55 protein-coding genes (1 of these 55 running past the window's edge) are annotated in these 55,220 nt (G+C 73.5%); 37 read left to right on the top strand and 18 right to left on the bottom strand.

Translation table 11 applies throughout. The features are described from left to right. From ACFW01_RS30750 to ACFW01_RS30705, 10 genes are all read left to right on the top strand, one after another. Window positions 1-3,012, top strand: partial view of a HAMP domain-containing protein gene (locus ACFW01_RS30750; protein WP_384509084.1) — the 3' portion only. 987 nt of this gene lie to the left of the window's left edge; the window shows 3,012 of its 3,999 coding nt (coding positions 988-3,999); its start codon lies beyond the left edge, outside the window; the stop codon is at window positions 3,010-3,012. A gap of 217 nt (window positions 3,013-3,229) precedes the next feature. After that, the gene (locus ACFW01_RS30745) at window positions 3,230-5,653 is read left to right on the top strand and encodes a SpoIIE family protein phosphatase (RefSeq protein WP_384509101.1); all 2,424 of its coding nucleotides are present in this window, start codon (window positions 3,230-3,232) and stop codon (window positions 5,651-5,653) included. A 114-nt stretch (window positions 5,654-5,767) separates the two neighbouring features. Further along, window positions 5,768-6,160, top strand: coding sequence for an STAS domain-containing protein (locus tag ACFW01_RS30740; protein ID WP_234959323.1), 393 nt, complete (start codon window positions 5,768-5,770; stop codon window positions 6,158-6,160). Window positions 6,161-6,311: 151 nt separating this feature from the next. Next, on the top strand, window positions 6,312-7,202 hold the full coding sequence (locus ACFW01_RS30735; protein WP_234959322.1) for an STAS domain-containing protein: 891 nt from the start codon (window positions 6,312-6,314) through the stop codon (window positions 7,200-7,202). Continuing rightward, window positions 7,199-7,630 (top strand): STAS domain-containing protein, encoded by a 432-nt coding sequence (locus ACFW01_RS30730; RefSeq protein ID WP_234959321.1) that lies wholly within the window; start codon window positions 7,199-7,201, stop codon window positions 7,628-7,630. Before ACFW01_RS30735 ends, ACFW01_RS30730 begins: the two co-directional genes overlap by 4 nt. Beyond that, window positions 7,630-8,070, top strand: coding sequence for an anti-sigma regulatory factor (locus ACFW01_RS30725; RefSeq protein WP_234959320.1), 441 nt, complete (start codon window positions 7,630-7,632; stop codon window positions 8,068-8,070). The genes ACFW01_RS30730 and ACFW01_RS30725 overlap by 1 nt, the downstream gene beginning before the upstream one ends. Continuing rightward, on the top strand, window positions 8,070-9,137 hold the full coding sequence (locus ACFW01_RS30720) for an ATP-binding SpoIIE family protein phosphatase (protein ID WP_384509079.1): 1,068 nt from the start codon (window positions 8,070-8,072) through the stop codon (window positions 9,135-9,137). The genes ACFW01_RS30725 and ACFW01_RS30720 overlap by 1 nt, the downstream gene beginning before the upstream one ends. Further along, entirely contained in the window at window positions 9,134-10,864 is a 1,731-nt protein-coding gene (locus tag ACFW01_RS30715; protein WP_384509076.1) for a PP2C family protein-serine/threonine phosphatase, read from the top strand. Before ACFW01_RS30720 ends, ACFW01_RS30715 begins: the two co-directional genes overlap by 4 nt. Before the next feature lie 179 nt (window positions 10,865-11,043). Beyond that, complete coding sequence (locus tag ACFW01_RS30710) at window positions 11,044-12,420, top strand: NAD(P)/FAD-dependent oxidoreductase (protein ID WP_384509073.1); 1,377 nt, start codon at window positions 11,044-11,046, stop codon at window positions 12,418-12,420. A gap of 100 nt (window positions 12,421-12,520) precedes the next feature. Further along, window positions 12,521-14,767 (top strand): FUSC family protein, encoded by a 2,247-nt coding sequence (locus tag ACFW01_RS30705; RefSeq protein WP_384509070.1) that lies wholly within the window; start codon window positions 12,521-12,523, stop codon window positions 14,765-14,767. A gap of 18 nt (window positions 14,768-14,785) precedes the next feature. Here the strand turns inward: ACFW01_RS30705 and ACFW01_RS30700 are convergent, their stop codons facing one another. The 4 genes from ACFW01_RS30700 to ACFW01_RS30685 all read right to left on the bottom strand — a co-directional run bounded on the left by ACFW01_RS30700 (window position 14,786) and on the right by ACFW01_RS30685 (window position 17,685). Beyond that, window positions 14,786-15,220, bottom strand: a complete 435-nt coding sequence (locus tag ACFW01_RS30700) for a hypothetical protein (protein ID WP_122618714.1) — start codon at window positions 15,218-15,220, stop codon at window positions 14,786-14,788. Window positions 15,221-15,248: 28 nt separating this feature from the next. After that, window positions 15,249-16,082 (bottom strand): DUF1206 domain-containing protein, encoded by an 834-nt coding sequence (locus ACFW01_RS30695; RefSeq protein ID WP_234959315.1) that lies wholly within the window; start codon window positions 16,080-16,082, stop codon window positions 15,249-15,251. A gap of 129 nt (window positions 16,083-16,211) precedes the next feature. After that, a complete protein-coding gene (locus ACFW01_RS30690) occupies window positions 16,212-17,051 on the bottom strand; it encodes a SigB/SigF/SigG family RNA polymerase sigma factor (RefSeq protein ID WP_384509066.1) in 840 nt (279 codons plus the stop codon). Between the two features lie 196 nt (window positions 17,052-17,247). Continuing rightward, window positions 17,248-17,685 (bottom strand): ATP-binding protein, encoded by a 438-nt coding sequence (locus ACFW01_RS30685; protein ID WP_234959313.1) that lies wholly within the window; start codon window positions 17,683-17,685, stop codon window positions 17,248-17,250. Window positions 17,686-17,841: 156 nt separating this feature from the next. On the opposite strand from ACFW01_RS30685, the gene ACFW01_RS30680 reads away from it, so the two are divergent. Beyond that, window positions 17,842-18,057, top strand: coding sequence for a hypothetical protein (locus ACFW01_RS30680; RefSeq protein ID WP_161328881.1), 216 nt, complete (start codon window positions 17,842-17,844; stop codon window positions 18,055-18,057). A gap of 332 nt (window positions 18,058-18,389) precedes the next feature. Beyond that, window positions 18,390-18,845, top strand: coding sequence for a cyclic nucleotide-binding domain-containing protein (locus tag ACFW01_RS30675; protein WP_384509062.1), 456 nt, complete (start codon window positions 18,390-18,392; stop codon window positions 18,843-18,845). A 5-nt stretch (window positions 18,846-18,850) separates the two neighbouring features. On the opposite strand, the gene ACFW01_RS30670 is transcribed toward ACFW01_RS30675, so the two are convergent. Together ACFW01_RS30670 and ACFW01_RS30665 are read right to left on the bottom strand one after the other, a co-directional pair. Next, entirely contained in the window at window positions 18,851-20,161 is a 1,311-nt protein-coding gene (locus tag ACFW01_RS30670) for an MFS transporter (RefSeq protein WP_384509059.1), read from the bottom strand. A gap of 70 nt (window positions 20,162-20,231) precedes the next feature. Beyond that, a complete protein-coding gene (locus tag ACFW01_RS30665; RefSeq protein ID WP_384509056.1) occupies window positions 20,232-20,846 on the bottom strand; it encodes a LysE/ArgO family amino acid transporter in 615 nt (204 codons plus the stop codon). 129 nt (window positions 20,847-20,975) lie between these two features. On the opposite strand from ACFW01_RS30665, the gene ACFW01_RS30660 reads away from it, so the two are divergent. The 3 genes from ACFW01_RS30660 (at window position 20,976) to ACFW01_RS30650 (ending at window position 22,600) form a co-directional block, all read left to right on the top strand. After that, window positions 20,976-21,881: a LysR family transcriptional regulator ArgP gene (locus tag ACFW01_RS30660; RefSeq protein ID WP_234959344.1), complete on the top strand. Its 906-nt coding sequence runs from the start codon at window positions 20,976-20,978 to the stop codon at window positions 21,879-21,881. 114 nt (window positions 21,882-21,995) lie between these two features. Beyond that, window positions 21,996-22,250: a WhiB family transcriptional regulator gene (locus tag ACFW01_RS30655; RefSeq protein WP_234959309.1), complete on the top strand. Its 255-nt coding sequence runs from the start codon at window positions 21,996-21,998 to the stop codon at window positions 22,248-22,250. Then, window positions 22,247-22,600, top strand: a complete 354-nt coding sequence (locus ACFW01_RS30650) for a DUF488 family protein (RefSeq protein WP_234959308.1) — start codon at window positions 22,247-22,249, stop codon at window positions 22,598-22,600. Before ACFW01_RS30655 ends, ACFW01_RS30650 begins: the two co-directional genes overlap by 4 nt. 36 nt (window positions 22,601-22,636) lie before the next feature. On the opposite strand, the gene ACFW01_RS30645 is transcribed toward ACFW01_RS30650, so the two are convergent. Beyond that, window positions 22,637-24,310, bottom strand: coding sequence for an FAD-binding dehydrogenase (locus ACFW01_RS30645; RefSeq protein WP_384509052.1), 1,674 nt, complete (start codon window positions 24,308-24,310; stop codon window positions 22,637-22,639). 44 nt (window positions 24,311-24,354) lie between these two features. Next, entirely contained in the window at window positions 24,355-24,978 is a 624-nt protein-coding gene (locus ACFW01_RS30640) for a TetR/AcrR family transcriptional regulator (RefSeq protein ID WP_384509049.1), read from the bottom strand. A gap of 110 nt (window positions 24,979-25,088) precedes the next feature. Here ACFW01_RS30640 and ACFW01_RS30635 point away from each other — a divergent pair, with 110 nt between their 5' ends. The 3 genes from ACFW01_RS30635 (at window position 25,089) to ACFW01_RS30625 (ending at window position 27,782) form a co-directional block, all read left to right on the top strand. Next, window positions 25,089-25,718, top strand: a complete 630-nt coding sequence (locus ACFW01_RS30635; protein WP_234959306.1) for an alpha-ketoglutarate-dependent dioxygenase AlkB — start codon at window positions 25,089-25,091, stop codon at window positions 25,716-25,718. Window positions 25,719-25,793: 75 nt separating this feature from the next. Then, window positions 25,794-26,540: an MBL fold metallo-hydrolase gene (locus ACFW01_RS30630; protein WP_234959305.1), complete on the top strand. Its 747-nt coding sequence runs from the start codon at window positions 25,794-25,796 to the stop codon at window positions 26,538-26,540. Window positions 26,541-26,549: 9 nt separating this feature from the next. Then, window positions 26,550-27,782 (top strand): DUF4032 domain-containing protein, encoded by a 1,233-nt coding sequence (locus tag ACFW01_RS30625; protein WP_234959304.1) that lies wholly within the window; start codon window positions 26,550-26,552, stop codon window positions 27,780-27,782. A gap of 28 nt (window positions 27,783-27,810) precedes the next feature. Here the strand turns inward: ACFW01_RS30625 and ACFW01_RS30620 are convergent, their stop codons facing one another. Then, the gene (locus tag ACFW01_RS30620) at window positions 27,811-28,677 is read right to left on the bottom strand and encodes a universal stress protein (RefSeq protein ID WP_384509044.1); all 867 of its coding nucleotides are present in this window, start codon (window positions 28,675-28,677) and stop codon (window positions 27,811-27,813) included. 61 nt (window positions 28,678-28,738) lie between these two features. Between ACFW01_RS30620 and ACFW01_RS30615 the strand changes: the two genes are divergently transcribed. The 11 genes from ACFW01_RS30615 to ACFW01_RS30565 all read left to right on the top strand — a co-directional run bounded on the left by ACFW01_RS30615 (window position 28,739) and on the right by ACFW01_RS30565 (window position 42,342). Next, window positions 28,739-29,107: a VOC family protein gene (locus tag ACFW01_RS30615; RefSeq protein WP_234959302.1), complete on the top strand. Its 369-nt coding sequence runs from the start codon at window positions 28,739-28,741 to the stop codon at window positions 29,105-29,107. Between the two features lie 94 nt (window positions 29,108-29,201). Beyond that, a complete protein-coding gene (locus ACFW01_RS30610; protein WP_384509041.1) occupies window positions 29,202-30,878 on the top strand; it encodes an FAD-dependent oxidoreductase in 1,677 nt (558 codons plus the stop codon). A gap of 11 nt (window positions 30,879-30,889) precedes the next feature. Next, entirely contained in the window at window positions 30,890-32,347 is a 1,458-nt protein-coding gene (locus tag ACFW01_RS30605; protein WP_384509098.1) for an ATP-binding protein, read from the top strand. Continuing rightward, a complete protein-coding gene (locus tag ACFW01_RS30600; protein ID WP_384509038.1) occupies window positions 32,344-32,697 on the top strand; it encodes a UBP-type zinc finger domain-containing protein in 354 nt (117 codons plus the stop codon). The genes ACFW01_RS30605 and ACFW01_RS30600 overlap by 4 nt, the downstream gene beginning before the upstream one ends. Window positions 32,698-32,787: 90 nt before the next feature. Further along, complete coding sequence (locus ACFW01_RS30595) at window positions 32,788-35,760, top strand: ATP-binding protein (protein ID WP_384509035.1); 2,973 nt, start codon at window positions 32,788-32,790, stop codon at window positions 35,758-35,760. A 128-nt stretch (window positions 35,761-35,888) separates the two neighbouring features. After that, entirely contained in the window at window positions 35,889-37,193 is a 1,305-nt protein-coding gene (locus tag ACFW01_RS30590; RefSeq protein ID WP_234959297.1) for a CAP domain-containing protein, read from the top strand. Between the two features lie 77 nt (window positions 37,194-37,270). Beyond that, a complete protein-coding gene (locus ACFW01_RS30585) occupies window positions 37,271-37,948 on the top strand; it encodes an AIM24 family protein (RefSeq protein ID WP_234959296.1) in 678 nt (225 codons plus the stop codon). Between the two features lie 8 nt (window positions 37,949-37,956). Further along, window positions 37,957-38,916 carry a threonine/serine dehydratase gene (locus tag ACFW01_RS30580; protein ID WP_384509095.1) on the top strand — a complete coding sequence of 320 codons (960 nt, stop codon included), beginning with the start codon at window positions 37,957-37,959 and terminating at the stop codon, window positions 38,914-38,916. Between the two features lie 321 nt (window positions 38,917-39,237). Further along, the gene (locus ACFW01_RS30575; protein WP_384509031.1) at window positions 39,238-40,830 is read left to right on the top strand and encodes a serine/threonine protein kinase; all 1,593 of its coding nucleotides are present in this window, start codon (window positions 39,238-39,240) and stop codon (window positions 40,828-40,830) included. 57 nt (window positions 40,831-40,887) lie between these two features. Further along, window positions 40,888-41,865: an LLM class F420-dependent oxidoreductase gene (locus tag ACFW01_RS30570; protein WP_234959294.1), complete on the top strand. Its 978-nt coding sequence runs from the start codon at window positions 40,888-40,890 to the stop codon at window positions 41,863-41,865. Window positions 41,866-41,916: 51 nt separating this feature from the next. Continuing rightward, window positions 41,917-42,342 (top strand): SsgA family sporulation/cell division regulator, encoded by a 426-nt coding sequence (locus tag ACFW01_RS30565; RefSeq protein WP_384509028.1) that lies wholly within the window; start codon window positions 41,917-41,919, stop codon window positions 42,340-42,342. A gap of 7 nt (window positions 42,343-42,349) precedes the next feature. Here the strand turns inward: ACFW01_RS30565 and ACFW01_RS30560 are convergent, their stop codons facing one another. Next, window positions 42,350-42,853 (bottom strand): DUF6328 family protein, encoded by a 504-nt coding sequence (locus ACFW01_RS30560; RefSeq protein WP_384509025.1) that lies wholly within the window; start codon window positions 42,851-42,853, stop codon window positions 42,350-42,352. Between the two features lie 162 nt (window positions 42,854-43,015). On the opposite strand from ACFW01_RS30560, the gene ACFW01_RS30555 reads away from it, so the two are divergent. Next, complete coding sequence (locus ACFW01_RS30555) at window positions 43,016-43,357, top strand: hypothetical protein (protein ID WP_384509022.1); 342 nt, start codon at window positions 43,016-43,018, stop codon at window positions 43,355-43,357. 16 nt (window positions 43,358-43,373) lie between these two features. On the opposite strand, the gene ACFW01_RS30550 is transcribed toward ACFW01_RS30555, so the two are convergent. From ACFW01_RS30550 to ACFW01_RS30530, 5 genes are all read right to left on the bottom strand, one after another. Further along, entirely contained in the window at window positions 43,374-44,357 is a 984-nt protein-coding gene (locus tag ACFW01_RS30550; RefSeq protein ID WP_384509019.1) for an aldo/keto reductase, read from the bottom strand. Between the two features lie 4 nt (window positions 44,358-44,361). After that, window positions 44,362-45,594 (bottom strand): FAD-dependent monooxygenase, encoded by a 1,233-nt coding sequence (locus ACFW01_RS30545; RefSeq protein WP_384509016.1) that lies wholly within the window; start codon window positions 45,592-45,594, stop codon window positions 44,362-44,364. Between the two features lie 93 nt (window positions 45,595-45,687). Further along, window positions 45,688-46,389 carry a ribonuclease H gene (locus ACFW01_RS30540; RefSeq protein ID WP_234959289.1) on the bottom strand — a complete coding sequence of 234 codons (702 nt, stop codon included), beginning with the start codon at window positions 46,387-46,389 and terminating at the stop codon, window positions 45,688-45,690. A 31-nt stretch (window positions 46,390-46,420) separates the two neighbouring features. Next, entirely contained in the window at window positions 46,421-47,221 is an 801-nt protein-coding gene (locus ACFW01_RS30535) for a VOC family protein (RefSeq protein WP_234959288.1), read from the bottom strand. A gap of 104 nt (window positions 47,222-47,325) precedes the next feature. Further along, entirely contained in the window at window positions 47,326-47,808 is a 483-nt protein-coding gene (locus tag ACFW01_RS30530; RefSeq protein ID WP_234959287.1) for a VOC family protein, read from the bottom strand. A 210-nt stretch (window positions 47,809-48,018) separates the two neighbouring features. On the opposite strand from ACFW01_RS30530, the gene ACFW01_RS30525 reads away from it, so the two are divergent. Continuing rightward, window positions 48,019-48,672: an ATP-dependent Clp protease proteolytic subunit gene (locus tag ACFW01_RS30525; RefSeq protein WP_234959286.1), complete on the top strand. Its 654-nt coding sequence runs from the start codon at window positions 48,019-48,021 to the stop codon at window positions 48,670-48,672. A gap of 1 nt (window position 48,673) precedes the next feature. Continuing rightward, the gene (locus ACFW01_RS30520) at window positions 48,674-49,276 is read left to right on the top strand and encodes an ATP-dependent Clp protease proteolytic subunit (protein ID WP_234959285.1); all 603 of its coding nucleotides are present in this window, start codon (window positions 48,674-48,676) and stop codon (window positions 49,274-49,276) included. A 44-nt stretch (window positions 49,277-49,320) separates the two neighbouring features. Here ACFW01_RS30520 and ACFW01_RS30515 read toward each other — a convergent pair whose 3' ends face one another. Further along, the gene (locus ACFW01_RS30515) at window positions 49,321-49,749 is read right to left on the bottom strand and encodes a helix-turn-helix transcriptional regulator (protein WP_234959284.1); all 429 of its coding nucleotides are present in this window, start codon (window positions 49,747-49,749) and stop codon (window positions 49,321-49,323) included. Window positions 49,750-49,993: 244 nt separating this feature from the next. Between ACFW01_RS30515 and ACFW01_RS30510 the strand changes: the two genes are divergently transcribed. Continuing rightward, window positions 49,994-50,881, top strand: coding sequence for an RNA polymerase sigma factor SigF (locus tag ACFW01_RS30510; RefSeq protein WP_234959341.1), 888 nt, complete (start codon window positions 49,994-49,996; stop codon window positions 50,879-50,881). Between the two features lie 59 nt (window positions 50,882-50,940). On the opposite strand, the gene ACFW01_RS30505 is transcribed toward ACFW01_RS30510, so the two are convergent. Continuing rightward, complete coding sequence (locus tag ACFW01_RS30505) at window positions 50,941-51,396, bottom strand: ATP-binding protein (RefSeq protein WP_234959283.1); 456 nt, start codon at window positions 51,394-51,396, stop codon at window positions 50,941-50,943. A 144-nt stretch (window positions 51,397-51,540) separates the two neighbouring features. Here ACFW01_RS30505 and ACFW01_RS30500 point away from each other — a divergent pair, with 144 nt between their 5' ends. The 3 genes from ACFW01_RS30500 (at window position 51,541) to ACFW01_RS30490 (ending at window position 53,917) form a co-directional block, all read left to right on the top strand. Next, window positions 51,541-52,125, top strand: a complete 585-nt coding sequence (locus tag ACFW01_RS30500) for a PRC-barrel domain-containing protein (RefSeq protein ID WP_234959282.1) — start codon at window positions 51,541-51,543, stop codon at window positions 52,123-52,125. Further along, entirely contained in the window at window positions 52,122-52,541 is a 420-nt protein-coding gene (locus tag ACFW01_RS30495) for a PRC-barrel domain-containing protein (protein ID WP_234959340.1), read from the top strand. The genes ACFW01_RS30500 and ACFW01_RS30495 overlap by 4 nt, the downstream gene beginning before the upstream one ends. Window positions 52,542-52,615: 74 nt before the next feature. Next, on the top strand, window positions 52,616-53,917 hold the full coding sequence (locus tag ACFW01_RS30490; RefSeq protein WP_384509008.1) for a streptophobe family protein: 1,302 nt from the start codon (window positions 52,616-52,618) through the stop codon (window positions 53,915-53,917). A gap of 21 nt (window positions 53,918-53,938) precedes the next feature. On the opposite strand, the gene ACFW01_RS30485 is transcribed toward ACFW01_RS30490, so the two are convergent. Further along, entirely contained in the window at window positions 53,939-54,349 is a 411-nt protein-coding gene (locus tag ACFW01_RS30485; RefSeq protein WP_234959280.1) for a hypothetical protein, read from the bottom strand. Between the two features lie 376 nt (window positions 54,350-54,725). Between ACFW01_RS30485 and ACFW01_RS30480 the strand changes: the two genes are divergently transcribed. Beyond that, window positions 54,726-55,112: a nuclear transport factor 2 family protein gene (locus ACFW01_RS30480; protein ID WP_307009562.1), complete on the top strand. Its 387-nt coding sequence runs from the start codon at window positions 54,726-54,728 to the stop codon at window positions 55,110-55,112. Window positions 55,113-55,220: the final 108 nt, after the last annotated feature.

Raw genomic sequence — 55,220 nt, 5'->3', positions numbered from 1 at the left:
ACGATGGTCGACACCCTGTCCGCCTTCGCCGACGAGGTCACCCGCGTCGCCCGCGAGGTCGGCACCGACGGACGCCTCGGCGGCCAGGCCAACGTGCCGAACGTCGCCGGCACCTGGAAGGACCTCACCGACAACGTCAACTCGATGGCCAACAACCTCACCGGCCAGGTGCGCAACATCGCGCTGGTGACGACCGCGGTGGCCCGGGGCGACCTGTCGAAGAAGATCGACGTCGACGCGCGCGGCGAGATCCTCGAACTGAAGACGACGATCAACACGATGGTCGACCAGCTCTCCGCCTTCGCCGACGAGGTCACCCGCGTCGCCCGCGAGGTCGGCACCGAGGGCCGGCTGGGCGGCCAGGCCGAGGTGGAGGGTGTCTCCGGCACCTGGAAGCGCCTCACGGAGAACGTCAACGAGCTGGCGGGCAACCTCACCCGCCAGGTCCGCTCGATCGCCCAGGTCACCTCCGCCGTCGCCGAGGGCGATCTGACCCGCTCCATCAACGTGGAGGCGTCCGGCGAGGTCGCCGAGCTCAAGGACAACATCAACTCCATGGTGGAGTCCCTGCGCGAGACCACCCGGGCCAACCAGGAGCAGGACTGGCTCAAGACCAACCTGGCCCGCATCTCCGGCCTGATGCAGGGCCACCGGGACCTGCCCGTGGTCGCCGAGCTGATCATGGACGAGCTGGTGCCGCTGGTGTCGGCGCAGTACGGCGCGTTCTACCTGGCCGAGGACGGCGACCAGGGCCCCGAACTGCGACTGGTCGGTTCCTACGGCTACCCGGAGAACACGGCCAGGCCCACCCGCTTCGCCTTCGGCCGCACCCTGGTCGGCCAGGCGGCGCGCAGCCGGCGCACCATCCTGGTGGACGACCTGCCGGCCGGCTACCTGACCGTCTCCTCGGGGCTCGGCGAGGTCGTGCCGACGGCTCTGGTGCTGCTGCCCATCGTGGTCGAGGGGCAGGTCCTCGGCGTCATCGAACTCGCCTCGGTCGCCCCGTTCACGCAGATCAACCAGGACTTCCTGCAAATGCTGATGGAGACCATCGGCGTGAACGTCAACACGATCGTGGCCAACGCCCGTACGGATGAACTCCTGGCCGAGTCGCAGCGCCTGACCGGCGAACTCCAGGCCCGCTCGGCGGAGCTGCAGGCGCAGCAGGAGGAACTCCAGCACTCCAACGCCGAGCTGGAGGACAAGGCGTCCCTGCTGGCGACGCAGAACCGGGACATCGAGGCGAAGAACCTCCAGATCGAACAGGCCCGGCAGGAGCTGGAGGCACGGGCCCAGCAGCTGTCGCTGGCCTCGAAGTACAAGTCGGAGTTCCTGGCCAACATGAGCCACGAACTGCGCACCCCGCTCAACAGCCTGCTGATCCTCGCCCAGTTGCTCGCCCAGAACCCCTCGCGCAACCTCACACCGAAGCAGGTCGAGTACGCGGGCATCATCCACTCCGCGGGCTCGGACCTGCTCCAGCTGATCAACGACATCCTGGACCTGTCGAAGGTCGAGGCGGGGAAGATGGACGTCGCCCCGGAGCGGGTGACGCTGCGGCAGCTCATCGAGTACGTCGAGGCCACCTTCCGGCCCATGACGACGCAGAAGGGCCTGGAGTTCACGGTGGCGACGGCCGCCGGTGCGCCCGCGGACCTGCTGACCGACGACTCCCGGCTGCGTCAGGTGCTGCGCAACCTGCTGTCCAACGCGGTGAAGTTCACCGAGCGGGGCGGCGTGGAGCTGGCCGTGGAACCGGCACCGGACGACGAGGTGCCCGCGGGCGTGGTCCGGGGCGGTGCCGTGGTGGCCTTCCGGGTGAAGGACACGGGCATCGGCATCCCCGAGCAGAACCTGGAGTCGATCTTCGGAGCGTTCCAGCAGGCGGACGGCACGACGAGCCGCAAGTACGGCGGCACCGGGCTCGGCCTGTCCATCACACGGGAGATCGCCCAGCTGCTCGGCGGCGCGGTCACCGTGGACAGCACGCCCGACCGGGGCAGCACCTTCACGCTGTTCCTGCCCGTCACCCGGCCCGACTTCGAGGAGCTGCGTCTCCGGGGCCCGGACCGGGTGCCGGACGAGTCGTCCGCCGACGTGCTCGACCGGCCGGCACCGGTGCCCGAGCTGACGAGCGGCGGTCACCGGCCGCGTCCGCGGCGGCTGCTGGTCGTGGAGGAACGTCCGCGCGGTCTGCTCACCCTCGTCGCGGAGAGCGTGATCGCCGATCTGACGCACGGGCGGGACGAGGCGGGCGACCGGCCCCCGCTCGACGTGATCACCGCCGTGGGGGCGCAGGAGGCGGCAGGCGCGCTGGCGGCCGAGCCGTGCCACTGCGTCGTCCTGGAGCTGGGCATGCCGGACGAGGAGGCGTCCCGGTTCCTGCACGCGCTGCGCGGCGACTCCGCGCTGGCGAGCGTGCCCGTGCTGGTGCACAGCGGTCACCGCGCGGACGCGGCCCTGGAGGAGAACCTGCGCTCCGGTGCGGCGGGCGGGGTGCTGGAGTTCCTGTCCAGCCTCGACGAGCTGCGCGAGCGCATCGCCCTGCACCTGGCCGCCGAGGAGCCCGGGGACGTACTGACCCTGGTCCGGCCGGAGGAGCCCCGGCGCGCGAGTGCGCGCCTCGTGGAGGACTCCCCCACCGGGCGCACCGTCCTCGTCGTCGACGACGACGCGCGCAACCTCTTCGCGCTCAGCGGGATCCTGGAGCTGCACGGTTTCCGTGTCCTGCACGCGGAGAACGGCCGCCGGGGGATCGAGAAGCTGACGCAGCACCCGGAGGTCGCGCTGGTCCTGATGGACGTGATGATGCCGGAGATGGACGGCTACACGGCGACGGCGGAGATCCGCCGGATGCCCGAGTACGCCGAGCTGCCGATCATCGCGGTCACCGCCAAGGCGATGCCCGGCGACCGGGAGAAGAGCCTCGCCTCGGGCGCCAGCGACTACGTCACCAAGCCCGTCGACACCCAGGACCTCATCGCCTGCGTCCGACGGTGGCTGCCCGCATGACCACACCGGCCCCCGTCCCGTACCAGGGTGGGCCGGACGGAGCGCGGCGCGGGCCGTCGCGCTCCGTGGCCCTCGCCAGCCGAGGAGCGTCCCCGTCGTGAGCAAGTCCGAGCAGTCCCGCGAACCGGCCGCCGCCACACCGCGGGAGGCGTCCGCCGCACCGCCCGGGGCACCCGGGCCGCCGCAGTCCTGCGCGCTCGACGGGCCGGCCGTCGGCATGCGCGCCCTGACGCCGCTGTCGCCCGTGGGCCGGCTGGCGGCCACCGTCGACCGGCTCAGCAGCGAGGTACGGGCCGCCCAGGCGGAGGCCGAGGGCCGGGCCCTGATCGAGCTGGCCAAGGGCATCCTGGTGGCGCGGCTCGGCTGCGGCCCGGCCCAGGCGGCGCGGCAGCTCGCCGAACTGGCCGAGCAGTCCGGGGCGACGTCGCTGGAGTTCGCGGTCGACGTCATCAACCAGGCGGCACGGGACCGGGTGTCGGAGGTGACGGACGCCTTCCTCGCGGCGACCGCCGCCGTGCGCTCCGAGTCCGACCGGGACCTCGGGACGGACACGGCCGGCGCGGACGGCGGGGACTCCCGGCGGGACGGGCCGCCCGGGGAGGCGGGGGCCGACTCCGCCGCCGTACGCCTGCGGGCCGCCGAGAGCGGCGCGCTGGCCGCGGGCGACACCCAGGCCGTGGCCGACTCCCTGCTGGAGCAGGCGCTGCGCCCGCTGGGCGCGGTCGCGGTGGCCATCTGGGCGGCCGGGTACGACGGGTCGCTCACCCTGGCCGGCAGCGCGGGGTTCTCCCCGGCCGAGGCCACCCGCTGGCGCTACGTGCCGCCGGACGTGGCGACGGTCGCCCGGTCCGGACTGACCGAGCGGGCGGGGCAGTGGATCACGTCGCTGGCGGAGACGGGGCTGCCCAGCGTGGGCCGGCACCAGTATCCGGACGGCGGCAGGGTCGCCGTGCCCGCCGGTACCGGAGGACGCCTGCACGGCGTGCTGGAGATCGCCTGGCCGGCGCCGCTGATGCCGCAGCCGCCGCAGGTGGTGCGCCAGGTGGAGGCCCTGGCGGAGCTGTGCGCGCACACCCTGGAGTCGTACACGCCGCCGAACGGCGCCGGGCAGCGGCCGCGGGTCATGCCGGACGCGGTCGAGCTGATGGACCTGGCCGACGGACTGTACGACCCCGCCCTGGTGCTGGTGCCGCACCTGGACGCCGACGGCCACCTGGCGGACTTCCGCATCCAGCACGTGAACGAGAGCTTCATGGACCCCGCCGGACGGCCGCGTGCCGTCGTGAGCGGTGCCCTGCTGCTGGAGGCGTACCCGTTGGCCGCCGGGGACAGCGAGCTGTTCCGGCACGTCGAGCGGGTGTACGCGACGGGTGAGCCGTTCCGGGCCCGGCGGATGAACCTGACCGCGCTGGTGGACCAGGTGGCGCTGTCGGCGGTCGCGGACATAAGCGTCAGCCGGCACGGCAACGCCGTCCTGCTCATCTGGCGGATCGAGGACGAGACGGCCCGGCTGGCCAGCCTCCTCCAGCACGCCCAGCGCCTGGGCCGCATCGGCGGTTTCGAGGAGAACCTGCTGACCGGCGAGATCACCTGGAACGGGCAGCTCTTCGACCTCTACGGACGGGCGAGGACGAGCACCCCGGTACGGCTGGAGGAGCTGGCCGCCCACGCCCATCCGGACGACGCCGTCGCCATCGGGCGCTTCCTGCGCACGCTGCTGCACCACCGGCGGCCGGCGTCGGCGGCGTTCCGGCTGCAGCGGCCGGACGGCGTGACCCGGCACGTGCGGGTGGTGGCCGAGCCGGTCCTGGACACCGACGACCGCCTGCTCGTCGTACGGGGTGCCTATCAGGACATCTCCGCCCAGCACTGGACCGAGGTGGCGCTCGCCGCGACGCGCGACCAGCTGGCCCACACCGAGCAGCAGGCCATCGAGCGCAACCGGCTGACCCTGCAGCTGCAGCACGCCATCATGCCGCCGGCGCAGACCCCGCTGAAGATGCCCGAACTCCAGGTGGCCGTCCGCTACCGGCCCGCGGAGACGGAGCAGTTGGTCGGCGGCGACTGGTACGACGCCGTGCTGCTGCCGAACGGTCTTGTGCTGCTGTGCGTCGGCGACGTGGCCGGACACGGCATAGAGGCGGCGACCAGCATGGTGGTGCTGCGCAACGCGCTGCGCGGTCTCGCGGTGACCGGGGCCGGTCCGGGCCAGCTGCTGTCCTGGCTCAACATCGTCGCGCACCACCTGACGGGCGGTGTCACCGCGACCGCGGTGTGCGGGCTGTACGACCCGGCCCGGCGCACCCTGCGCTGGGCCAGGGCGGGCCATCTGCCGCCGGTGCTGGTGCGCGGCGTACGGGCGGAGCGGCTGCCGCTGGTCAGGGGGATGCTGCTGGGCGCGGTCGCGGAGGCGGCGTACGAGGAGGCCGAGGTGCAGCTGGCCGGCGAGGACACGCTGCTCATGTACACCGACGGCCTGATCGAGCGCCGGGACCGCTCCGTGGAGGAGGCGCTGGACCAGTTGCTGACCACCGTCAGCCCGACGCCGACCACCCTGGACCAGCATCTGGACCGGCTGCTCACCTACAGCCGCTCGGACACCGACGACGACACGTGTCTGGTGGGCATCCGGGTCGGCTGAGGGCGGTCCGCGAACCCGTCCCGGCGGCCGTGCATGGGACCGGGATTCGGGGGTAATCGCCGGGCGCGGCGGATCACGACGGTCCGCCGCGACGCCGCGTTGTTGGAGGTACACGTGCCCATCGCCCAGAACCCGTTGTCCGTCGAGGTGACGCTGCCGCGGGAGGAGATCGCGCTGCTGAAGGTGGCGGGCTACCTGGACGTCGACACCGCGACCGAACTGCAGCATCACCTGGCCAACCAGCTCCACCACGGCCGACGGCACTTCCTGCTGGACCTGTCGGAGGTCCCGTTCATGGACTCCTCCGGCATGAACATCATCCTGCGGGTCTACCAGGAGGCGCGGGAGCTGCCGGGCAGTGTGCACATCATCTCACCCGCCCCGGCGGTGCGGCGCGTCCTGGACCTGACCGGGGTGAGTATCACCGTGCCGGTCTCGGAGAGCACCGAGGAGGCGCTCTCGCGCGTCGACGCGCAGCCGGAGGGTCCCGACGTGCCGGAGGTCTGAGCCCTTGCCGCCGCCGCGCGGGGACCGGTCGTGCGGGAGCAGGTGTCGTGCGAGGTCGGAGGGTGGTTACAGTTGTCGCCCGGCAGAGTCACATCACCGCCGCACCGCTTCGCGCGCTGCGGGCGGCAGGAGCGGATGAGGAGTGGAACAGGTGCCGGAAGAGGGAACCGCGGGATCGCCCACGCTTGAGATCAGGGACTTTCTGCGGCGCCGCCGGGAGCAGATCGCCCAGCGCTGGGCGGACGAGCCCCTGTTCCGGGCCGTGTTCACCGTCTCGCGCGACGAGGCGGTCGAGGCGGGCAAGGCCGTGGTGGACGCGCTGGCTCAAGTGGCGGACGCGGAACGGGTGGAGGATCCGGACGCCGCGGGATTCACGACGGTGCGCGAGCAGTTGGCGCGGATGGGAGCGGCCCGCTCCCGGGCGGGCCTGAGCAGCGCGCAGGTGTCGGGCGAACTGGCCACGCTGCGTGCGCCGGTGGAGAACCTGCTCCTGGCCGATCTGCCCGACGACTCCGTCGAGCACACCCGCTCCTGTCTCGCCACGCTGGGTGTACTGATGGGCACCCTGCGCGTCGTGGTGATGCAGACGGCGCTCAGCGAGGGCCAGGCACTCATCGACCGGCAGCGGCTGCAGTTGCTGGAGGTCGCCACTCCGGTGATCAAGCTGTGGGACGGCGTCGTGGCCGTGCCGCTGATCGGCACGCTGGACAGCGCCCGCAGCCAGGTGGTGATGGAGACTCTGCTGGACTCCATCGTGGAGCAGCAGGCGCGCTTCGCGATCCTGGACATCACCGGGGTCCCGACGGTGGACTCGCTGGTGGCCCAGCACCTGATGAAGACGGTCGCGGCGGCCCGGCTGATGGGCGCCGAGTGCTTGGTTTCCGGCATCCGGCCGGCGATCGCGCAGACCATGGTCCACCTCGGTCTCGACCTGGGCAACGTGCCCACCCGTGCGAGCCTGGCCGACGCGCTGGCGTATGTGCTGCACCAGCTCGGGGTCGGCATCGTGGCGCCCGGCGCGAACGGAGCGGTCACGCGGTGAGCGAGGGATTCCCGGGCCCCGGCGGGGCTCCCCTGGCGGGTCGTCTTCCGGTCCTGCGGCTCGGTGACGTCCTGCTGGTCACCCTGCAGGGCGACCTGCACGACAGCACGGCGCAGCAGCTCCAGGAGGATCTCGCCGAGACCATAGTGGGCAGTGGTGCCACGGGTGTGATCATCGACATCTCCGGCGTGGAGATCGTCGACTCCTTCCTCGGCCGGGTGCTGGCCGAGATCGCCGGGCAGAGCGGCCTGCTCGCCGCGCGCACCGTGGTGGTCGGCATGCGGCCCGCGGTCGCCATCACGCTGGTGGAGCTGGGGCTCACGCTGCCGGGCATGCAGACGGCGCTCAATACCGAGGCGGCCATGGAGTTCCTCACGGGGCAGGCCCCGACGTCCCGCTCCGGCGGCCTGCGCCGGGAGACTTTGTGATGCACACTGCCGCGGGCTCCCAGGCCCGCCTGCCGATCCGTTCGGACATGGATCTGGTGTGGGTGCGACAGCATGTGCGGCAGGCCGCCGCACAGACCGGCTTCGGGCTGGTGGACCAGACCAAGCTGGTCACGGCGGCCAGCGAGCTGGCACGCAACACGCTCGTGTACGGCGGTGGCGGAACGATGGAGACGGAGCAGCTGACCGACGGGGGCGTCCGGGGGCTGCGGCTCACCTTCGCCGACGAGGGACCGGGCATCGCGGATCTGGAGCAGGCGCTCAGCGACGGCTTCACCTCCGGTGAGGGGCTGGGCCTGGGGCTGGGAGGGGCCCGGCGGCTGGTGCACGAGTTCGCGATCGAGAGCGCCCCGGGCACGGGCACGACCGTGCGGGTGGCGTCCTGGGTGGGCAGACCGCCGCGGCCGCGCGAGGAGTCCTGATGCCACGCGTGTGGGACGTGCCGGTGCACGACTCGACCCGGGTGCGTGACGTCAGGGTGGCCGCGGAACAGGCGGCGGCACTGGCCGGACTGGACGAGCGGCGCACCGCCACCGCGGCGCTGGTGGCGACCGAGCTGGCCACCAACCTGCTCAAGCACGCCGGGGGCGGCCGGGTCCTCATCGACGTCGTCGCTCCGCCGGTCCTCGCCGGCGGCCGGGACGGAGCCCGGCTCGTGCAGGTCACCACGGTGGACCACGGGCCCGGGATCGCCGACGTGCCCGCCGCCCTGGGGGACGGTTTCACCACCGCGCGCTCCCTCGGTGCCGGTCTGGGCACCTGCGCGCGTCTCTCGGACCACTTCGACCTGCACAGCGTCCCGGGGCGGGGCACGGTGGTGGCGGCCCGGATCGGCGCCGTACCCGACGACGGCCCGGCCGCCGAGCCGGGCCCGGCGGACCGGGTGCGGGCCGGCGGCGTCAACCTTCCCTTCGGCGGGGCGGAGTACTCCGGCGACGCCTGGGCCTGGGTGCGCGCGGGCGACCTGGTCACGCTGATGCTGGCCGACGGTCTGGGCCACGGCCCGGAGGCGGCCCGTGCCTCGACCGCGGCCGTCGAGGCACTGCGCGGCGCGGCCCACGTCACCCCCGCGGACGCGCTGCGGCGGCTCGACCGGGCGCTGACCGGCACCCGCGGCGCGGCGGTAGCGGTGGCCCAGGTCGACACGCGGGCCGACGTGCTCAGGTTCGCCGGCGTCGGCAACATCGGGGCGCGGCTGTGCGAGGGCGGCACCTGGCGCCACCTGCTGTCCCGGCCGGGCATCATCGGCACCCACCGGCCCACCACCCTGCGTGAGGAGACGGCGGACTGGGCGGACGACCGGGTGCTGGTGCTGCACAGCGACGGTCTGCCGAGCCGCTGGACGCCGACGGCGGAGACCTGCCGCACGACGGCCGACCCGGCGGTGACCGCCGCCGTCACCCTCCGCGACGCGAGCAGCCCGGCCCGCCCGGTGCGGGACGACACCGCGGTCGCCGTGCTGGCCCCCGTCCCGGCGGACCGCCCATGACCCGGACCTGGCAGATCAGCGACGTCACCGACGCGGCCCGGGCGCGCGTCGCCACCGCGCGGCTGGCCGCGGCCTGCGGGGTGCCGCCGCTGGAGCGCACCCGCCTGACGGCCGCGGTCGGCGCGCAGCTGCGGCAGTGCCTGACCAAGGGCGGCACCTGGCGGCTGACCCTGACGACGGGCCCCGCGGGCCGTGCCCCGGCGGGGGCCGGGGCGGGCGCCCTGCACGCCGTGGTGACCTCGCCGGAGGCCGCTGCCGCGGGCGAGCCGCCGTGGCGGGTCACGGTGCCCTGCCCCGAGCCGGCCACGGATTTCGGGGACGCCGCCGTGGCGGACGACGCGGCCGGGCTGGCGGAGGCCCTGCTCGGTGCCGACGAGGACACGGCGCTGGTGCTGGAGCGGCTCGGCGAGCAGGAGGACCTGGTCGACTTCCACCGCGAGGAGTTGCAGCAGACCAACCAGGGCGTCGTGGCGCTGCACGCGGAGCTGGACGCCGCCGGGCGGGCCCAGCGGGAGGCGTTCGCCGCGGAACGCAAGGCGCGCACGGAGGCGGAGAACGCCCGGCGCCGGCTGACCTTCCTGGCGGACGCGAGCGCGGTGCTGACGGCGTCCCTGGACCACCACGAGATCGTGCGGCGGCTGCCGGAGCTGCTGGTGCCCGAGTACGCGGCGAGCGTCGACGTCTGGCTGTTCGAGCAGGACGACGGGCGGCCGGGGCAGGCGCATCCGGCGGCAGCCGTGGTCGCGGCCCGCACCGGGCGGCCGCAGTACGCCGCCGCGCACCCCGGGGGCCTGCGCGGCGTCCAGGACCAGCCGCCCTCGGCGCTGGACCCGGACCGGCCCGCGCTGTGCATCCCGCTGCCGACCCGGCAGGCGCCCCAGGGCGTGGTGACCCTGTCACCGCCGGGGGAGCTGTGGGACCCGGACGACGCCGTCATGCTGGTGGAGCTGACCCGGCGGGCGAGCATCGCCATCGACCACGCCCGGCGCTACCAGCACAACCGCGACATCGCGGAGACGCTCCAGCGGGCCCTGCTGACGGAGCTGCCCTCCCCGGCGGGCCTCGGGCTGGCCGCCCGCTACCTGCCGGCCACCCATGGGCTGAACATCGGCGGCGACTGGTACGACGCCTTCCGCCAGCCCGACGGCGGGGTCATCACCGTGGTCGGCGACGTCACCGGGCACGGGCTGCGCGCCGCCGTGATGATGAGCCAGCTGCGTACCGCGCTGCGGGCGTACGCCGTGGACGGCGGCAGCCCGGGGCGGCTGCTGACCCGGCTGCACACGTTCCTGCACCACCTGCAGCCCGACCTGTTCGCTACCGCCGTCATCGCGCGCTTCCACCCCGACGACCCGACCCTGACGTGGGCCGCCGCCGGCCATCCGCCGCCGGTGCTGCGGACCCCGGACGGGCAGGTGCGCATCCTGGACGACAAACCCGGAGCGATGCTCGGCATCCCGCTCCGCCAGGAGATCGCCGACCACACGGTGCCGCTGGCGCCCGGTTCCACACTCGCGCTGTACACCGACGGGCTGGTGGAGCGCCGCGCCCAGGGCATAGACCCGGGCATCGGGCGACTGGCCGACGCACTGGGCTCGTTCGCGCCGGCGGAGCTGGAGAGGGACCTGGAGGGTGCGGCGGACGGGCTCCTGGATCCGCTGCTCAGCGACTCCGAGCGGGACGACGACGTGTGCCTGCTGCTGTGCCACCTCCGTGGCCCGGCCTGACCGGCGGCACCACTCCCCCGGCCGCGCACTCCCCCGGCCGCGCCTGCCCGACCGCACCCGCCTGCCGCACCCGGCTGGCCGCACCGGCGTGGGCGCGATGGGATTGCCGAGGTGCGAAGCAGCGATCCAGGGGCAGGCGAAGGGCGTTCGCGGCGGAACGTCCGACGCCGCAGAAAGGGATGAACACCGTGACACGACCCAGGATTCTGGTGGTCGGCGCAGGTTTCGCCGGCGTCGAGTGCGTCCGCCGACTGGAGCGGAAGCTCGCCCCCCGAGAAGCCGACGTCACCCTGGTGACCCCCTTCTCCTACCAGCTCTACCTGCCGCTGCTGCCCCAGGTCGCCTCCGGGGTGCTGACCCCCCAGTCGATCGCGCTCTCCCTGCGCCGCAGCAGCCGCTACCGGACCCGGATCATCCCGGGCGGCGCCATCGGCGTGGACCTCAAGGCGAAGGTGTGCGTGGTGCGCACCATCACCGACCAGATCGTCAACGAGCCGTACGACTACATCGTCCTCGCACCCGGAAGCATCACCCGCACGTTCGACATTCCGGGGCTCACCGACAACGCGTTCGGCATGAAGACGCTGGCGGAGGCCGCGTACGTCCGCGACCACGTCATCTCCCAGCTGGATCTCGCCGACGCCAGCCAGGACCCGGTCGAGCGCGCCTCCCGGCTGCAGTTCGTGGTCGTGGGCGGCGGTTACGCCGGTACCGAGACCGCGGCCTGCCTCCAGCGGCTGACGCACGCGGCCGTCAAGCGGTACAACCGGCTCGACCCGAGTCTGATCAAGTGGCACCTGATCGACATCGCCCCGAAGCTGATGCCCGAGCTGGGCGAGAAGCTCGGGCGCGACGCGCAGGAGGTCCTCGCCCGGCGCGGCATCGAGATCTCCCTGGGCGTCTCCATCGACAAGGCCGGTCCCGAGGAGGTCACCTTCACGGACGGCCGGGTGGTGCCGACCCGCACGCTGATCTGGACGGCGGGCGTGGTGGCGAGCCCGCTGATGGCCACGCTCGGCGCGGAGACGGTCAAGGGGCGGCTCGCGGTCACCGCCGAGATGTGTCTGCCGGACCACGACGGGGTGTTCGCGCTGGGCGACTCCGCCGCCGTGCCCGACCTCGCCAAGGGCCAGGACGGCGCGGTGTGCCCGCCCACCGCCCAGCACGCGATGCGGCAGGGCCGGCACGTGGCCGAGAACCTCATCGCCACCCTGCGCAACCAGCCGATGCGGCCGTACGTGCACAAGGACCTCGGTCTCGTCGTGGACCTCGGCGGCACCGACGCGGTCTCCAAGCCGCTCGGCGTCGAGCTGAAGGGCCTGCCGGCGCAGGCCGTGGCCCGCGGCTACCACTGGTCGGCGCTGCGCACGGGCGTGGCCAAGGCCCGGGTGGCGGCCAACTGGGCGATCAACGCGGTGGCCGGCGACGATTTCGTCCGCACCGGCTTCCAGGCCCGCAAACCGGCCAAGCTGAAGGACTTCGAGTACACCGACGCCTATCTGACCCCGGAACAGGTACGGGAGCGGGTCGAGGGAGCGGGTCTGGGGGAGCGGTGACCCCGCGGCCGCTTCCGGCCCGCGGCATGACATGCTGAGAAGTGGATCTCGGCGTGAACCGGCCGGGAATCGGCTGTGAATCGGGAGAGTGTACGGCGGCGTGAAGGCAGCGGGGCGCTCGGTGCGGACACGGCTGCGGGACAGCGTCGCCGCGTCCGACCCCGGGCTGTTGCGGCTGACGGCGGGACTGCGGACGGTGGGCGCCATCGCGCTGACGCTGGCGGTGCTCGCCGTGCTCGGCGTGGACGTCAAGCATCTGGTGGCGGGCGCCATGGCGGCGATGGTCGCCACGTTCGCCATCCGGGAGAAGGAGCTGGGCCCGCAGGCCGTGACGCTGGCGCTGGGCCTGCCCGTCGCCCTGGCCTCGGCGTCGCTCAGCACGCTGCTGACCTCGCGGGTGGTCCTCGGCGACGCGATCTTCGTCGTCCTGATCTTCTGCGCGGTCTTCGTCCGCCGGTTCGGCGACCGCGGCACCGCGCTGGGGCTGATCGGCTTCCAGGTCTACTTCGTGTCGCTGTTCGTCGGCGCGAAGGTGTCGGGGCTGCCGGCCCTGTGGACCGCGTTCGCGGTGGCGTTCGCGTCCAGCGCGGTGGTGCGCTTCGGGATCGTACCGGCGACACCGGCGCGGATCCTGCAACGGCTGCGGCAGGCGTTCCGGGCCCGCCTGGCGCAGCTGATCGCCTCGCAGGAGGAACTGCTGGACGCCGGTCCCGACGACATCGAGAAGACCCTGGAGCGGCTGCGCGAGGGCACCGCGCGGCTGCACGAGACGGCCCTGATGATCCAGTCCCGGCTGGAGGAGGGCACGCCCGACGAGTCCACCGCGCGGCTGGTGCAGCGGCGCATCGCGGACGCCGAGATCGCCGCCGAACGACTGGGCCTGCTGCTGCTGACCGCGCGCAGCGCCGAGCGGGCGGACACCCTGACGCTGCATCTGCCGGGGGCGCCCGCACCCTCGGTGGGGCACTCGCCGGCGCCCGGTGAGGCGACGGACATACTGCGCCGGGACCTGGCGGCGCTGCGCACGCTGGTACTGAAGCCGCCGGCCGAGGCGCGCGGGACCGCGCTGTCCCAGCTGCGCAACCGGCTCCTGGGCTACCGCGACGAGGAGAACCTCCCCGAGGCGACCCCGGCCGTCCAGGACGTGTTCCGCGGGATCGGTGAGAGCGCGCGGGCGGTCATGGGACTGCGGATCGCACTGGACGGGCCGCAGGACGAGTCGGACGACTCACCGGCGACGGCCCGTTCCCGGGAGGAGCTGGACGCCGAGGACGCGGCGATCGACGCCGGCGAGGAGGCGGCGGCCGAGGACGAGCCGACCGGGCTCAGGCGGCCCACGACGCGGGCCGCGGTGCAGGTGGCGGTGGGGTCCTCGCTGGCCATCGTGGGCGGTGAGCTGCTGTCGACGCAGCGCTGGTACTGGGCGGTCCTCACCTGCTGGATCGTCTTCATCAACACCGCGTCCACCGGCGAGATCCTGGTCAAGGGCTACCGCCGGCTGCTGGGCACCGTGCTGGGCGTGGTGGCCGGCATCGTGCTGGCCGGCCTGGTCGGCAACCACACCTGGACCGCGTTCGGGCTGGTGCTGGTGCTGATCTTCGCGATGTTCTACACGGCGCCGCTGTCGTACACGCTCATGTCGTTCTTCGTCACGGCGATGCTGGGGCTGCTGTACACCCTGCTGCACACGTACAGCATGTCGGTGCTGCTGCTGCGGGTGGAGGAGACGGCGCTGGGCGCGGCGTGCGGGATCGTCGCGGCGGCGCTGGTTTTGCCGATACGGACCGACCGGCGGACGAACGAACTGCTCGGCACGGTGCTGGAGCGGCTCACCGACGTCACCGAGGGCGCCGTCGACCAGCTCAGCGGCGGTCCCGCGGCCGACCTGCTGGACACGGCCCGGGAGCTGGACCAGGCGCTCGGCGACCTGCGGGCCGCCGTGCAGCCGCTCACCCACCCGATCACGCCGCTGCGCTCGCGGCGCAACACGGCGCAGTACGTCGTCGCGCTGCTGGAGACCTGCGCCTACCACGCGCGGTCGCTGGCCGCGACGGCCGAGCTGCTGCCCACCCACCCGTCGATCGCGGCCGACCCGAGGCTGCGCGGGGCGGTGCGGCGCACGGTGCGCAACATCGAGGCGATCGCCGCCCACGTCGAGGACGACGACACCGTGACCGAGGTGGAGACCGGCCCCAGCATCGCCTCGCTGCTGGAGCCGGACGCCGCCGGGACGCCCCGGTACGGCAGGATCACCGGCCGGGTGCTGCGGCACCTGGAGCGGCTGGACGAGGCGGTGGTCGGCCTCGCCCGGCCGCTGGGTGTGGCCGTGAAGACCCCGCAGCGCTGAGCTGCCGGAGCCGGGCGGTCAGAAGTCGCTGGGCAGACCGCTCGCCTCGGCGATGCCGCGCAGTTCCTCGTTCTGCCGGTGGCGTTCCTTGAGGTAGTCGGCTATCTCGCCGAGACGTTCGGGGTCGGCGGCGGTGGTCGCGTCGGTGACGACCCGGACCGGGCCGGTCTCGTCGGTGCTGATCTCGACGACTTCGTTGTCCAGCCGCCCGGTGACGGCGGTGGCGATGACCAGGGCGGCCTCGTCCCTGATCTCCTGGGGCAGCGCCTCGGCGTTGTCGCCGTCCAGGGAGAAGTCGATGGTCGGCATCTGCTGCTCGTCGATCGCCTGGAGGACCGGTTCCACCACGCTGAGCAGCAGCTGGTAGTCGTCGTTCGGCATGCGGACGCGCAGGAGGTCGAGGTAGACGTCCACGGGACGTCCGTCCGGCGGAGGAATCTCGTGTTCGTTCATTCGCCCCGTGTTCCCCGTGCCGCCCGGCTCAGACGCGGCGCCAGCGTGCCAGCGCGAAGGAGAAGACCCCGAACAGCACCAGACCGGCGGCCACGAGGGCCAGGAGCCAGGGGCCGAGGGGGGTCTCGGCGAAGGAGCGGAGGGTGTCGTCGAGGCCCTTGGCCTGATCGGGTTCGTAGTCCACCGCGGCCCGCACCGCGAAGGCGCCCGCCGCCGCGAACACGGCTCCGCGGGCCACTCCCCCGCCGACGCCGGTGACGTCGAGCAGCGTCCGGGCCCGGGAGCCGAGCGCGCCGAGCTTCAGCTTCTTGTGGTAGCTGCGGCGGATGGCCTGCACGGCGATCACCACTCCGGCGACGACGATGCCGGCTCCGGCCAGTCCCACGATCCACTGCCCGGCGGGCATCTCCATGACCTTGGCCGTGACGTCCTGGGACTGCTGGTCGCTGGAGCCGCTGCCGCCCGCGCCGGCCGCGAAGGCCAGGACGGAGTAGGCGACGAAGGCGTAGAAGACGCAGCGGGCCGCGGCCGGCAGCCGCTTCTTGGCCTTGTGCCCGTCCTTGCCGGTGGCGCCGAAGGCCGCCTCGGACAGCCGCCACAGCGCCATGCCGACGAGCCCGATGCCCAGCGCCCACAGCAGGACGGCGCCGAACGGCTTCTCCGCCAGCTCCTCCAGGGCGCCGCCCCGGTCCGCCTGGCGGTTTCCGGTGCCGAAGGCGATCTGCAGGGCCAGGATGCCGACCAGCAGGTAGATGACTCCGCGAGCGCTGAGCCCCGCCCTGGCGGCCCCCTCGGCGGCCGATCCGTTCGCGGCCTTCCGGGCGCTGCCGCGGCCTGTGCGTGCCATGACTCGTGCGTTCATGTGGACCTCCCCTCCGGGACACCGCATGCCCCGGCATCGGCCCCGCACGCACGGACCGGCCCGCACACCGCCCAGCGGTGTACGGGCCGGAGTTCACGCCGCGCCCCTGCCCCGTCCCGGGTCAGGGCATCAGCGACCGTGTGTCCGCTCGCCGAGCGCCTCGTCGCGGACCCGGGCGCAGCTGCGGCTGATGAGCCGTGAGACGTGCATCTGCGAGATGCCCAGCGTGTCGGCTATCCGGCTCTGCGTCATGTCCTCGAAGAAGCGCATGTAGAGGATGGCGCGTTCGCGTTCGGGCAGCCGTCGCAGGCCCGTCTTGGCGGACTCGCGGTCGATCACGGTGTCGTACGAGGCGTCCGCGGCGCCGAGGGTGTCCGCGAGGCTGTAGCCGTCGTCGCCGGCCGACAGCTCGGCGTCCAGCGACAGGGTGCTGAAGCTCTCCAGCGCCTCCAGGCCGGCGCTCACCTCGTCCTCGGTGAGGCCGGTGTGGGCGGCGAGGGCGGTGAGCGAGGGTTCGGGGCTGCCCGGGCTCTGGGTGAGTTCACGGCGTGCCACCCGCACCTTGTTCCGCAGCTCCTGGACCCGGCGGGGGACCCGCAGCGCCCACATCCGGTCCCGGAAGTGGCGCTTGACCTCGCCGGTGATGGTGGGCACGGCGTAACTCTCGAAGGCGCCGCGCTCCGGGTCGAAGCGGTCGATGGCCTTCACCAGGCCGAGGGCCGCCACCTGGCGCAGGTCCTCCAGGGACTCGCCGCGGTCCCGGAACCGGCCGGCGATCCGGTGGGCCATGGGCAGCCAGGCGGTGACGAGTTCGTCGCGCAGGGCGTCCCGCTCGGGGCCGTCCGGCAGGCCCGCGAGGCGGCCGAAGAGGGCCATGGTGTCGGGGGCGTCGTCGTGGCGACGGCGGCCGGCGGTGGCATTGGAGGTTCCCGGGGCGTCGGGGCGGCCGGTGGGCGTTTCTACGAGCATGCGGATTCGCTCCTGAACGGTGGTGTCAGGGGACTTGCCGCGAGAACGGCACCGTTCGGCCCACCCCGGTCGCGAACCGCGCGATCCGGAGGAGCCGAAGCGGCCATACCGCTCCCGCTGCTGCGCCTCCGGTCCGAAGCACGATTCTGCGACTGCCCCTGCCCCGGTGGAACAAACTCCGCTTTGCGAAATGTACTCAGGACAGCGGAACGAGGACGGTGATGCACTTGCCGCCGGCGGGAAGATCTGCCACACGCACGTCGTGGGCCAGCCGGCAGACGATCGGCCAGCCCCGGCCGCCGAGGCGTCGGCGGCCCTGGTCGTCGGTGGCCGGTACGGCCACCGGCAGATCGTGGCTGCGGTCGCTGACCGACAGGCGCACGCCGGATCCCACGACGTCGACCCGGAAGCCGGTGATGCCGCCGCCGTGCAGGATCGCGTTGGTGGTCAGCTCCGAGGCGACCAGCACGGCGTCCGAGAGGGCGCGCGCGTCGTACCGGGCGGGACCGTCGGCGCCAAGGCGGCCGGTGACGGCGCGTTCGACGGCTCTGCGGGCGTCGGCGGGCCGGCACGGCCGGTACCGGTCCGTGCCGTACTGATCCACGACGGTTTCGGTCGTGTGCCTGTCGCACATACGTCCGCTCCCTGATCGGTGACATGAGCCTTCGGTCCGGGGCGTGCGCCGTACGGACCCGTCACTTCCGGCTGACCTGTGGCCGTACCGGCAAACCTCGGGCCCTCCTTGTGGCCCAACGGCCATCCGGGCGCCCTGCGCGGGTACGCGGAGTACATGACGGATGTTGTGGACTCGGACGAACTGCTCCGCCGGATGCACCGGGCGAGGACCTGTGCGCTGGAGGAGACACGGAGCTGGCGGGACCGGAGCGCGGAACTGCGGCCGACCGATCCGGAGGGATCCCGGGAGGCTGCCGTACGTGCGGTGGCGTACGAGGCCGTCCTGCGGGTGCTGGACGAGGTACTGACCCCGGGGCGCCACCCGCAGTGAGCGGTGCCGGGACGGATCGGCGCCGCCGGGCGCGCGTGAGTCCGGTCACGTACGCGTGCCCCGGTTTCCCCGGACACCCCAGGATGGTTTAGCGTTCATCCATACGTGGCGACGGAGTCGATGGAAAAGTCCTCCGCGGTCACCGCAAACGGCCCTGGCCGGCCTCCCCCGTCCGGCCAGGGCTTTTTCATGCCCGCGCACCGCCGTCCCCGGATTCCGCACCGAATCCGTACGGGATCCGCCGTCCGCCGAATGGCCCAGCGCGCCGACAACGACTGAAATGGGCATAGGGAAAGCCCCGGAACCGAATCGCCGGCGAGGAGCCCCGTGCCATGACCAAAGCGATCAAACTCCTGACCGCCCTTCCCCCGGCCCAGCGGGAACGGCTGATGGCGCTCGCGCGGGAGATCTCGTTTCCGGAGGACGCCCGGATCTTCGAGGCGGGCGACCGGGCCGACCGCTTCTGGGTCATCCGCTCCGGCGCGGTCTCACTGACCCAGCAGGTGACGCCCCTGCAGAAGGTCACCGTCGCCAGCCTGGGCGTGGGCGACCTGCTCGGCTGGTCCTGGCTGTTCCCGCCCTACGAGTGGGACTTCGGCGCCGAGGCGTTCAGCCAGGTGCGCGCCTACGAGTTCGACGCGGCCACGGTGCTCGACCTGTGCGAGCAGGACCCGCACCTGGGCATCGTGCTGGTGCGGTCGGTCGCCGAGATCCTCGCGCACCGGCTGGAGACCACCAGGGGACGGCTCATGGATCACTACGCGCTGCACGGGCGCGGGTCCCTGTAGGCCGCTCAGACGCGGTAGCGGCGCAGCGCCGGCACCGCGGCCGCCAGGGCCAGCATCACCACCACGACGAGCAGCCCGCCGCCCGTCACCGCCTCGCGCGGGCCGAAGGCGGAGCCGGCCCCGCCGTGCAGGACGTCGGCCAGCCGCGGGCCGCCCGCCACGACGACGGTGAACACACCCTGCATCCGCCCGCGCATCTCGTCGGTCGCGGCGGACAGCAGGATCGCCCCGCGGAACACCATGGACACCATGTCGGCGACGCCCGCCACCGCCAGGAACGCCACCGCGAGCCACAGACTCCCGCTCAGTCCGAATCCGGCGATGGCGGCACCCCAGACGACGACCGCGCCGATCACCATCCAGCCGTGCCGCCGCGCCCGGGAGAAGGTGCCCGAGAAGAGCCCGCCGGCCACCGCGCCGACCGGGATCGCCGCGAACAGCAGCCCCAGGGCGAGCCCTTCGCCGTAGGGGGCGTAGGTCTCGGCGGCGAGCTGCGGGAACAGCGCGCGGGGCATGCCGAGGACCATGGCGACGATGTCGGCCAGGAAGGACAGCAGCAGCACCTTGTGCCCGGCGATGTAGCGGAAGCCGGCCGCGATCTCGCGCACGCCCGCGCGCCGCACCGCCGTGCCCGCGAGCGGCGGGAGGGCGGGCAGCCGGTAGACCGCCCACACCGTGACGCACAGGGCCAGCGCGTCGATCAGGTACAGCTCGGGCAGTCCGATCACCGGGATGAGCGCACCGGCCAGCAGCGGACCGACCACCTGCCCGGTCTGCATCACGGTCGAGCCGAGCGCGTTGGCCGCGGGCAGTTCGCCCTCGGGCACCAGCCGGGCGATGGAGGCGTTGCGGGCCGGGGCGTTGAGGCCCCAGAAGGCCTGCTGGAGCGCGAGCAGCAGCATCAGGGCGGCCACCGACTCCAGGCCGGTGACCGCCTGCACCCAGAACAGCAGCGAGGTGACGGCGATGCCGGTGTTGGTGATCAGCAGCAGCTTGCGGCGGTCCATGGTGTCGGCGACGGCGCCGCCCCACAGCGCGAACACGATCAGCGGCAGCAGACCGGCGAGACTGGCGGCGCCCACCCAGGCCGAGGAACCGGTGATGTCGTAGATCTGCTTGGGCACCGCGACCGCGGTGAGCTGGCTGCCGACGGCCGTGACGATGGTCGAGGACCACAGCCTGCGGTAGGCGGGGCGGCGCAGCGGGCGGGTGTCCATCGCCCAGCGGCGCCACCCGCGCCGCGCCCCCTCGTCCGGGGCAGGTGTCTTCGCCGCCCCCTTCTCGGTCCCGCTCTCGCTGCTCTCGCTCGTGTCCACGCGCTTCCTACGTGCTCGATACATCTTTCGACTGCGGAGATCAGTGTCGCAGCTCCGTCCGAGCGGGCGGTCAGGCGTCGGCGATGAGGCTCACCCCGAGGACGATCATGGTGGCGGCGACCAGTCCGTCCAGCACCCGCCAGGCCGCGGGCCGGGCCAGGAAGCGGCCGAGGTGGCGGGCGCCGAAGCCGAGGACCGCGAACCAGACCAGACTGGCCGCGGCGGCGCCCAGACCGAAGGTCCAGCGCAGCGGGCCCCGGTCGGCGGCCACCGAGCCCAGCAGGAACACGGTGTCGAGGTAGACGTGCGGGTTGAGCCAGGTCAGCGCCAGGCAGGTGAGCACCGCCCGGCGTCGGGAGCCGGCGGTGTCGCCCTCCGCCCGCAGCGCGCCCGCCGGGCGGAACACCCGCCGGGCGGCGAGGGCGCCGTAGCAGAGCAGGAAGGCGCCGCCGATCCAGCCGACCAGGGTCAGCGCGTCCGGCCACGCCACCACCACCGCGCCGACCCCGCCGACGCCCAGGGCGATGAGCAGGGCGTCGGACAGGGCGCAGATACCGACCACGGCGAGGACCGCGTCGCGACGGATCCCCTGCCGCAGGACGAAGGCGTTCTGGGCGCCGATGGCGACGATGAGCGAGAGTCCGGTACCGAAGCCGGCGGCCGCGGCGGTGAGGGCGTTGGTCATGCTCTCGACGCTAAGCGGACGATCACCGCAGGTACAGCTAAAGATTCTTACGTATCCTTAGCACTCGTGATGACGGATGGGATGACGGATGGGATGACGGACGGGACGACGGACGGGACGACGGACGGGATGACGGAGCAGACCGCTGATCTGCCGCTCGACCAGGTGCGCACCCTGCTGGCCGTGGTGGACGAGGGCACGTTCGACGCGGCCGCCGCCGCGCTGCACGTGACGCCGTCCGCGGTCAGTCAGCGGGTGAAGGCCCTGGAACAGCGCACCGGCCGGGTCCTGCTGCTGCGCACCAAACCGGTGCGGGCAACGGAGTCGGGCGCGGTGCTGGTGCGCCTCGCCCGCCAGGTCGCCCGGCTGGAGCGGGACGCCTACGCCGAGCTGGGGCTGAGCGGGGCGGCCGGCGAGCCCACCCGGGTGTCGGTCGCCGTCAACGCGGACTCGCTCGCCACCTGGTTCCTCGGCGCGCTCACGGAGTTGCCGCCGGAGCCCCGGCTCTGCTTCGAACTGCGGCGCGAGGACGAGGCCCACACGGCGGCCCTGCTGCGGGAGGGCGTGGTGATGGCCGCGGTGACCTCCTCACCCGATCCCGTCCCGGGCTGCGCCGTCCGGTTCCTGGGGCGGATGCGCTACCTGCCCTGCGCCGGCCCCGTATTCGCCGAGCGCCACCTGAGCGGGCCGCTGCGGGAAGCGCTGGCCGTGGCACCCGTGGTGGTCTTCGACCGGCGGGACGACTTCCAGGACGGCTTCGCCCGGCGGTTCGGGCACGGCGGCGCGAGCATCGCGCGGCACTACGTGCCCACCTCGGAGGGGTTCGTGGAGGCCGTCGCCGCCGGCCTCGGCTGGGGCATGGTGCCGGAGCCGCAGGCGGAGCCGCTGCTGCGCGCCGGGAGGCTCGTCGACTTCGCGCCGGACCTGCCGGTGGACGTCCCGCTCCACTGGCAGCAGTGGAAACTCGACTCCCCCGCGCTGGCCATGGTGGCCGACGCGGTGACGGCGACGGCCCGGCGCGCACTGCGACGCTAGACACATCGCCGAGTCCGTGGCGTCGGGCCGGTTTCGGCCCGCCGTCGACAGGTCACCCGCATCGGAGCAATCCATGCATGAGGGCGCGAACGAAACCGATCGCAGGTGACTTTGATGGACAACTGGCGAGAGTACGCCGCGTGCCGTACGGAGGATCCCGACCTGTTCTTCCCCATCGGCACCACCGGCCCGGCCGCTTTGCAGACCGAGCAGGCGAAGGCGGTCTGCCGCGGCTGTCCGGTCCAGGAGCAGTGTCTGCGATGGGCGCTCGACACCGGGCAGTCCATCGGCGTCTGGGGCGGGACCGACGAGCTGGAACGCCGTGCGCTCAAGCGGCGCGAGGCCGTGCGCAGAAGGTCGGGCGCGTGACCGTCCGGGTGCGCCGCGTCTACGAACCGCCCGAGCCCGACGACGGGGTGCGGGTCCTGGTGGACCGGCTGTGGCCGCGGGGCGTGTCGAAGGACGCGGCGCGGGTGGACGAGTGGCCCAAGGGCCTCACCCCGTCGACCGGGCTGCGCCGCTGGTACCACGCGGGCGAGGGCTCCTTCGCGGAGTTCACCGAGCGGTACGAGGCCGAGCTGGCCGCACCCGAGGAGGCGGAACTCCTCGACCACGTGCGGGAGCTGGCGGGCGCGGGGGACGTGACGCTGCTGACGGCGTCCAAGTCTCCCGCGGAGAGCCACGCCGCCGTGCTGCTCCGCCTCCTCGACGGGAAGTGAGGCCGCGGAGCAGCACGCGGGCGGCCTCCCCGTCGGTCAGGCCGTGCGGCGCGCCGCGTCGCGGCCCGCGGCCCGTCCGGAGAACAGGCAGCCCCCCAGGAAGGTGCCCTCCAGCGCGTTGTACCCGTGCACCCCTCCCCCGCCGAAGCCGGCCACCTCACCGGCCGCGTACAGCCCCTCGACGGGCGTGCCGTCGGCGGTCAGGGCGCGGGAGTCGAGGTCGGTCTGGACGCCGCCGAGGGTCTTGCGGGTGAGGATGTGCAGCTTGACGCCGATCAGCGGGCCCGCCGCGGGGTCGAGAACGCGGTGCGGTCCGGCGACCCGGCCGAGCCGGTCGCCGATGTAGCGGCGGGCGTTGCGGATGCCCTGGACCTGGGCGTCCTTGGCGTACGGGTTGGCCATCTGGAGGTCCCGGGCCTCGATCTGGCGCCGGATCAGGGCCGCGTCCAGGAGGGGCTTGTCGGTCAGCCCGTTCATCTTCTCGACCAGTTGCTCCAGGTTCGGAGCGGTCACGAAGTCGGCACCCTTGCGCAGGAAGGCGTCCACCGGGGCCGGGGCGCCCTTGCCGAGGACGCGTTCGCGCAGGAAGCCGGCCCGGTCCTTGGCGGTGATGTCGGGGTTCTGCTCGGAGCCGGAGAGCGCGAACTCCTTCTCGATGATCTTCTGGGTGAGGATGAACCAGGAGTGGTCGTGCTCGGCGAGGCCGTCCGCCGTGCGCAGGTGCCGCAGGGTGCCCAGGGTGTCGTAGCCGGGCAGGCAGGGCTCGGGCAGCCGGCGGCCGAGGGCGTCGAACCACAGGGACGACGGTCCGGGCAGGATGCGGATGCCGTGGCCGGGCCAGATCGGGTCCCAGTTGCGCAGGCCCTCGGTGTAGTGCCACATCCGGTCGCGGTTGACCAGGCGGGCGCCCGCGTCGGCGCTGATGCCGAGCATCCGTCCGTCGACGTAGGCGGGGACGCCGGTGACCATCCCGGCGGGCGGGGTGCCGAGACGCTCGGGCCAGTGGCCGCGGACGGTGTCGTGGTCGCCGCCGATGCCTCCGGAGGTGACGATCACAGCCTGGGCGGTGAGTTCGAACTCGCCGGCCGCGTCGCGGTTGGAGGCGACTCCGCGGGGCGAGTCGTCCTCGGCGAGGAGCGTGCCGCGCACGCCGCGCGCGGTGCCGTCCTCGACGATCAGGTGGTCGACGCGGTGGCGGTGGTGGAAGGTGAGCAGTCCGTCGCGCGCGGCCTGCTGGGCGTACCGCACGAAGGGCTCGACCACGCCCGTGCCGGTGCCCCAGGCGATGTGGAAGCGGGGCACCGAATTGCCGTGCCCGCCGGCCCTGAGGTCGCCGCGCTCGGCCCAGCCGACGGTGGGCAGGAAGGTGATGCCGTGCCCGGCGAGCCAGGACCGCTTCTCCCCCGCCGCCCACTCCACGTAGGCCCGGGCCCAGCGCACCGCCCAGGAGTCCTCGTCCTCGGTCCGGTCGAAGCCGGCGCTGCCCTGCCAGTCGTTCCAGGCCAGGTCGAAGGAGTCCTTGACGCCGAGGCGGCGCTGCTCCGGGGAGTCGACGAGGAAGAGGCCGCCGAGGGACCAGAAGGCCTGGCCGCCGAGGTTGGCCGCGTTCTCCTGGTCGAGCAGGGCTACCTTCCGGCCCCGGCTGGTCAGCTCGTGGGCCGCGACCAGGCCCGCCAGGCCCGCTCCGACCACGATGACGTCGGCATCCATGGCGACCGTCCCTTCCTTGTCCGTAGTGGTCCGTAGTTGCTCTGTCATTGACGAGCGCTGCCGTCGGTGAGCAGCGCGGTGAGCAGTTGTCCCAGCCAGACCCGGGCGTGCTCGACGTCCCGGTCGAGGAGGAGCTGGGTGGTGACCCCGTCGTACGCGGCCACCACGGCGTGCGCGGCGCCCTCGGCGTCGCCCAGCACGGCGGGCAGGGCGGTGTGTCCGCGGGCCCGGGCGAGCCGGCCGGCGATCGCGCGTCGGAGGCGGGCCCGGTGCTCCAGCAGGGCCCCGGCGACCTCCGGGTCGCGGGCGGCGTGCACCAGGAAGTCCGTCTTCACCAGGAGCCAGTCCCGGTCCAGGAGCAGCACCTCGGTGACGCGGTCCACGGCGGCCGGCACGTCCAGGGCGGGTCCGTCCTGGGCGAGGGCGCCGGCCACCTGTTCCGCGATCAGGTCGGCCCGGTCCCGGTAGAGGGCGAAGAACAGCTCGTCGAGGCTGTCGAAGTTGGAGTAGAACGCACCCCGGCTGTACCCGGCCGCCTCGCAGACCTCCTCGATCGAGACCCGGCCGAACCCCTTGGCCGCGAACACCGCGAACGCCGCGTCCAGGAGGTTCGCGCGGGTGCGCACGCGCCGTCTGGTCACCCGCCCGGCCGTCGCCTTCAACGCCATGTCCGGCTCCCCTGCTCCATTCGATGCGCGAATGTATCGGATACACCAACGTATCGAAAGGGCCACGACACACTTAGAACATATTTTCGACCAGCGGGTACGCTGGTCCCATGACCACGCACCTCCAGGGCTCGCTCTTCGACCAGACCGACGAGGTCCGGCTCGGCCCGCTGGACGGACTGCGCCGCACCCACCTCGGGGCGGGTGCCTGGATCGACCTGCTCCCGGGCTGGCTGCACGGCGCCGACGCGCTGTTCGAGCACCTGGCCACCGAGGTCCCGTGGCGCGCGGAGCGGCGTGCCATGTACGAGCGGGTCGTGGACGTACCCCGGCTGCTCGCCTTCTACGGCGCCGGCGACCCGCTGCCGCACCCCCTGCTGACCGAGGCCCGCGACGCCCTGTCCGCGCACTACGCCGACGAGCTGGGCGAGCCGTTCACCACGGCCGGGCTGTGCCACTACCGCGACGGCCGCGACAGCGTCGCCTGGCACGGCGACCGGATCGGACGCGGCGCGCGCCAGGACACGATGGTCGCCATCCTCTCGGTCGGCGCACCCCGGGACCTGCTGCTGCGCCCGGCGGGCGGTGGCGGCGGGACCGTACGCCGCCCGCTCGGCCACGGCGACCTGATCGTGATGGGCGGCTCCTGCCAGCGCACCTGGGAGCACTGCGTCCCGAAGAGCACCCGTGCCGCGGGCCCGCGCATCAGCGTCCAGTTCCGTCCGCACGGCGTGCGCTGAGGGGCGGACGGCCGTCACCGTGCCGGATCTGCTTGGCTGGTGCGGGCAGAGCCGGAACGGAACGCGGGAGACCCCATGGGCGCGGACGTACGACACGTGGCCGACGGCACCTACCTGGTGCACGGTTCGCACACCAACTGGGTGATCCTCACGGACGGCGACGCGGTGACCCTCGTCGACACCGGCTACCCGGGCGACCGGCGGCTGCTGCTCGACTCCCTGGCAGCGGTGGGCAGTTCACCCGAGGCGGTGACGGCCGTACTGATCACCCACGCGCACAACGACCACCTGGGCTCCGCCGAGTACCTGCGCGCCGCCCACGGCACCCCGGTCCTGCTGCACGAGGCCGAAGTGCCGCACGCCCGGCGGGACTTCCTCCAGCAGGTGTCGGTCGGCACGGTCCTGCGCAACGGCTGGCGGCCGGGCGTGCTGCCCTGGATGGTGCACGTGCTGCGCTCCGGCGGCACCGAGCAGCATCCGGTGACCGCGCCCGCGCCCTTCCCGTCGGACGGCGCCCTGGACCTGCCCGGGCGGCCGGTACCGGTGCACACCCCCGGACACACGGACGGGCACTGCGCCTACCACCTCCCCGACGCCGGGGTGGTGATCTCCGGGGACGCCCTGGTCAGCGGGCACGCCATCGGCCGGACCCGGGGGCCGCAGCTGCTCCCCGACATGTTCCACCACGACCGGGCGGGCACCCTGGCCTCGCTCGGCGTCCTCGCCGGACTCGACGGCGACGTCCTGCTCCCCGGGCACGGGCCCGTCCACCGCGGCCCCGTCAAGGAAGCCGCGCTACTGGCCCGGGAACGCGCCGCTTAGAGTCTTGGCATGGCCTTGCAGATCAGCGCCACCAATCCGGAGCACCCCGCGCTCCTGCTCGAACTGCCGTGGCAGCTGCCGCTGGAGCAGTGGCCCGAGGAGTACCTCGTGCCGCTGCCGCGCGGCATCTCCCGGCACGTCGTCCGCTACGCCCGCGCCGGGGACGAGGTCATCGCCGTCAAGGAGCTGGCCGAACGGCCCGCGCTGCGCGAGTACCAGCTGCTGCGCGACCTCGACCGGCTCGCCATCCCCGCGGTGGACGCGCTGGCCGTGGTGACCGGCCGCACCGGCACCGCCGGCGAGGAGCTGGAGCCGGTGCTCGTCACCCGGCACCTCGGCGGCTCGCTGCCGTACCGGTCGATGTTCGAGACCACGCTGCGCCCGGCGACCATGCACCGTCTGATGGACGCGCTGGCCGTCCTGCTGGTGCGGCTGCACCTGGCGGGGTTCGCCTGGGGCGACTGCTCGCTCTCCAACACGCTCTTCCGGCGCGACGCGGGCGCCTACGCCGCGTACCTCGTCGACGCCGAGACCGGCGACCTGCACCCGCGGCTCAGCCCCGGACAGCGCGACTACGACCTCGACCTGGCCCGGGTGAACATCAGCGGCGAGCTGCTCGACCTGGAGGCCTCCGGGGCGCTGCACCCGTCCGTCGACCCGATCGACTTCGGCACCGAGATCTGCGCCCGCTACCGGACGCTGTGGGAGGAACTGACCCGCACCTCGGTGTACCCGGCGGGCAAGTACCACTACATCGAGCGCCGGATCCGGCGCCTGAACGACCTCGGTTTCGACGTGGCCGAGATGCAGATAGAGCACGCCTCCAACGGCGACACGGTCACCTTCGTGCCCAAGGTCGTCGACGCCGGCCACCACCAGCGCCAGCTGCTGCGGCTGACCGGCCTGGACGCCGAGGAGAACCAGGCCAGGCGGCTGCTGAACGACCTGGAGAGCTGGATGGCCACCCAGGACGACTACGCCCCGGGCGACCCCCTCGGTGCCCGCCCGGAAGTCCTCGCCCACCGCTGGGTGCGCGAGGTCTTCCGGCCCACCGTGCGCGCCGTACCGCCGGACCTGCGGGGCTCGATGGACCCGGCCGAGATCTACCACGAGCTGCTCGAGCACCGCTGGTACCTCTCCGAGCGGGCCCAGCACGACATCGGCCTGGACACGGCCGTCGAGGACTATCTCGTCAACATCCTGCCCAAGGCCCGGGAGACCCTTCAGCCCATGTCGGACTGACCTCCCGGGCCGCCCCGCGCGCGCGGTCTCAGGTGTGCGGGACCACCGCCACCGGGCAGCCGGCGTGGTGCAGCACACCGTGCGCCACCGAGCCGATCCGGGCACCGACGGCCGTACGGCGGGCGCGGCGGCCCACGACCATCAGCTGGGCGTTCGCCGCCACCGACAGCAGCACCTGACCGGCGCTGCCCATCTCCACGTGCTCCACCACGGGCACGTCCGGGAAGCGCTCGCGCCAGGGAGCGAGCGCCTCGCCGAGCGCCTTCCGCTCGTACTGCTCCAGCCCGCCGGCCTCGTCGGCGAGCGCCATCGAGCCGGGGCTGTAGGTGAAGACCGTCGGCAGGGCCCAGGCCCGCACGGCGCGCACGGTGGCGCCGCGCGCGGCGGCCGCCTCGAAGGCGTACCCGATCACGTCGGCACTGTCCTCGGGCTCGCCCTGCTGGCCGACGACGACCTCGCGGCCGGCGGCCTCACCCGCGGCCTCGTCGCCGGCGCGCACGAGGACGACGGGCCGGGTCGCGTCGGCGATCACCTGGCGGCCGACGGAGCCGAGCAGGAAGCCGACGACCGCCCCGTGGCCGCGCGAGCCGAGCACCAGCGTCTCGGCGTCGGCCGCGGCGGCGAGCAGTACGGCGACGGGGTCGTCGGCCTCGCGGACCTCCGTGGACACGGTCAGCTCCGGGTGCCGCCCGGTGATGATCCGGACCGGCTCGGCGACCGCGTCCCGCACCCAGCGCTCCTGCGCGTCCCGGTCCCCCTCGCCGCCGTCCCGGACCTGCCAGGAGTGCACGACGTGCAGCGCCGCCTCCCGGCGGACCGCCTCCCTCGCGGCCCAGGCCAGTGCGGCCAGGCTCTCCTCCGAACCGTCCACGCCTGCCGTGATCGGGCGCGTCATACGGGTCCCTCCCTGTGTCGCGGTGACGTCCATGGGGCCCAGTCTTCCCTACGATGTCCGCATGCCATTGGAGTGGGAGCAGGTGGTGGTCGACGCGGCCGACCCCGAGGCCCTCGGGCGCTGGTGGGCCCGGGCGCTGGGCTGGGTGGTGGTGGACGACTCCCCCGACGAGTACGAGATCCGTCCGGAGCCGGACCGGCTGCCGGGACTGCTGTTCGGCCGGGTGCCGGAGGGCAAGGCCGGGAAGAACCGGCTGCACCTCGACTTCCGGCCCGTGGACCAGGCGGCGGAGGTGGCCCGCCTGCTGGAGCTGGGGGCGCGCCACGCCGACGTGGGCCAGGGCGAGGACGTCCCGTGGGTGGTGCTGGCCGACCCGGAGGGCAACGAGTTCTGCGTGCTCGGCCCCCGCGGCGGGAGCCCGGCTGCCTGAGCGAGGTGCGGCGATCGAACATACGATGGGCTGCAGGCCGGTGCGGTGACGGGGACGCCGTGCCGTGAATCCGGCCGCTCTACGTGGGGGACGCATGGCACAGGACGACGGGGCGACGCGGACCGTCATCATGACCGTGGACGACGATCCGGGGGTCTCCCGCGCCGTCGCCCGCGACCTGCGGCGGCGCTACGGCGCCACGTACCGCATCGTGCGCGCGGAGTCCGGTGAGTCGGCCCTCCAGGCGCTGCGGGAACTGAAGCTGCGCGGCGACCTGGTGGCAGTGCTCCTCGCCGACTACCGGATGCCGCAGATGAACGGCATCGAGTTCCTGGAGCAGGCCCTGGACATCTATCCGGGCGCCCGGCGGGTGCTGCTGACGGCGTACGCGGACACCGGCGCGGCGATCGACGCGATCAACGTCGTCGACCTGGACCACTACCTGCTCAAGCCGTGGGACCCGCCCGAGGAGAAGCTGTACCCGGTCGTGGACGACCTGCTCCAGGCCTGGCGCACCGGCGACCACCGGCCGGTGCCCAGCACCAAGGTCGTCGGGCACCGCTGGTCGGCGCGGTCCTCCGAGGTCCGCGAGTTCCTGGCCCGCAACCAGGTGCCGTACCGCTGGTACGCGTCCGACACACCGGAGGGGCAGCGGCTGCTGTCGGCCGCGGGGCAGGACGGGCAGCGGCTGCCGGTGGTGATCACACCGGACGGGACGCCGCTGGTGGAGCCGGAGGCGCCCGACCTCGCCGCGCACGTGGGCCTGGCGACGACCCCGACCTCGGACTTCTACGACCTGGTGGTGATCGGCGGGGGCCCGGCCGGGCTGGGAGCGGCCGTGTACGGGGCCTCGGAGGGGCTGCGGACGGTGCTGGTGGAGCGGTCGGCGACCGGCGGCCAGGCCGGGCAGAGCTCCCGCATCGAGAACTACCTCGGCTTTCCCGACGGTGTCTCCGGCGGCCAGCTCACCGAGCGGGCCCGGCGGCAGGCGGCGAAGTTCGGCGCCGAGATCCTCACCGCGCGGGAGGTGACCGGCCTGGAGGCCAACGGGGCGGCGCGGGTCGTGCGCTTCTCGGACGGCTCGGCGATCGCCGCGCACAGCGTCATCCTGGCGACCGGCGTCTCCTACCGGCAGCTCGCGGCCCCGGGCACGGACGAACTGACCGGCTGCGGCGTGTTCTACGGCTCGGCGCTGACCGAGGCCGCCTCCTGCCAGGGTCACGACGTGTACATCGTCGGCGGCGCCAACTCGGCCGGGCAGGCGGCGATGTACCTCGCGCGGGGCGCCAAGTCGGTGACGCTGCTGGTGCGCGGCGGCTCCCTGGCGGCGTCGATGTCGCACTACCTGGTTCAGCAGATCGAGGAGACGCCCAACATCCACGTGCGCTGCCACGCCGTGGTCGAGGGCGTGCGGGGCGACGGCCGGCTGGAGCGGCTGACGCTGCGCGACGCGGAGGCCGGCGGCACCGAGGAGGTCGACGCGCAGTGGCTGTTCGTGTTCATCGGCGCGGCGCCGCTGACCGACTGGCTGGACGGGACGGTGCTGCGGGACGAGCGCGGGTTCATCCTCGCCGGGCCCGACCTCACCGTGGACGGGCGGCCGCCGGCGCAGTGGGAGCTGGACCGCCCGCCGTACCACCTGGAGACCAGCGTCCCCGGCGTGTTCGTGGCGGGCGACGCCCGCGCCGAGTCCGCGAAACGGGTCGCGTCCGCCGTCGGAGAGGGAGCCATGGCCGTGATGCTCGTCCACCGGTACCTGGAGCAGTCGTGAGCGGGCGGCCGATGCCGTGCGCCCCCGAGGAGATCGGGAAGCTCTTCCTGTTCGAGAAGCTCTCGCCCGAGCAGCTGGGACGGCTGTGCGCGGAGGGGCGGGTCGAGTTGTTCGAGCCCGGCCCGGTGTACACCGAGGGCGAGGACGCGACGTGCTTCTACGTGATGATCGAGGGGTCGGTCGTGCTCTCCCGCAGGGTCGGCGGGGACGACGTGGAGACCAACCGCACCTCGCAGCGCGGTGTGTACGCGGGCGCGATGCAGGCGTACGTCGGTGACCGGCTGCCGCAGGTCTACAACAACTCGATGCGGGTCACCGAGCCGACGCGGTTCTTCGTGCTGCCCGCCGCGACGTTCGCGGCCGTCATGCGGGAGTGGTTCCCGATGGCGGTGCATCTGCTGGAGGGACTCTTCTTCGGGTCCAAGAGCACGCAGCGGGCGGTCGGGCAGCGCGAGCGGCTGCTGGCCCTGGGCTCGCTGTCGGCCGGTCTCACACACGAGCTGAACAACCCCGCGGCCGCCGCGGTGCGGGCCACGTCGACGCTGCGGGAGCGGGTGGCGAAGATGCGGCACAAGCTGGCCGTGATCGCCGAGGGCCCGTTCTCCCGGGACGCGCTGGCGGGGCTCATCGAGATCCAGGAGCGCACGGCCGAGCGGGTCGCCAAGGCGCCGTCGCTCAGCCCGCTGGAGGCCGCCGACCGGGAGGACGCCCTCACCGACTGGCTGGAGGACCACGGCATCGACCACGGCTGGCAGCTCGCCCCGACCTTCGTGCAGGCGGGTCTGGACACCGACTGGCTGGAGCAGGTCGCGGCGGCGGTGGACGAGGAGATCCTCGCGGGAGCGGTCGGCTGGCTCAACTACACCGTCGAGACCGAGCTGCTGATGAACGAGATCGCGGACTCCACCGCCCGGGTCTCCCACCTCGTCGACGCCGCCAAGCAGTACGCGCAGCTCGACCGGGCGCCCTACCGCACCGTCGACGTCCACGAACTCCTGGACAGCACCCTGCTGATGCTGTCCGGCAAGATCGGCCCCCGGATCGAGGTCGTCAAGGAGTACGACCGCACGGTGCCGAAGGTTCCGGCGTACCCGGCGGAACTGAACCAGGTGTGGACCAACCTGATCGACAACGCGGTCGCCGCGGTGAACGGCGCGGGCGGCGCCGGCACGCTGACGGTGCGGACCGCCCTCCACCACGACCGGCTGCTCGTGGAGTTCCGCGACACCGGCACCGGGATCGCCCCGGAGATCCGGGAGCGCATCTTCGACCCGTTCTTCACCACCAAGCCGGTGGGCGAGGGCACCGGGCTCGGCCTGGACATCTCCTGGCGGATCGTGGTCAACAAGCACCACGGCGCGCTCCAGGTGGAGTCCGAGCCGGGCGACACCCGTTTCCAGGTGCTCCTGCCGCTCACCGCCGCCGAGCCCGATCCGACCGAGGAGACGGCACGAGAGGAGACGGCATGACCAGCGACACCGGAATCGACCCCACCGTCCCGCCTAGCGGCAGCGGCTGCGCCGAGTGCGACGCGGTCGGCGGCTGGTGGTTCCACCTGCGGCGCTGCGCGAGCTGCGGCCACGTCGGGTGCTGCGACAGCTCGCCGGGGCAGCACGCGACCGGGCACTACACGGCCACCGGGCACCCGTTGGTGCAGAGCTTCGAGCCGGGCGAGGAGTGGTACTGGGACTACGCGGCCGGCGAGGTGCGCGAGTCCGGTCCCGGCCTCGCCCCGCCGGCCAGCCACCCCGAGGACCAGCCGGCGCCCGGACCGGCCGGCCGGGTCCCGGCGGACTGGGCCGCCACTCTGCGGCGCTGACCGCCCGCGGGCCGGTCCGGCGGGCCCGGGCGGGGACCGGGTGATCCCGGCCCCACGGGACGGGAGGCGCTGTCGGACCCCCGTGTCAGGATGGGCGGCGTGCCGCAGACCTCACTCACCAGCCCACTCGTCGGCCGCGAGGACGAACTCGCGCGTCTCACCGGCGTCCTGGAGCGCGCCCGTGCCGGGGAGGCCCGCGCGGTGCTCGTCGCCGGGGACGCCGGGGTGGGCAAGACCCGGACCCTGGACGAGGTCGCCGCCCGGGCCGCCGCGGCCGGGACCACCGTGCTCACCGGGCACTGCGTGGACCTGGGCGACGTCGGTCTGCCCTATCTGCCGTTCACCGAGATCCTCGGCGCGCTGGCCGCCGACGAGCGGTTCGCCGCCGTGCTGGCCGCCCACCCGGTGGCCGACCGGCTGCTCGGCGGCGGCCCGGACGACGGGGGCACGGCGGACCGGTCGCGGCTGCGCCTCTTCGAGGGCGTGGCCGCGCTGCTCACCGACCTGGCGGACGTCGCGCCGCTGCTGCTGGTCCTGGAGGACCTGCACTGGGCCGACCAGTCCTCCCGGGACCTGCTGAGGTTCCTGCTCAGCCGGGGCGTGCTCCAGCGGCCGGCCGGCGGGGCCCCGGGCCACCGGCTCGCGGTCCTCGCCTCGTACCGGGCGGACGACCTGCACCGCCGCCACCCGCTGCGTCCCCTGCTCGCCGAGCTGGTGCGGCTGCCCTCCGTGGAGCGTCTCGAGCTGCGTCCCCTGCCGGACGCCGACGTCGCCCGGCTGGTCCGCGCGCTGCGGGACCGGCCGCTGCCGGACACCACCGTGCACCGGATCGTCGAACGCGCCGAGGGCAACGCCTTCTACGCCGAGGAGCTGGTGGCGGCCACGGACACGCCCGCGGGCGGCGTGCCCAGCGGCCTTGCCGACGTGCTGCTCATCCGCTTCGAGCAGCTGTCCCGGACGGCGCAGCAGGTCCTGCGCACCGCCGCGGTCGCCGGGCGGCGGGTGGGGCACGATCTGCTGCGGGACGCCGTGGGGCTGCCCGAGGAGGAGCTGGAGTCGGCGCTGCGCGAGGCCGTGGAGCGGCAGCTGCTCGTCTCCGGCGACGGGGACACGTACTCGTTCCGGCACGCCCTGGCCCGGGAGGCGGTCTACGCCGATCTGCTCCCCGGGGAACGGGCCCGGCTGCACGGCGGGTTCGCGCGGCTGCTCGCCGGCCCGGACCGCCGCTCGGACAGCGCGGCCGAACGCGCCCACCACTACCGCGAGAGCCACGACCTGCCCGAGGCACTGGCCGCGTCCCTGGAGGCCGCCGACCACGCACAGCGCGTCGGCGCGCCCGCCGAGGAGCTGCGGCACGTGGAGGCGGCCCTCGACCTGTGGTCGGCGGTCGACGCCGCCGCGCGGCCCGCGGGCCCCGACGCGGTGACGCTGACCCTGCGCGCCTCGGCGGCCGCGGCGCACGCCGGGGAGGTGCACCGGGCGGTCTCCCTCACCCGTTCCGCGCTGGCCGGCCTCGGTCAGGACGCCGACCTGGAGCTGGCGGCCCGCGTGCGCTACACGCTCGCCGGGAACCTGCTCAGCGTCGACAACCAGTCGGCGGCGTACGCCCACAGCAGCGAGGCGCTCGGCCTGATCCCCGCCGAGCCCCCGTCGGCGACCTGGCTGTGGGCCGCGGCGACCCATGTGATGGCGGCCCGCCAGGTCGGGGAGAACGGGACGGCACTGCGCGTGGCCCGCCGGGCCCTCGCGATGGCGGAGGAGCTGGGCGTCACCGACGCCCGCGCCGACCTCCTGATCTCCCTGACCAGTCTGGAGGGCGGCAACCGGAGCACCCCGGAGGGCCGCGAGCGCCTGCGGGAGGCGCGGGAGCTGGCTCGGCGGGCGGGCAACGCGCCGGTGGAGCTGCGCGCCCTGTTCAACCTGGCCATCGGCGGCTTCGAGTCCGGCGACCTGGAGGAGTGCCTGATCCGGGCGTCGGAGGGACTGGACCGGGCCCGCCGCTCCGGGCTGCTGTCGTCGCCGTATCCGCGGGAGATGCGGTATCTGCGGCTGCTGGTGCAGTACACGCTGGGGCACTGGGACGAGTGCGTACGCGGCTCCGAGGAGCACAGCGGGACGCTCCCCGCCTGGGGCGGTCACACCCTCGGTCCGGGGCTGTACGTGGCGCTGGCGCGCGGCGACGCGGGGGCCGCCGACCGCGCCCGTGCGCTGCTCAAGGGGCCGTTCGACTGGATGGCCCGGCTCGTCGGGGGCATCGTGCTGACCGACGCCGCCGCCCTGCGCGGGGACGCGGCGGACGCCGTGCGGTCGATGCGGTCCACCGTCGAGGCGCTCAGCGACGACGCGGGCACACCGCCCCTCGCGACCGTCAGGCTCGCCGCCCTCGCCCTCTCCGCGGTCGCCGACACCGCGGTGGAGCTGCGCGGGACCGGGGACGAGGCCGGCGGCGCCCGCTGGGCGGAGACCGCGGCCGACCTGGTGGCGCAGGCGCGGTCGTCCGCCGGGTACGGGGACGACGGCACGCCCCAGGGACCCGAGGGGCAGGCCTGGCTGGCGCGGGCCGAGGCGGAGTGGATCCGGGCCACCGCTTCCGAGCCGGACCCGGCGTCCTGGGAGAGGGCGGTGGCCGCCTTCGCCTTCGGCGACACCTACGAACGCGCCCGGTGCCGGCTGCGCCTCGCGGAGGCCCTGCTGGCGGCCGGCCGCCGCGAGGAGGCGGCCACCGAGGCCGAAGCGGTACGCCGGGAGGCCGACCGGCTCGGCGCCACGGTGCTGCGCGAGCGGCTGGACGACCTGACCCGCCGCGGCCGCCTCACGGGCGCGGCGCCCGCCGGAGGGACGGGAGCCGCGGTGCTCACCGCCCGGGAGCGGGACGTGCTGCGGCTGCTCGCGCGGGGACACAGCAACCGCCGGATCGGCGAGGAGCTGTTCATCAGCGCCAAGACGGCGAGCGTCCACGTCTCCAACATCCTCGGCAAGCTGCACGCGGCCGGCCGCACCGAGGCGGTCGCCATCGCCTACCGGCAGGGTCTGGTCGTCCCGGAGCCGGCGCCGCCGGACTGAGCGGGCGGGCGCGGGCGGGCGCGGGCGCCGGGAACCCCCGCCGCCCGGCGGACGTTGACCCGGCACCGACACCCGTACGCGTACCCCTACCCGCGCCCGGAGCGCGCACGACGAAACAGGGCGGCACGATGAGCGAGTTGGTCCCCGGGGGCAACGTCCCTCTGCCCGTCGGCCCCGTGCAGGTACGGGTGTCCGGCCCCTTCGACGTGTCGGCGCTCGTCACGGACGACGGCGGAAAGGTCGGCGGAGACGGGGACTTCGTCTTCTACAACCAGCCGCAGGCACCCGGCGCCCGCCTCCTCGGCGGCACGCTCACCGTCGATCCGGCCCGGCTGCGCCCCGGTGCGAGCCGGGTGACGGTGGTCGTCAGCCCGTCGGACCCCGGGGCCGCCCTGAGCACGCTTCCCTCCCCCGCCCTCCACCTCACCGACACCGCCGGCCGGACCCTGGCCCGGTTCACCCCCGCGCGCCCCGGGCAGGAGACCGTGCTGCTGCTCGCGGAGCTGTACCGGCGCGGCGAGCGCTGGAAGCTGCGCGCGCTGGGCCAGGGATACGCCGACGGTCTCGCCGGACTCGCCCGGGACTTCGGGGTGGACGTGATCGACGACGCCCCCGTGCCGCACGGGACACCGGCCCCGTCACCCGGGCCGCCCACCGACGCCGACGGCTTCCTCGGCCTGGTCAACTCCGCCCGGACGGCGGCCGGCTCCCCACCGCTGGCCGCGGACGCCCGGCTGGTCTCCGCGGCCGGAGCGCACGCCGCCGCGATGGCCGCCGCGGGCACGCTGAGCGTCGAGACCCGGGACGGCGTCTCCGTCCATCAGCGCGTCGTCTCCGCCGGGTTCGCCTACCTCACCGTCGGCGAGCACCTGGTCTCCGGCCCGCGCACCCCCGCCGAGTTCGTCTCGTACTGCCTGGGCACCGAACGCACCCGGCGCACGCTGCACGACACCGCCTTCACGCACGCCGGCTGGGGCCACGCCACCGGCGGGCCCTCGGGCGACACGTACTGGACGGCGCTGTGGGCGGTGCCGCTCACCCCGGACGGGCTGGACCGCACCACGGCGGAGGTCGTCGGCCTCACCAACCGGGAGCGGGCCGGGGCGGGGCTGCGTCCGCTGGCCGTCGACGCCGCTCTGACCCGGGCCGCGCAGGCGCACAGCGCGGACATGGTGGCCCGGGACTTCTACGCCCACACGGACCCCGACGGCCTGAAGCCCTGGGACCGGGCCGCGGCCGCGGGAGCCGCCCGGCGCACGGTCGGCGAGAACATCGCCTGCGGACAGCGCTCCGCGGCCGACGTGGTCGAGGGCTGGATGAACAGCCCCGGACACCGCGCCAACATCCTCAAGGCCGACTTCACCCACATCGGGGTCGGCCTGGCCGGCGGCGGACGGGCGGGCACCTACTGGACCCAGCTCTTCGGCGGCTGAACACCCCGGCCGGACACCTGCGACGGACTCGGCACGCGATCTTGGCGGAACGGCACTCTCCGGGACAGGATGCCCGTATGAAGGGTGACCTCTTTTCCAGTGAGCACATGGTGCAGCCCGCCTCCGCGCCGGGCATGACCGTCGAGAACTCCAAGTGCATCCGCTATTCGGTCAACGGTGAGATGCTCGCGCGGCAGGGCGCGATGATCGCCTACCGAGGCGGGCTCCAGTTCGAACGCAAGGGCCAGGGCGTGGGCGGCATGCTCAAGCGCGCGGTCACCGGCGAGGGGCTGCCGCTGATGGCGGTGCGCGGACAGGGCGAGGCCTGGTTCGCGCACGAGGCGCAGAACTGCTTCATCGTGGAGGTCGAGCCCGGCGACGAGTTCACGGTGAACGGGCGCAACGTCCTGTGCTTCGACGCCTCGTTGTCGTACCGCATCTCCACCGTGAAGGGCTCGGGCATCGCCGGCGGCGGGCTGTTCAACAGTGTCTTCACGGGACACGGCAGGCTGGGGCTGGTGTGCGAGGGCAGCCCGCTGGTCATCCCGGTCTCGCCGCAGTACCCGGTCTACGTCGACACGGACGCGATCGTCGGCTGGTCGGCGGGGCTCGAGACCTCCCTGCACCGTTCGCAGTCCATGGGTTCGATGCTGCGCGGCGGCTCCGGGGAGGCGGTCCAGCTGCTGCTCCAGGGCGAGGGCTTCGTCGTCGTCCGGCCGAGCGAAGCGACACCGCAGAAGGCGCAGCAGCACTGATGACCGCACTGATCGGGATCACGGAGATCGAAGCCGCGGCCGAGCGGATCGCCGGACAGGTCGTCCGCACCCCGACCGTGCCCAGTCCCGGGCTGTCCGCACTGCTCGGGGTTCCGGTCACCGCGAAACTCGAGCTGCTCCAGCGCACCGGCTCGTTCAAGGCGCGGGGCGCGACGGCGAAGCTGCTGTCACTGACCGAGGCCGAGCGGGCCGCCGGGGTCGTCGCGGTCAGCGGCGGCAACCACGGCGTCGCCGTGGCGGTGATGGCCGCGGCCCTGGACGTGAAGGCGACGGTGGTCATGCCGCGCACGGCACCGGCCCGTTCCGTCGAGATCGCCGAGGAGGCGGGCGCGCTGGTGCGGCTCACCGACGGCATGGACAGCGCCTTCGCGCTCGTGACGCGCCTGCGCGAGGAGGGGCTGCCCCTGGTCCACCCCTTCGACGACCCGGTGGTGATCGCCGGCCAGGGCACCGTCGGGCTGGAGTTCGAGGAGGATGCCGGTGACCTCACCGACGTGCTGGTGAGCATCGGGGGCGGCGGTCTGATCGCGGGCGTGGCCGCGGCGCTGCGGGCGCGGCGGCCGGAGCTGCGGGTGTGGGGCGTGGAGACCGAGGGCGCCGAGGCGATGTCCCGGGCGCTGGCGGCGGGCGGACCGCTGCCCGTGGCCCTGTCGTCGATCGTCACCACGCTCAGCGCCCCGGCCGTCTCCCAGGTGACGTACGAGCATGTGTCGGCGCTGGTCACCGAGGTGCTGGTGGTGTCGGACCGGGAGGCCGTCGAGGGGTCACTGGCGCTCGCCGAGCACGCCAAGGTGTGGACCGAGCCGGCGGCCGGGTGTCTGCTGCCGGCCGCCCGGCGGGTCGTGGAGCGGGTGGGGGACGGTGCCCGGCTCGGTCTGGTGGTGTGCGGCGGCAATGCCACGACCGCCGACATGGCATCGTGGGCGGACCGGTTCGGGTTGCGCTGACACCGATTACTGACACCGATTACTGGCACCGATTACTGGCACCGGATCCGTATTTACCGCCGGTTACCCCCAGGTGGGCATCGGAATTCCGGTGCCAGGCGGCCCGGCGGCGGAATTCGGGAAGGGCGAACGTGCGGGACCACCCAGTTCAGGGCTGGTCCATACCGGGTCGGTCGCTTTTCCCGCACCCATGGTCGCGCAGGTGTTCGGCGCTTTTTGAAGAAGGGTCAGAAAGGGGCCCGGATCGCGCATTCGTTGAACGCGGCCGGGCCCGCTCACCGTATCCCTGGACAAGCTGAGAGCCAGCGGTGCGAACGAGGGATGGCCATGGGCTGGGCGCACGTCTCCACACACGAGTTGGTCGCCGGGCGGTACCGCCTGCTGGAGGTCGTCCACGAGGAGACGAACCGCGTCTGCTGGTCCGGGGAGGACACCGGGACGGGCCGTCCGTGCCTGGTCACGCGGATCGCGCTCCCGGAGGAACAGGCCGGCGACAGCGCCCGCCGGGCCCCCGGGCGGGTGGTCCGCACCTGCGAGACCGTGGAGCGGCTGTGCCCCGGACGGATCGTCCCGGTGGTCGACGCGACCGTCGCGGACGGCGCCCTGTGGACGGTGACCGAGTGGGTCGGCGGGGTGCCGCTCGGCGATCTCCTGGACCGGCAGGGCACGCTCAACTACGTGCGCGCCGCACGCGTCGGCCTGGAGCTGCTGGCCGTGCTGGACGCGGCGCACGGCGAGGGCATCACCCACGGCGAGCTGAGCCCGGGCCAGGTGTTCGTGCGCGAGGACGGCTCCGTCGCCGTCACCGGGTTCGGTCTGGCCGGCGCCACCCTCGCCCCACGGCTCACCGCGCCCTCGTACGCCTCGCCCGAGCAGGCCCGGGACGAGCGGATCGGCCCCGCGGCGGACCTGTGGACGCTGGGCGCGATCCTCTACACCATGGTCGAGGGGCGTCCGCCCTTCCGCGACCGCGGCCGGCCCGAGGCGACGCTGAAGGGCGTGGACCGGCTGCCGCTGCGCACCCCGGCGCGCACCGGTCCGCTCACCCAGGCCGTGCTGGGACTGCTGCGCAAGGACTCCCGCGAGCGGCTGACCCGCCCGGTGGTCCGCGAGGCGCTCACCCGGGTGCTGACGGAGGATCCCGACACGGCCGTGCGCGAGGTTCCGGGCCCCCGGCTGCGCGGTGTGTACGCCGCCGCCCGGGGCGCGAGCCGGGCGTGGAGCAGACGCGGCACGGTCGTGGGGACCGCCCTCGCGCTGGTCACGGTCACGGTCGCCGTCGTCGCCGCCACCCAGGGGCTGCCCGGCACCGAAGACGGTTCCGGCACGGACGCCCGGCAGCGCCCCTCGGCCCCCGCCGCCCCCTCCCCGGGAGGCTCCGCCCCTGCCTCGCCCGCTCCCCCGCCGAGCGCGCGTCCGTCACCGTCGGAACCGGCCGGCGGAACGCAGCCCGACGGGTTCAGCCGCTACGACGCGCCGGAGGGCTTCTCCGTGGCCCTGCCCGGGAACTGGCGGCGTCTGGACACCTCTCGGGTGCCGGACGGGGCCTACCGGGTCGTCTTCGGCGCGTCCGGCGACCCGCGCACCCTCGCGGTCACCTACAGCGAGCGCGCCGGCGCGGACCCGGTCGCGGTGTGGCGCGACGACGTCGAACCGGGTCTGGAACGCTCGGGCGGCTACCGGAGGATCGGTGAGATCAGGGCCACGACGTACCGGGGGCGGGAGGCGGCCGACATGCAGTGGGTGGCCGTCGACGACGGCGACCGGCTCCGCACCTTCGGCCGCGGGTTCCTGCTCGGCGGCGGGCGCAGCTTCTCGCTGCGCTGGACGACCCCGGCCGCCGACTGGGACGACCGCGAGAACGAACGGACGCTCGCCACGTTGCTCGGAAGCTTCCGGGAGGACACGGCCTGACCGCTTCCCTCCCCTTTACGGCGGTTTTCCCTCCGGCCGGGCGGGGACCCGGACGCCATGGCACACATCGGATACACGATGATGACCGAGCAGGCCGGCCCGCGTGAACTCGTCGGCCATGTGGTGCGGGCGGAGGAGGTGGGGTTCGACTTCTCGGTGACCTCGGACCACTACTTCCCCTGGCTGCGCTCGCAGGGCCACTCGCCGTACGCCTGGAGCGTGCTGGGCGCCGCGGCGCAGGCGACCTCCCGCATCCCGCTGATGACGTACGTGACGTGCCCGACCTTCCGCTACCACCCGGCGGTGGTGGCGCAGAAGGCGGCGACGCTGCAACTGCTGTCCGAGGGCCGGTTCCGGCTGGGTCTCGGCTCGGGCGAGAACCTCAACGAGCACGTGGTGGGCGGCGGCTGGCCGTCCGTCGACGTGCGGCACGAGATGCTCCGGGAGGCCGTGGAGATCATCCGGGCGCTCTTCGACGGCGGCCACGTGAACCACCGCGGCACCCACTTCGACGTGGAGTCGGCGCGGCTGTGGGACCTGCCGGAGAGCGCGCCGCCGATCGGGATCGCCGTCTCCGGCGACCGCTCCTGCGCGCTGGCGGGCGAGTTCGCCGACCTCGTGATCGCCACCGAGCCCAAGGCGGAACTGCTGGCGGCCTTCGACCGGCACGGCGGCGCCGGCAAGCCGCGCGTGGGCCAGCTACCGGTGTGCTACGACCCCGACCGGGACGCTGCGGTGGAGCGCGCCCACGCCCAGTTCCGCTGGTTCGGCAGCGGCTGGAAGGTCAACTCGGAGCTGCCCCACCCGGACTCCTTCGCGGCGGCCACCCAGTTCGTCACCCCTGAGGACGTCGCCGGGTCCATCCCCTGCGGCGACGACCCGGACGCCTTCGTGGCGGCCGTGCGCCCGTACGTGGAGGCCGGGTTCACCGAGATCGCCCTGGTGCAGATCGGCGGCGAGACCCAGCACGCCTTCCTGGACTGGTCGGAGAAGACCCTGCTGCCCGCGCTCCGCGAGGCGCTGGGCGATAGCTGACCAACCGCGGGGTAGGAGAGGGCTCTACGTCCGTCCCGCTGGAGGTCACTCGTGAACACCACCGTGCACAGGACCCTCGTCGTGCAGATCCGGACGGGCGACACCGACCGTTTCCCCGTACTCGCGCACTTCTCCTACGACGCGCTGGACCCGTTCGCGCTCACCGTGGTGTTCAGCCACGACGGCCGCGTCCTCGCCCGCTGGACGCTGGACCGGCAGATGGTGGGCGAGGGGCTGACCCGGCCGGTCGGCGTCGGCGACGTACGGATTCGGCCCCAGTCGCGGGGCGTGTGGGACGAGCTGCGCATCGAACTGCTGGGCGACGACCGGTCCGACGGGGACCGTCACCGCGCCGTGGTGTTCGTCTGGGCCGCGGCCGTCGAGGCGCTGCTGCGCGAGACGCACTCCGTGGTCCGGCCGGGCACGGAGCAGGTGCGCGTCGACGACTTCCTCGCGGAACTGACGGCCGAGGGCTGACCCCGCCTCAGTCGGCGGTGTGCCGGTGCCGGGTCCACATCGGGATCCCGTACCAGCAGAGCAGGTACCAGAGCACGACGCCGGTCACGACGTAGGGCACGAACCCGTTGTGGGTCGCGACGCGCAGGATCAGCAGGAGCGAGCAGGCCATGGTGGCGAGCAGCCCCACCAGTCCGAGCATGGTCAGCCGGGACGCCCACCGCACCGCCTGGGGTTTCACCCGCCGCCCGGACACCAGACGGTGCAGGGACACGGGGCCGATCAGGGCGCCGGTGGTCACGGCGCCGAGCACCACGGTCACCAGGTAGATCCGCTGGTCGGTGGCGGAGAGTTCCTCGTACTTGGACTGGAACACCACGGTGAGCAGGAAGCCGAACAGGATCTGCACGCCCATCTGCGCGACGCGTACCTCCTGGATCAGCTCCGTCCACATCCGGTCGGCCCGCTCCTCCTCGGTCTCGTTGCGGCCTCTGCGCCGCCCCCCGCCGTCAGCCGTGCCCGAGTCACTCACGGTTCCTCCCGATCGCCTTCGCCCGTGTGTTCTCCGTTCCCGTCTCTGTTCCCGCGATCCCCGCACTCAGGCGCCGGGCCGGGACGAGGACCCCCGGTTTGAGGGAACTGCGTGCGGTTACACGGGCCGGACCGATCGGCACACAGGGAGGAAGTGCGAAGGATGTCCGACACTCAGCTCACCGTGACGCTCAGCGGCGGCGGCCTCGACGACGCGCGGGCCGTCGTGCGGGCGCTGGAGGACGTCTTCGGGGCACCCGACGGCCGTCCGGCCGACGAGCGGGCGACGGTGCGCACCGCGACCTTCGACTCCCCGCCCTCGCCTCAGGCCGCCCCGTCACCGGCGCGGGCCGCGCTGTCCGCGCCGGTGACGGTCACCGTTCAGGGCACGCCGCAGGCCGTCGAGGCGGCGAGCACGACGCTGTCGCGCGCCTTCAGCACGCGCGACGAGGGAGCGGCCGCCGGCGACCAGGAACGCGAACGGCAGTTGCTCCTGGTGCCGTGAGGCCGCGGCGCACCGGCTACCAGCGGCCCTCGACCTGGTCCTTGATCCGCCGGTCGTAGAGGTCGCGGACCGCCGTGAGGGTCCGGTCGGACAGTTCCGGGAGCCGGGCGGCCTCGGTGTTGGCGCGCGCCTGCTCGGGCGAACGGGCTCCCGGGATCACCGTGGTCACACCGGGCTGCTGGACGACCCAGCGCAGGGCCAGCTGGGCCGGGGTGTATCCCTCGGGGGCGAGCGCGGCGAACTCCGCGGCGGCCTCCACACCGGTGGCGAAGTCGACGCCGGAGAAGGTCTCGCCCTGGTCGAAGGCCTCGCCGTGCCGGTTGAAGTTCCGGTGGTCGTTCGCCGCGAAGACGGTGTCCTTGGTGTACTTGCCGGACAGCAGTCCGGAGGCGAGCGGCACCCGGGCGATGATGCCGACGCCCGCCTCCCGGGCCGCGGGCAGGACTTCGGCCAGGGGCTTCATCCGGAACGGGTTGAGGATGATCTGCACGCTCGCCACGTTCGGCCGGGCGATCGCGGTCAGGGCCTCCTCGCAGGTCTCCACGCTCACGCCGTACGCGGCGACGCGCTCCTCCTCGACCAGTGTGTCCAGGGCGTCGAAGACCTCGTCGCTGGAGTAGACGGGCGTGGGCGGGCAGTGCAGCTGCACCAGGTCGACGACGTCGACGCCGAGGTTGCGGCGTGACCGGTCGTTCCACTCGCGGAAGTTGTCGAGGACGTAGTTCTGCGGGATCTGCTCGACCCGGCGGCCCATCTTGGTGGCGACCAGCACGTGCAGGTCGGGCCTGCCGCGCAGGAACGTGGCGATGGTCTCCTCGCTGCGGCCGTCGCCGTAGACGTCGGCGGTGTCGAAGAAGGTCACCCCCGACTCGGCCGCCGCCTCCAGCACCGTGAGGGCCTTCCTGTCGTCGACATCGCCCCAGTCGGCGCCCAGTTGCCAGGTGCCGAGGCCGACCACCGACGCGTGCTGATCCGACCTGCCGAAAGTACGCTCGTCCATGGCGTCAGTCTGTCATCCGCCGGGCGCCCGCGGCTCTGCGGGCCTGCGCGGCCCGCGCCAGCCGTGGCCCCAGCCAGCGCTTGAACCGGCGCAGCGCCTCCAGGCGCCCCGCCACCCGGTCGAGGCGGTAGTAGAGGCCGGGCGGGACGTACGGCAGCAGGGGCGAGTGGCGCTGCCCGAGCAGGGCGAACATCTGCTCCGGGGGCAGCCGGAGATAGCGGGGCAGGTTCTCGTACCACTGGGCGCTGAGGCGGGCGGCGCTCTGCACCGGCAGCAGGGCGGCCCTGCGTTCCCGCTCGTACCGGGCGAGCGCGTCGGGAAGCCGGGCGTGCTCGCGCAGCGCCGCGGCCAGGGCCATGGCGTCCTCCAGGGCGAGCGTGGTGCCGGCGCCGATGGAGTAGTGCGTGGTGTGGGCGGCGTCGCCGAGCAGGACGAGGTTGCCCCGGGACCAGGTGCGGTTGGTGAGGGTGCGGAAGGCGGGCCAGCCGGTGCCGGCGCGACCGCCGCCGGAGCCCGCGCTGAGCGGGTGTCCGTCCAGGACGTCGGCGAAGAGCTTCTCCAGCAGGACCAGTGCCTCGCCCTCGTCGGCCCGGTCGAGACCCAGGCCGGTCCAGGTCTCGGGCGCGCACTCGACGACGCAGGTGCTGCCGCCGGGGCCGAACCCGTACCCGTAGGCCCAGATCCAGCCGTGGTCGGTCTCGGTGAAGGCGAAGGTGAAGGCGGAGAAGACCTTGGTGGTGCCGAGCCAGACGTAGCGGTTGCGGCCGAAGGCGATCTCACTGCCGAAGTGCGCGGCGTGGTGGGTGCGCAACGCGCTGCCCACGCCGTCGGCCGCGACCACGAGGTCGGCGGCGGGCGGGTTCGCGCCGGTGATCTCGTGGTCGAACTCCAGGCGCACGCCGAGGGAGCGGGCGCGGGCGGCGAGGATCTCCAGGAGCCGGTGGCGGCCGATGCCGAAGCCCTCGTCGCCCTGGTGCCGGGTGGAGAGGTCGCCGACGTGGGCGACGCCGTCGCGCCAGCGCACGGAGTGCTCCTCGACGGCGCGCGCCGACTCGGGGTCGTGCTCCCGGAGCCGGTCGAGCAGTCCGCGCCAGTAGGTGACGCCCCACCCGTAGGTGGAGCCCTCCGGGTCACGTTCGTAGACGGTGATGTCGTGGGACGGGTCCTGCAGCTTCAGCAGGATGGACAGATACAGTCCGGCGGGCCCGCCGCCGACGCAGGCGACCTTCACACACACCCCTGGTATGCACTCGTCGCGGTCATGGGGACACGCAGAGTAGCAAGGGTGGGGTGGCGAAACGGCGTCACACGGCCGAGGGGCCCGCGCGGATCAGCCGGCGGCCGCCGTGCGGCACTCCGGGTGGCCCCAGCCCTGGTCGTTCTTGGCGATGGGCTCGCCCGCCGCGTACGCGCGTCCGCACAGGCAGCGGCCCGGGAACTTCGCCTTGATGGTGCGCGCCGCGGAACCGTTGCTCTTGCGGGCGGTGCCCGGCTTGCGGCGCGGCGCCTTCCCCGCCGCCGGGACGTCGGGGGCGGGCGGCGGCTCCGGGGAGCCGAGGCCGCTGCCCGCGGGCTCCTGGACCACCGCGGCCTGGCTGGCGGCGCGGTCGGCGAAGTCGTTGAGGCGGTCGCCGTCGACCTGGTGGGCGGGGACGTAGCGGAAGTCGACCGAGCGGCCGGCGAGCAGCTCGTCGATGCGTACGACCAGTTCCTGGTTGGCGACCGGCTTGCCGGCCGCCGTCTTCCAGCCGTTGCGCTTCCAGCCGGGCAGCCAGGTGGTGACGGCCTTCATGGCGTACTGCGAGTCCATGCGGACCTCGAGCGGCACGTCCGGGTCGGTCGACGCCAGCAGGCGTTCCAGCGCCGTGAGTTCGGCGATGTTGTTGGTGGCCCTGCCGAGCGGACCGGCCTCCCAGCGGACCGGAGTCTCCGAGGCGTCGGCCACCACCCAGGCCCAGCCGGCCGGACCCGGGTTTCCCTTCGACGCCCCGTCGCACGCGGCCACCACACGTTCACCCATGCGCCCGATCATGCCATGGCGCGGCGGGCTGCCCGGACGGGGCTCAGGCGACGTCCGTGATCTTCGGCATCTCCCCCTCGGTGGTGGTGATGTCGATCACCGAGAAGGCCGCGCCCTGCGGGTCGCTCAGCGCCGCGAACCTGCCGAACGGGGTGTCCATCGGCCCGAACCGCAGGACGCCGCCGCGTTCGGTGGCGCGGGCCACGGCCGCGTCGCAGTCGGGGACGGTGAAGTAGACGTTGATGTAGGGGGGAACCTCGGGCGGGAAGTCGTCCCCCATGGCCATGCGGCCGAGGACGGTGCGGTCGCCGAGGTCGAAGAGGCGGAAGTCCACCCCGTCGTCCTCCATCTGCTTGGACTTGTAGGAGAAGACCTGGGGGAAGAAGGCGTCCGACTTCCCGGGTTCACGGGTGAAGACCTCGGCCCAGCAGTACGCGCCGGGCTCGGCCATCGCCTCGAAGCCCTCGTGGGTGCCGCCCTGCCAGACGCCGAAGACGACGCCGCTCGGGTCGCGGGCCAGGCACATGGTGCCGTAGTCGCCGACCTGCATCGGCTCCATCACCACCTCGCCGCCGGCCTCCCGGATCCGGGCCGCGGTCGCCGCCGCGTCCCGGGACGCGAGGTAGAGGCACCACTGCGCGGGGCCCTCCTCCTGGCCGGGCATGGGCGGGACCACGGCCGCCACCGCCTTGCCGTCCGCATACGCCTGGGTGTAGTTGCCGTACTCCGACGAGGACTCGCCGAAGGTCCAGCCGAGGACGTCGCCGTAGAAGCTCTTGGCTGCCTCGACGTCGCCGAACATCGCGTCGGCCCAGCAGGGGGCCCCTTCAGGTTGCACGGCCATGGTGCCGCCTCCCGTGCGCATGAATGGTCCGGACGGCGGGGGCCGTCCGCTTCCTCACGCTAGTCACCCCCGGCCCGCCCCGCGCGCCGGAGGCACGCCTCGCCTCACTTCCCGGCGTACGCCAGCTCCAGTGCGGCGATGTCGAGCTTGCGCATCGCCATCATGGCCTTGTTGGCGCGCGCGACCTTCTCGGGGTCCGGGTCGCGGAACATCTCCTCCAGCCGGACCGGGACGACCTGCCAGGACACGCCGAACCGGTCCTTGAGCCAGCCGCAGGGTCCCTCCTCGCCGCCGCCCTCGGTGAGCTTCGCCCAGTAGTGGTCGACCTCGTCCTGGGTCTCGCAGGGGATCTGGAAGGAGACCGCCTCGTTGAACCGGAACTGCGGGCCGCCGTTGAGAGCGACGAACTTCTGGCCGTTGGCGGTGAAGTCGACGGTGAGGACGGTACCGGCCGGCTGGTACGACCCCTCGGGGTAGTGGGTGACGGCGCCGATGCGGGAGTTCTTGAAGAGGGAGACGTAGAAGTGGGCGGCCTCCTCGGCCGTGCCGTCGAACCAGAGACACGTGGTGAATCCGTCGGTGCTCATGACTGCCTCCTGGGCGTGGAACTCGGTCACCACTGTCGACCGGCGCGGACCGCGAAAGTAATCGCTCTGCTCGTGGCGAATCTGCCGCGGGCAGAGAACGCGCCGCCCGGGGCCACGGCGGGCCGAGAGTGAACGAGTGAGGGACGCGGCGCCGCGAGCCGCGTGACACCCACCCTCCAGGACCGTCCACGACTCGACAAAGGAGCGCCGATGTTCCCACTCACCGCCGGCCCCGGCCCGGCCGCACGGCCCCGCGCGGAGGAGGGCGACACCCCCGCGACCCGGTTCGACGAACAGCTCGCCGCGCAATTGCTCGACCAGCGGATCGTGGTGCTGGGCACGCAGGTCGACGAGGTCTCCGCGAACCGGGTCTGCGCCCAGTTGCTGATCCTGTCCGCGCAGGACCCGCGCGCCGACATCAGCCTGTTCATCAACAGCCCCGGCGGCTCCGTGCACGCGGGGCTCGCCGTCTACGACACGATGCGGCTGATCCCCAACGACGTCTCGACGCTCGCCATGGGCTTCGCCGCCAGCATGGGTCAGTTCCTGCTGAGCGTCGGCGCAGCGGGCAAGCGCTACGCGCTGCCGAACGCGCGGGTCATGATGCACCAGCCCTCCGCGGGCATCGGCGGCACCACCGCCGACATCGAGATCCAGGCCGACAACCTGGAGTTCACCAAGCGCACCATCGAGCGGATCACCGCCGAGCACACGGGCCAGAGCCCGGAGACCATCTCCCGGGACGGCGACCGCGACCGCTGGTTCACGGCCGAGGAGGCCAAGGAGTACGGAATGGTGGACCGGGTCGTCCAGTCCCTCGCGGACGTGCGCCCGGCCGCCCCCGCCCGACGGATGGGACTGTGACATGGGGAGCTACACGATTCCGAACGTCGTCGAGCGCACCCCGCAGGGCGAGCGGTCCTACGACGTCTTCAGCCGGCTGCTGTCGGAGCGGATCATCTTCCTGGGCACCGAGATCGACGACGGCGTGGCCAACGTCGTGATCGCGCAGCTCCTGCACCTGGAGTCGTCGGCCCCGGAGACCGAGATCGCCGTCTACATCAACTCCCCGGGCGGCTCGTTCACCTCACTGATGGCGATCTACGACACGATGACGTTCGTGCAGGCGCCGATCTCGACGTTCTGCGTCGGGCAGGCGGCGTCCACGGCGGCGGTGCTGCTGGCCGGCGGGGACCCCGGGCGGCGGTTCGTGCTGGAGCACGCGCGGGTGCTGCTCGGACAGCCGGCCAGCGGCGGCCGGCAGGGCACGGTCTCCGACCTGGCGCTGCAGGCCAAGGAGATGGTCCGGATCCGCTCCCAGGTCGAGGAGGTGCTGGCCCGGCACACCCGCCACGACATCGCGACCCTGCGCGCCGACATGGACCGCGACAAGGTGTTCACCGCCGAGGAGGCGGTGGCGTACGGGCTGGCCGACGAGGTGCTCGCCCGGCGCCTGGCGCGGGTGTGAGGAACCGGGCCGGCGTCGCACGGGGCGCCGGCCCGGACGGTCGCTCAGGCGGCCAGGCACATCCCGTCGTACCGCGCGCCGGAGGTGCCCCGGCCGGCGCCCGCGCCGGTGTGCCGCGAGGTGAGGCGGACCAGCTCCCCGTGGGCCCGGGCCAGCAGGTCGCCCAAGGAGAGCCCGAGGGCGCCCGCGGCGGCGGCGAGCACCTCCGACGACGCCTCCTTGCGCCCGCGCTCCACCTCCGACAGGTACGGCATGGAGATCCGGGCGGCGTCCGACACCTCCTTCAGGGTCCGCTCCTGGGCGAGGCGTTCGCCGCGCAGGACGCCGCCGACCAGATCGCGCCAGAGCGGCTCGCGGGCGGTGGGCGTCCTTCGCTCCGGGGGCACCGGCGCGACGGCGGGGCGGGCTGCCGGGCGCGTGGCCTGCGGGCGCAGCGGAATGACGCGGATTTCGTTCGGCACGTGGCTGGTCACCTCCTCAGCCTAGGAGCCCGGCCGCGTCAGGGAAGGGGCCGGGGTTCCGCCCTGAGGGAAATCCGCGGGTGCCGGGGGCCACCCGCGGGACTACGCTGAGACAGGAGGCATCACCCCGCGACGAGGCGGCGGCGCCCGTTTTCCGCCATCCGTGAGAACGGGTGGCATGTGCTGCCGTCACCCGGGTACCCGTAGGCGGGAAACCTAGGGAGACGTCTGAACCGTGACTTTCGTGGGAGAGGTAATGGAGACCGCCGTGGTCCGGCCGAAAGCGCAGGTTGTCGGGAAGACCGCCGGGGGCGGGACGGGTGACGGAACCCTGCCCGGGGTCGTGGACCCCCGCACCGTGGCGCCGCGTGACGCGCGGCAGTTGTCCCGCCAGTTCTTCCAGCGCCTGACGGAGCTCGAAGAGGGCACGCACGAGTACCAGTACGCGCGCAACACCCTGATCGAGATGAACATGTCGCTCGTGCGGTTCGCCGCCGGCCGTTTCCGCGGTCGCGGCGACGACATGGAGGACATCGTCCAGACCGGCATGATCGGCCTGATCAAGGCCATCGACCGGTTCGAGCTGTCGCGCGAGGTCGAGTTCACGTCGTTCGCGCTGCCGTACATCGTCGGCGAGATCAAGCGCTTCTTCCGGGACACCACGTGGGCGGTGCACGTGCCGCGCCGGCTCCAGGAGCTGCGGGTGGAGCTGGCCAAGGCCCGCGAGGAGCTCTCCTCCCGCCTGGACCGCGAGCCCACCGTGGCCGAACTCGCCACGCTGATGAACATCGGCGAGAACGAGGTGATCGAGGGCCAGATCGCGTCCAACGGCTACAACTCGTCCTCGCTGGACGCGGCGCTGACCGGCGACGGCCCGGAGAACGGCGAGTCGGTGCTGGCCGACTTCATCGGTGTGGAGGAGGACGGGCTGCGGCTAGTCGAGGACTTCCACTCGCTCGCGCCGCTGATGGCCGAGCTGAGCGAGCGCGACCGCCGGATCATCCACATGCGGTTCGTCGAGGAGGCCACCCAGGCCGAGATCGGCGCGGAGCTCGGCTGCTCGCAGATGCACGTGTCCCGGCTGATCAAGCGGATCATCACCCGGCTGCGCGAGGGCATGCTGGGCGAACTGGGCTGCGCCTGACCCCGCGGTGCCCGTGGTTCTCCGTGGTGCTCCTCACCTGAGGGGCACCACGCTCACGTTCACGCCTGGGTGAGCGGGATCACGGCACGTACCCGCTTGCCGACCGGGACGGGTTCGACGACGACGGTCTCCGCCAGGGCGTGCACGATCTCCAGACCGTGGTGCCCCACCCGTTCGGGGTCCTTGGGGAACCGCTCGGGCACCGCGCCGCTGCTGTCGTAGACGCTCACCGCCACCGAGGCGCCGGTGCCCTCCAGCTCCAGGATGTACGGGCCCTTGCTGTGGCGGTCGGCGTTGGTCACGAGTTCACTCACCACCAGCAGGACCGCACCGTCGGAGCGGGCGCCGATCGCGGCGCACCACTCGGTCCTCAGCTCGTCGAGGAAGAGCGCGGCGAAGCCGCGCGCCTGCGCTATGCATCCCGGCTCACCGGAGTAGTGTGCCGCCCGCCTCAGCGGTTCAACGGGGACGTCGAAACCAGTAGGTATCACTGCCCCGTCCAGGTGCTCGGTCATGCGTGTCTCTCTCGGAAGCCGGACTGGCCGGACGCTGCTGCACCCGTCCTCGTACCCCGAGCCGCGCGACACAGTCCACGTTTTCTCCCAGTGCGGGCATCGTCACAGTGGAGCGGGGAACCCGAGCAGGCGGGAAGGGGTGCGATGAACGAGCTGATGGCCGCGCGAAGCATCACCACCCGGCCGGTGGTGACCCTCGGCGGCGACGCCGTCGCCCACGTCAAGGACACCGTATGCGACGCCGCCGCGTCCCGGATCACCGGTTTCACCCTGACCGGGCGAGGGCTGCTGTCCGGCCCCCTCAAGGACGGCCTGCCCTGGGCGGGCGTGTCCGCGCTGGGCCACGACGCGGTGATGATCCGCGACCGGCGGGGCCTGGTGGACGCGGCGGCCATGACGGCGCGGCAGCAGCCCCTGCGGGCCCGGCTGCTGGGCGCGCGCGTGCTGACCGAGGCGGGCGCCGAGGTCGGCACGGTGCTCGACGTCGTCGTGGAGGGCGGCACCGCCGGGCGGGTCGTCGGCTTCCGGGTGGCGGCGAGCCGCCGGTTCGTGCCGGGGCCGGGCCGGCACCGGCGGCGGGTGTACGTGCCGCGCGGCGGGACGCTCTCGGTCACCGGTCGTGCCCTCGTCCTGCCCGAGGACGCCGTCCGGCACGTCGCCGACGACCTGCCGGGCTTCAGTTCCCTGGTGGGCGGTGTGCCCGGCCCGTGGCGGGGCTCGCTGCCGTGATGCTGTTCACCGAGGTGCGGGGGCTGCCGGTGGTGCCGTCGGCCGCCGGGGCGGGTCCGCTCGGCACCGTGGCGTCCCTGACCGTCGACATCGCCTCCGGCACCGTGAGCCACGTCCGGTACCGCGGCGGGCGCCTGCGTCGGGAGACGGTGCTGGCCTGGGACGCGGTGGAGACGATCGGGCCGAGCGCCGTCCGGGTGCGGTCCACGGGCTCCACCGAGCCGGCCGTGCGCCACCACGACCTGTTGGGGCACCGGGTCCTGACCGAGGCCGGCAGCGCGCACGGCACGGTGCTGGACGCCGCCTTCGACACGTCGACGGGCCGTGTCCTCGCGGTCTTCACCACCCGGGGCGAGGTGGCGCCCGAGCGCCTGCTGGGGCTCGGCGACCACGCGCTGGTCGTCCGCGCCGCGTGACCGGGGACGGCGGGCCACCGCGCGGACGGCCCAGTCGGCGGGCGGGCCGGGCGGGGCCTGCTTAGCGTGGCAGCGTGAGTGCGCGAAACCCCTCCGGGACCCCCGGCCGGACCACACCCCCCGGCCGGGCGGCCGCCCGGCACGGCTGGGCGCAGGCCCTGGGCACCGTGGTGGCCGCCCTGGTCGCCATGGGCGTCGTGGCGGCGCTCGGACTGTGGGCGGCCGGGGCCGCGAACCTGCCCGACAACGCCTTTCCCCGGGTGGTCGTGGCGACCGTCGTCACCGCCCTGGGCGGCGCGCTGGAACTGGCCGGGGACGCCGGGGAGTTCGCCGACACCGACGCGGGACTGACCGTGATGCCGCTGTCCGTCACCCTGACCGGTGCGCTGACGATTGCCTACGGCTTCCTGCGGCCGCTGCGCCACCGCACCGTCGCCGGCGCCCCCGAGCTGGCCGGCTGGGCGGGGCGGATCGCGTTCCTGTGGCTGATCGCCCTCCTGGGGCTGGCCTTCGCCGCGCGCCAGACCTTCGAGGTGTCCCTCGGCGAGGGTGTGCTGAGCGACCTCGGCGACCTGTTCGGCGTCCGGCCGACCGTCGGTTTCACCGCGGACGTGCCGTTGACCGTGCTCTTCGGGCTGCTGTGGCTGGCGGGCGTGCTGGTGCTGGCCCTGCTGGTCTCCCGCGGGGCGCCGCTGCCCGGCCGGCTGCTGCGCCTGCACGGGGCGGTGCGGCCGGCGGCGTACGCGATGGTCGCGCTGCTGCTCGCCTACGTCGTCATCGGCGTCGTCGTCGGCCTGGTCGTCGCCGGGACGCGCGGGCACCCGGCGGACACCTTCGCCGTACTGCTGCTCGGCCTGCCGAACCTGGCCTGGCCGGCGCTGACCATCGGCCTGGGCGCGACCTGGAACGGGCGGGTCGAGGGGCCGTTCGGGCTGCCGATGCCGCAGGTGGTGGACGAGGTGCTGCGCACGGAGGACGTCTCGACCGTGAATCTGGGCACGCTCACGGAACAGGACGAGCGGATGTGGTGGCTGCTGGTCGCCGCGGCGGTCCTGGTCGTGGCGGCCGGGTTCGTCATGGTGCTCCGCTCACCGGCCCGGATGCCGGTCTGGCTGCACGCGGTGCGTCTGGCGGTGGCCCTGGCCCTGACGGTCCTGATGATCGGCCTCGTCGGCCGCGTCTTCGCCCACTACGGGCTGTCCGTGCTCGGCATCGGCGACCTGGGCGGCGGCCTGTCCGGCCGGCTCTTCCTGCGGCCACGCCTGTGGAGTGCGGTGGGGCTCGCCCTGCTGTGGGGGCTGGTCGCGGGCGCGCTCGGCGCGCTGCTCGCACGGTGGGCCAGGCGGCGGGCGGGGCGGGCTCCGACGGGTACTTAGGTCCTGCGGGTCCTCGGAGGGTCAGGCCACCGGGACGACGAGGGGCGGGGAGGCCCGTTGCATGCGGAGGGCGTCCACGGACTCGGCCATCAGCTCGTACTCGGTGGTGTCGTCGCTGGTCGCGATCCGCACCAGGCGGCCCGCGGCCAGTTCGTCGGCGACCAGCTCCTGCTGGAGGTCGTCCGCGCACCAGGTGCGCAGCACCCGCGGCACGTCGGGCGCGTCGTCGGCGACCGGGGTCAGGGCGGCGCGCGGTAAGTGGGGGGAGTCCGGCTGCGGATCCAGCCGCTCGGCCATCCAGGAGGCGCGGTCGCGCAGCCACCACAGGGCCAGGGCGAGGGTGGGAGCCCGGTAGGTACCGAGCGGGACACCGATGCGCCGGCCGTCACAGACGCCGTAGGCGGTGACGTGGCACAGGAACTCGTCGTGCACTGCTACCCTCCCCCGTCACCCACCGCCTGCCGGGTCGGGCAGCGCGTCTGTGCGGCTCGTGTGCTGTGCGTGAGGGCTCTGTCGCATGGTGTGAGAGGCCCTAGAGGTGAGTATGTTCACCGATGAACCACTGTCACCATGAATTTCCGGCCAGTCTCCTGGCATATTCACGGCCGTTGATGGCCGAAAGCCGACCCGCGTCGGCGGCCGTCCCGATTCCGGGCGGGCGGTCCGCCGGCGGATGCGCGGGACGCCGCCATGACCCCGGGGGTAATCGACGGTGCGCGCGGGTGCGGGCATGGTTGCGGTACCGGGTCGCCGAGACCGGGATCCGGTCCCTGACCAGCGCACACGACCTCGATGGAGGCTGATCGCCATGTCCGCATCCGCACCCGCCCGCCGCCACGAAGACGCCGTCGCCCGCTACTTCGAGGCGTGGAACGCGGCGCCGGAGGCGCGGGCCGAGGCGGTCGCCGCGGCCTGGACCAATGACGGCGGCTACACCGATCCCCTGGCCGACGTCCGCGGCCACGAGCAGATCGCGGCCGTGATCGCGGCGGCGCACGAGCAGTTCCCCGGCTTCGTGTTCCGGCTGTCCGGTGCCGTGGACGGGCACCACGACACGGCGCGCTTCTCCTGGGAACTGGTGAGCGAAGCCGACGGCTCCGCACCGGTGGCCGGGTTCGACGTGGTCAGGCTGGACGACGAGGACCGGATCAGCGCCGTGTTCGGCTTCCTGGACCGGGTGCCCGCCGGGGCGTGAGGGCGCCCCGGCGAAAGGCCCGGGTCCCGGAGGCGGTGACCCGCCTCCGGGACCCCGGTGTGCGGGGACCGCGCCCCTCGTGTTTTTGATGTTTTGGGTGGGGGGCAG

Origin of the sequence: Streptomyces sp. NPDC058985, assembly GCF_042740985.1 — a bacterium.
Classification (GTDB): domain Bacteria; phylum Actinomycetota; class Actinomycetes; order Streptomycetales; family Streptomycetaceae; genus Streptomyces.
This window is presented reverse-complemented; position numbering and strand designations above follow the sequence as displayed.

Excerpts from the sequence above, each read along its gene's own strand:
- ACFW01_RS30745 (WP_384509101.1), top strand. The coding sequence starts at position 3,230 with ATGCGCGCCCTGACGCCGCTGTCGCCCGTGGGCCGGCTGGCGGCCACC.
- ACFW01_RS30725 (WP_234959320.1), top strand. The coding sequence starts at position 7,630 with ATGCACACTGCCGCGGGCTCCCAGGCCCGCCTGCCGATCCGTTCGGAC.
- ACFW01_RS30720 (WP_384509079.1), top strand. The coding sequence starts at position 8,070 with ATGCCACGCGTGTGGGACGTGCCGGTGCACGACTCGACCCGGGTGCGT.
- ACFW01_RS30715 (WP_384509076.1), top strand. The coding sequence starts at position 9,134 with ATGACCCGGACCTGGCAGATCAGCGACGTCACCGACGCGGCCCGGGCG.
- ACFW01_RS30710 (WP_384509073.1), top strand. The coding sequence starts at position 11,044 with ATGAACACCGTGACACGACCCAGGATTCTGGTGGTCGGCGCAGGTTTC.
- ACFW01_RS30700 (WP_122618714.1), bottom strand. The coding sequence starts at position 15,220 with ATGAACGAACACGAGATTCCTCCGCCGGACGGACGTCCCGTGGACGTC.
- ACFW01_RS30695 (WP_234959315.1), bottom strand. The coding sequence starts at position 16,082 with ATGAACGCACGAGTCATGGCACGCACAGGCCGCGGCAGCGCCCGGAAG.
- ACFW01_RS30690 (WP_384509066.1), bottom strand. The coding sequence starts at position 17,051 with ATGCTCGTAGAAACGCCCACCGGCCGCCCCGACGCCCCGGGAACCTCC.
- ACFW01_RS30685 (WP_234959313.1), bottom strand. The coding sequence starts at position 17,685 with ATGTGCGACAGGCACACGACCGAAACCGTCGTGGATCAGTACGGCACG.
- ACFW01_RS30680 (WP_161328881.1), top strand. The coding sequence starts at position 17,842 with ATGACGGATGTTGTGGACTCGGACGAACTGCTCCGCCGGATGCACCGG.
- ACFW01_RS30675 (WP_384509062.1), top strand. The coding sequence starts at position 18,390 with ATGACCAAAGCGATCAAACTCCTGACCGCCCTTCCCCCGGCCCAGCGG.
- ACFW01_RS30665 (WP_384509056.1), bottom strand. The coding sequence starts at position 20,846 with ATGACCAACGCCCTCACCGCCGCGGCCGCCGGCTTCGGTACCGGACTC.
- ACFW01_RS30660 (WP_234959344.1), top strand. The coding sequence starts at position 20,976 with ATGACGGAGCAGACCGCTGATCTGCCGCTCGACCAGGTGCGCACCCTG.
- ACFW01_RS30655 (WP_234959309.1), top strand. The coding sequence starts at position 21,996 with ATGGACAACTGGCGAGAGTACGCCGCGTGCCGTACGGAGGATCCCGAC.
- ACFW01_RS30645 (WP_384509052.1), bottom strand. The coding sequence starts at position 24,310 with ATGGATGCCGACGTCATCGTGGTCGGAGCGGGCCTGGCGGGCCTGGTC.
- ACFW01_RS30640 (WP_384509049.1), bottom strand. The coding sequence starts at position 24,978 with ATGGCGTTGAAGGCGACGGCCGGGCGGGTGACCAGACGGCGCGTGCGC.
- ACFW01_RS30635 (WP_234959306.1), top strand. The coding sequence starts at position 25,089 with ATGACCACGCACCTCCAGGGCTCGCTCTTCGACCAGACCGACGAGGTC.
- ACFW01_RS30630 (WP_234959305.1), top strand. The coding sequence starts at position 25,794 with ATGGGCGCGGACGTACGACACGTGGCCGACGGCACCTACCTGGTGCAC.
- ACFW01_RS30625 (WP_234959304.1), top strand. The coding sequence starts at position 26,550 with ATGGCCTTGCAGATCAGCGCCACCAATCCGGAGCACCCCGCGCTCCTG.
- ACFW01_RS30620 (WP_384509044.1), bottom strand. The coding sequence starts at position 28,677 with ATGACGCGCCCGATCACGGCAGGCGTGGACGGTTCGGAGGAGAGCCTG.
- ACFW01_RS30615 (WP_234959302.1), top strand. The coding sequence starts at position 28,739 with ATGCCATTGGAGTGGGAGCAGGTGGTGGTCGACGCGGCCGACCCCGAG.
- ACFW01_RS30610 (WP_384509041.1), top strand. The coding sequence starts at position 29,202 with ATGGCACAGGACGACGGGGCGACGCGGACCGTCATCATGACCGTGGAC.
- ACFW01_RS30605 (WP_384509098.1), top strand. The coding sequence starts at position 30,890 with ATGCCGTGCGCCCCCGAGGAGATCGGGAAGCTCTTCCTGTTCGAGAAG.
- ACFW01_RS30600 (WP_384509038.1), top strand. The coding sequence starts at position 32,344 with ATGACCAGCGACACCGGAATCGACCCCACCGTCCCGCCTAGCGGCAGC.
- ACFW01_RS30595 (WP_384509035.1), top strand. The coding sequence starts at position 32,788 with ATGGGCGGCGTGCCGCAGACCTCACTCACCAGCCCACTCGTCGGCCGC.
- ACFW01_RS30590 (WP_234959297.1), top strand. The coding sequence starts at position 35,889 with ATGAGCGAGTTGGTCCCCGGGGGCAACGTCCCTCTGCCCGTCGGCCCC.
- ACFW01_RS30585 (WP_234959296.1), top strand. The coding sequence starts at position 37,271 with ATGAAGGGTGACCTCTTTTCCAGTGAGCACATGGTGCAGCCCGCCTCC.
- ACFW01_RS30575 (WP_384509031.1), top strand. The coding sequence starts at position 39,238 with ATGGCCATGGGCTGGGCGCACGTCTCCACACACGAGTTGGTCGCCGGG.
- ACFW01_RS30570 (WP_234959294.1), top strand. The coding sequence starts at position 40,888 with ATGGCACACATCGGATACACGATGATGACCGAGCAGGCCGGCCCGCGT.
- ACFW01_RS30555 (WP_384509022.1), top strand. The coding sequence starts at position 43,016 with ATGTCCGACACTCAGCTCACCGTGACGCTCAGCGGCGGCGGCCTCGAC.
- ACFW01_RS30550 (WP_384509019.1), bottom strand. The coding sequence starts at position 44,357 with ATGGACGAGCGTACTTTCGGCAGGTCGGATCAGCACGCGTCGGTGGTC.
- ACFW01_RS30540 (WP_234959289.1), bottom strand. The coding sequence starts at position 46,389 with ATGATCGGGCGCATGGGTGAACGTGTGGTGGCCGCGTGCGACGGGGCG.
- ACFW01_RS30535 (WP_234959288.1), bottom strand. The coding sequence starts at position 47,221 with ATGGCCGTGCAACCTGAAGGGGCCCCCTGCTGGGCCGACGCGATGTTC.
- ACFW01_RS30530 (WP_234959287.1), bottom strand. The coding sequence starts at position 47,808 with ATGAGCACCGACGGATTCACCACGTGTCTCTGGTTCGACGGCACGGCC.
- ACFW01_RS30525 (WP_234959286.1), top strand. The coding sequence starts at position 48,019 with ATGTTCCCACTCACCGCCGGCCCCGGCCCGGCCGCACGGCCCCGCGCG.
- ACFW01_RS30520 (WP_234959285.1), top strand. The coding sequence starts at position 48,674 with ATGGGGAGCTACACGATTCCGAACGTCGTCGAGCGCACCCCGCAGGGC.
- ACFW01_RS30510 (WP_234959341.1), top strand. The coding sequence starts at position 49,994 with ATGGAGACCGCCGTGGTCCGGCCGAAAGCGCAGGTTGTCGGGAAGACC.
- ACFW01_RS30505 (WP_234959283.1), bottom strand. The coding sequence starts at position 51,396 with ATGACCGAGCACCTGGACGGGGCAGTGATACCTACTGGTTTCGACGTC.
- ACFW01_RS30500 (WP_234959282.1), top strand. The coding sequence starts at position 51,541 with ATGAACGAGCTGATGGCCGCGCGAAGCATCACCACCCGGCCGGTGGTG.
- ACFW01_RS30480 (WP_307009562.1), top strand. The coding sequence starts at position 54,726 with ATGTCCGCATCCGCACCCGCCCGCCGCCACGAAGACGCCGTCGCCCGC.